This is a genomic window from Buttiauxella gaviniae ATCC 51604, from assembly GCF_001654835.1.
Classification (GTDB): Bacteria; Pseudomonadota; Gammaproteobacteria; order Enterobacterales; family Enterobacteriaceae; genus Buttiauxella; species Buttiauxella gaviniae.
In genome coordinates this window covers 173,014-230,684 of sequence record NZ_LXEP01000015.1, presented here as the reverse complement: position 1 = coordinate 230,684, position 57,671 = coordinate 173,014, and the positions used below count along the sequence as shown (strand labels likewise).

The 57,671-nt window shown below is 48.9% G+C and carries 56 protein-coding genes, 3 tRNA genes, 1 pseudogene and 1 other annotated feature (2 of these 61 only partly in view); of the genes and pseudogenes, 40 read left to right on the top strand and 20 right to left on the bottom strand.

Going from position 1 to position 57,671, the window contains the following annotated elements; genetic code table 11:
• Together M977_RS08190 and M977_RS08185 are read left to right on the top strand one after the other, a co-directional pair.
• A protein-coding gene (locus M977_RS08190; RefSeq protein ID WP_064513914.1) for a M20 aminoacylase family protein crosses the window boundary here: on the top strand, positions 1–737 show its 3' portion. The gene continues 430 nt to the left of window position 1, outside the view; the window shows 737 of its 1,167 coding nt (coding positions 431–1,167); its start codon lies beyond the left edge, outside the window; it ends in the stop codon at positions 735–737.
• Positions 738–856: 119 nt separating this feature from the next.
• Positions 857–1,873 carry a class I SAM-dependent methyltransferase gene (locus M977_RS08185; protein WP_064513912.1) on the top strand — a complete coding sequence of 339 codons (1,017 nt, stop codon included), beginning with the start codon at positions 857–859 and terminating at the stop codon, positions 1,871–1,873.
• A gap of 33 nt (positions 1,874–1,906) precedes the next feature.
• Here M977_RS08185 and M977_RS08180 read toward each other — a convergent pair whose 3' ends face one another.
• From M977_RS08180 to M977_RS08165, 4 genes are all read right to left on the bottom strand, one after another.
• Positions 1,907–2,410, bottom strand: coding sequence for a YjjA family protein (locus tag M977_RS08180; protein ID WP_064513910.1), 504 nt, complete (start codon positions 2,408–2,410; stop codon positions 1,907–1,909).
• A gap of 114 nt (positions 2,411–2,524) precedes the next feature.
• Positions 2,525–3,166: a TetR/AcrR family transcriptional regulator gene (locus tag M977_RS08175; RefSeq protein WP_064513908.1), complete on the bottom strand. Its 642-nt coding sequence runs from the start codon at positions 3,164–3,166 to the stop codon at positions 2,525–2,527.
• Between the two features lie 109 nt (positions 3,167–3,275).
• Positions 3,276–3,749 carry a threonine/serine exporter gene (locus M977_RS08170; protein ID WP_064513905.1) on the bottom strand — a complete coding sequence of 158 codons (474 nt, stop codon included), beginning with the start codon at positions 3,747–3,749 and terminating at the stop codon, positions 3,276–3,278.
• Positions 3,740–4,516, bottom strand: a complete 777-nt coding sequence (locus M977_RS08165; RefSeq protein ID WP_034459513.1) for a threonine/serine exporter family protein — start codon at positions 4,514–4,516, stop codon at positions 3,740–3,742. The genes M977_RS08170 and M977_RS08165 overlap by 10 nt, the downstream gene beginning before the upstream one ends.
• Positions 4,517–4,817: 301 nt before the next feature.
• Here M977_RS08165 and pobA point away from each other — a divergent pair, with 301 nt between their 5' ends.
• From pobA to M977_RS08145, 4 genes are all read left to right on the top strand, one after another.
• Positions 4,818–6,002, top strand: a complete 1,185-nt coding sequence (gene pobA / locus M977_RS08160) for a 4-hydroxybenzoate 3-monooxygenase (RefSeq protein ID WP_064513904.1) — start codon at positions 4,818–4,820, stop codon at positions 6,000–6,002.
• Between the two features lie 45 nt (positions 6,003–6,047).
• The gene (locus tag M977_RS08155; protein ID WP_064513901.1) at positions 6,048–6,926 is read left to right on the top strand and encodes a helix-turn-helix domain-containing protein; all 879 of its coding nucleotides are present in this window, start codon (positions 6,048–6,050) and stop codon (positions 6,924–6,926) included.
• Positions 6,927–7,124: 198 nt separating this feature from the next.
• A complete protein-coding gene (locus M977_RS08150; RefSeq protein WP_064513898.1) occupies positions 7,125–7,775 on the top strand; it encodes a LuxR C-terminal-related transcriptional regulator in 651 nt (216 codons plus the stop codon).
• 21 nt (positions 7,776–7,796) lie between these two features.
• The gene (locus M977_RS08145; protein ID WP_064513896.1) at positions 7,797–8,495 is read left to right on the top strand and encodes a helix-turn-helix domain-containing protein; all 699 of its coding nucleotides are present in this window, start codon (positions 7,797–7,799) and stop codon (positions 8,493–8,495) included.
• A gap of 55 nt (positions 8,496–8,550) precedes the next feature.
• Here M977_RS08145 and M977_RS08140 read toward each other — a convergent pair whose 3' ends face one another.
• Positions 8,551–9,009: a YbaK/EbsC family protein gene (locus M977_RS08140; protein WP_064513894.1), complete on the bottom strand. Its 459-nt coding sequence runs from the start codon at positions 9,007–9,009 to the stop codon at positions 8,551–8,553.
• A gap of 414 nt (positions 9,010–9,423) precedes the next feature.
• Between M977_RS08140 and M977_RS08135 the strand changes: the two genes are divergently transcribed.
• Positions 9,424–10,770, top strand: a complete 1,347-nt coding sequence (locus M977_RS08135; RefSeq protein ID WP_064513892.1) for a PTS sugar transporter subunit IIC — start codon at positions 9,424–9,426, stop codon at positions 10,768–10,770.
• Between the two features lie 45 nt (positions 10,771–10,815).
• On the opposite strand, the gene fhuF is transcribed toward M977_RS08135, so the two are convergent.
• Positions 10,816–11,604: a siderophore-iron reductase FhuF gene (gene fhuF / locus M977_RS08130; RefSeq protein WP_064513890.1), complete on the bottom strand. Its 789-nt coding sequence runs from the start codon at positions 11,602–11,604 to the stop codon at positions 10,816–10,818.
• Between the two features lie 98 nt (positions 11,605–11,702).
• Positions 11,703–12,788, bottom strand: coding sequence for a GGDEF domain-containing protein (locus M977_RS08125; protein ID WP_064513888.1), 1,086 nt, complete (start codon positions 12,786–12,788; stop codon positions 11,703–11,705).
• Positions 12,789–13,058: 270 nt separating this feature from the next.
• On the opposite strand from M977_RS08125, the gene M977_RS08120 reads away from it, so the two are divergent.
• Entirely contained in the window at positions 13,059–13,298 is a 240-nt protein-coding gene (locus tag M977_RS08120) for a DUF1435 domain-containing protein (RefSeq protein WP_064514206.1), read from the top strand.
• A 50-nt stretch (positions 13,299–13,348) separates the two neighbouring features.
• On the opposite strand, the gene M977_RS08115 is transcribed toward M977_RS08120, so the two are convergent.
• From M977_RS08115 to rsmC, 4 genes are all read right to left on the bottom strand, one after another.
• Positions 13,349–13,435 (bottom strand) — tRNA-Leu (locus M977_RS08115).
• A 34-nt stretch (positions 13,436–13,469) separates the two neighbouring features.
• Positions 13,470–13,556, bottom strand: a tRNA-Leu gene (locus tag M977_RS08110).
• Positions 13,557–13,585: 29 nt separating this feature from the next.
• Positions 13,586–13,672, bottom strand: a tRNA-Leu gene (locus tag M977_RS08105).
• A 119-nt stretch (positions 13,673–13,791) separates the two neighbouring features.
• A complete protein-coding gene (rsmC, locus tag M977_RS08100) occupies positions 13,792–14,826 on the bottom strand; it encodes a 16S rRNA (guanine(1207)-N(2))-methyltransferase RsmC (protein ID WP_064513886.1) in 1,035 nt (344 codons plus the stop codon).
• A 232-nt stretch (positions 14,827–15,058) separates the two neighbouring features.
• On the opposite strand from rsmC, the gene M977_RS08095 reads away from it, so the two are divergent.
• The 14 genes from M977_RS08095 to yjjJ all read left to right on the top strand — a co-directional run bounded on the left by M977_RS08095 (position 15,059) and on the right by yjjJ (position 28,991).
• Complete coding sequence (locus M977_RS08095) at positions 15,059–15,481, top strand: DNA polymerase III subunit psi (protein WP_064513884.1); 423 nt, start codon at positions 15,059–15,061, stop codon at positions 15,479–15,481.
• Positions 15,450–15,893, top strand: a complete 444-nt coding sequence (gene rimI, locus M977_RS08090; protein WP_064513883.1) for a ribosomal protein S18-alanine N-acetyltransferase — start codon at positions 15,450–15,452, stop codon at positions 15,891–15,893. Before M977_RS08095 ends, rimI begins: the two co-directional genes overlap by 32 nt.
• An 18-nt stretch (positions 15,894–15,911) precedes the next feature.
• The gene (gene yjjG / locus M977_RS08085) at positions 15,912–16,586 is read left to right on the top strand and encodes a pyrimidine 5'-nucleotidase (RefSeq protein WP_064513881.1); all 675 of its coding nucleotides are present in this window, start codon (positions 15,912–15,914) and stop codon (positions 16,584–16,586) included.
• Between the two features lie 110 nt (positions 16,587–16,696).
• Entirely contained in the window at positions 16,697–18,286 is a 1,590-nt protein-coding gene (prfC, locus tag M977_RS08080; RefSeq protein WP_064514205.1) for a peptide chain release factor 3, read from the top strand.
• Positions 18,287–18,628: 342 nt separating this feature from the next.
• Positions 18,629–19,246: a molecular chaperone OsmY gene (gene osmY / locus M977_RS08075; protein WP_064513879.1), complete on the top strand. Its 618-nt coding sequence runs from the start codon at positions 18,629–18,631 to the stop codon at positions 19,244–19,246.
• A 139-nt stretch (positions 19,247–19,385) separates the two neighbouring features.
• Positions 19,386–19,547, top strand: a complete 162-nt coding sequence (locus M977_RS08070; RefSeq protein WP_064513877.1) for a DUF1328 domain-containing protein — start codon at positions 19,386–19,388, stop codon at positions 19,545–19,547.
• 132 nt (positions 19,548–19,679) lie between these two features.
• Positions 19,680–20,750, top strand: a complete 1,071-nt coding sequence (locus M977_RS08065; RefSeq protein ID WP_064513874.1) for a patatin-like phospholipase family protein — start codon at positions 19,680–19,682, stop codon at positions 20,748–20,750.
• Entirely contained in the window at positions 20,747–21,526 is a 780-nt protein-coding gene (locus M977_RS08060; protein ID WP_064513872.1) for a TatD family hydrolase, read from the top strand. Before M977_RS08065 ends, M977_RS08060 begins: the two co-directional genes overlap by 4 nt.
• A 167-nt stretch (positions 21,527–21,693) precedes the next feature.
• Positions 21,694–22,971 carry a NupC/NupG family nucleoside CNT transporter gene (locus tag M977_RS08055; RefSeq protein ID WP_064513871.1) on the top strand — a complete coding sequence of 426 codons (1,278 nt, stop codon included), beginning with the start codon at positions 21,694–21,696 and terminating at the stop codon, positions 22,969–22,971.
• A 235-nt stretch (positions 22,972–23,206) separates the two neighbouring features.
• Positions 23,207–23,986 carry a deoxyribose-phosphate aldolase gene (gene deoC / locus M977_RS08050; protein WP_064513868.1) on the top strand — a complete coding sequence of 260 codons (780 nt, stop codon included), beginning with the start codon at positions 23,207–23,209 and terminating at the stop codon, positions 23,984–23,986.
• 59 nt (positions 23,987–24,045) lie between these two features.
• On the top strand, positions 24,046–25,365 hold the full coding sequence (gene deoA / locus M977_RS08045; protein WP_064513866.1) for a thymidine phosphorylase: 1,320 nt from the start codon (positions 24,046–24,048) through the stop codon (positions 25,363–25,365).
• A gap of 73 nt (positions 25,366–25,438) precedes the next feature.
• Complete coding sequence (gene deoB / locus M977_RS08040; RefSeq protein ID WP_064513864.1) at positions 25,439–26,662, top strand: phosphopentomutase; 1,224 nt, start codon at positions 25,439–25,441, stop codon at positions 26,660–26,662.
• 141 nt (positions 26,663–26,803) lie between these two features.
• On the top strand, positions 26,804–27,523 hold the full coding sequence (gene deoD, locus M977_RS08035; protein ID WP_034459469.1) for a purine-nucleoside phosphorylase: 720 nt from the start codon (positions 26,804–26,806) through the stop codon (positions 27,521–27,523).
• A gap of 139 nt (positions 27,524–27,662) precedes the next feature.
• Complete coding sequence (gene yjjJ / locus M977_RS08030) at positions 27,663–28,991, top strand: type II toxin-antitoxin system HipA family toxin YjjJ (protein WP_064513862.1); 1,329 nt, start codon at positions 27,663–27,665, stop codon at positions 28,989–28,991.
• On the opposite strand, the gene lplA is transcribed toward yjjJ, so the two are convergent.
• Positions 28,988–30,004 (bottom strand): lipoate--protein ligase, encoded by a 1,017-nt coding sequence (lplA, locus tag M977_RS08025; protein WP_064513860.1) that lies wholly within the window; start codon positions 30,002–30,004, stop codon positions 28,988–28,990. The genes yjjJ and lplA overlap by 4 nt on opposite strands.
• Positions 30,005–30,023: 19 nt before the next feature.
• Positions 30,024–30,674 (bottom strand): YtjB family periplasmic protein, encoded by a 651-nt coding sequence (locus tag M977_RS08020; protein WP_064513858.1) that lies wholly within the window; start codon positions 30,672–30,674, stop codon positions 30,024–30,026.
• A 119-nt stretch (positions 30,675–30,793) separates the two neighbouring features.
• Between M977_RS08020 and serB the strand changes: the two genes are divergently transcribed.
• The 3 genes from serB (at position 30,794) to nadR (ending at position 34,475) form a co-directional block, all read left to right on the top strand.
• A complete protein-coding gene (gene serB, locus M977_RS08015; RefSeq protein ID WP_064513856.1) occupies positions 30,794–31,771 on the top strand; it encodes a phosphoserine phosphatase in 978 nt (325 codons plus the stop codon).
• Positions 31,771–33,153 carry a DNA repair protein RadA gene (gene radA / locus M977_RS08010; RefSeq protein WP_064513854.1) on the top strand — a complete coding sequence of 461 codons (1,383 nt, stop codon included), beginning with the start codon at positions 31,771–31,773 and terminating at the stop codon, positions 33,151–33,153. Before serB ends, radA begins: the two co-directional genes overlap by 1 nt.
• A gap of 89 nt (positions 33,154–33,242) precedes the next feature.
• Positions 33,243–34,475 (top strand): multifunctional transcriptional regulator/nicotinamide-nucleotide adenylyltransferase/ribosylnicotinamide kinase NadR, encoded by a 1,233-nt coding sequence (nadR, locus tag M977_RS08005; protein WP_064513852.1) that lies wholly within the window; start codon positions 33,243–33,245, stop codon positions 34,473–34,475.
• Positions 34,476–34,519: 44 nt separating this feature from the next.
• On the opposite strand, the gene ettA is transcribed toward nadR, so the two are convergent.
• Positions 34,520–36,187 (bottom strand): energy-dependent translational throttle protein EttA, encoded by a 1,668-nt coding sequence (gene ettA, locus M977_RS08000; RefSeq protein WP_064513850.1) that lies wholly within the window; start codon positions 36,185–36,187, stop codon positions 34,520–34,522.
• Between the two features lie 231 nt (positions 36,188–36,418).
• Between ettA and sltY the strand changes: the two genes are divergently transcribed.
• Together sltY and trpR are read left to right on the top strand one after the other, a co-directional pair.
• Positions 36,419–38,353, top strand: a complete 1,935-nt coding sequence (sltY, locus tag M977_RS07995; protein ID WP_064513847.1) for a murein transglycosylase — start codon at positions 36,419–36,421, stop codon at positions 38,351–38,353.
• Positions 38,354–38,415: 62 nt separating this feature from the next.
• The gene (gene trpR, locus M977_RS07990; RefSeq protein WP_064513845.1) at positions 38,416–38,745 is read left to right on the top strand and encodes a trp operon repressor; all 330 of its coding nucleotides are present in this window, start codon (positions 38,416–38,418) and stop codon (positions 38,743–38,745) included.
• Here the strand turns inward: trpR and yjjX are convergent.
• Positions 38,742–39,257, bottom strand: a complete 516-nt coding sequence (gene yjjX / locus M977_RS07985; RefSeq protein ID WP_064513843.1) for an inosine/xanthosine triphosphatase — start codon at positions 39,255–39,257, stop codon at positions 38,742–38,744. The two genes, trpR and yjjX, sit on opposite strands and share 4 nt — an antisense overlap.
• Positions 39,258–39,308: 51 nt before the next feature.
• On the opposite strand from yjjX, the gene gpmB reads away from it, so the two are divergent.
• Entirely contained in the window at positions 39,309–39,956 is a 648-nt protein-coding gene (gene gpmB, locus M977_RS07980; RefSeq protein ID WP_064513841.1) for a 2,3-diphosphoglycerate-dependent phosphoglycerate mutase GpmB, read from the top strand.
• Here gpmB and robA read toward each other — a convergent pair whose 3' ends face one another.
• The gene (gene robA / locus M977_RS07975) at positions 39,957–40,826 is read right to left on the bottom strand and encodes an MDR efflux pump AcrAB transcriptional activator RobA (RefSeq protein WP_064513839.1); all 870 of its coding nucleotides are present in this window, start codon (positions 40,824–40,826) and stop codon (positions 39,957–39,959) included. It abuts the gene before it with no gap.
• A gap of 207 nt (positions 40,827–41,033) precedes the next feature.
• On the opposite strand from robA, the gene creA reads away from it, so the two are divergent.
• From creA to creD, 4 genes are all read left to right on the top strand, one after another.
• The gene (gene creA, locus M977_RS07970) at positions 41,034–41,504 is read left to right on the top strand and encodes a protein CreA (protein WP_034459446.1); all 471 of its coding nucleotides are present in this window, start codon (positions 41,034–41,036) and stop codon (positions 41,502–41,504) included.
• A 13-nt stretch (positions 41,505–41,517) separates the two neighbouring features.
• Positions 41,518–42,213 carry a two-component system response regulator CreB gene (gene creB / locus M977_RS07965; RefSeq protein ID WP_064513837.1) on the top strand — a complete coding sequence of 232 codons (696 nt, stop codon included), beginning with the start codon at positions 41,518–41,520 and terminating at the stop codon, positions 42,211–42,213.
• On the top strand, positions 42,213–43,640 hold the full coding sequence (gene creC, locus M977_RS07960; RefSeq protein WP_064513835.1) for a two-component system sensor histidine kinase CreC: 1,428 nt from the start codon (positions 42,213–42,215) through the stop codon (positions 43,638–43,640). Before creB ends, creC begins: the two co-directional genes overlap by 1 nt.
• A gap of 87 nt (positions 43,641–43,727) precedes the next feature.
• Positions 43,728–45,086 carry a cell envelope integrity protein CreD gene (creD, locus tag M977_RS07955; protein ID WP_064513833.1) on the top strand — a complete coding sequence of 453 codons (1,359 nt, stop codon included), beginning with the start codon at positions 43,728–43,730 and terminating at the stop codon, positions 45,084–45,086.
• Between the two features lie 71 nt (positions 45,087–45,157).
• Here the strand turns inward: creD and arcA are convergent, their stop codons facing one another.
• The gene (gene arcA, locus M977_RS07950; RefSeq protein ID WP_034459438.1) at positions 45,158–45,874 is read right to left on the bottom strand and encodes a two-component system response regulator ArcA; all 717 of its coding nucleotides are present in this window, start codon (positions 45,872–45,874) and stop codon (positions 45,158–45,160) included.
• Between the two features lie 96 nt (positions 45,875–45,970).
• Here arcA and yjjY point away from each other — a divergent pair.
• The 6 genes and pseudogenes from yjjY to thrC all read left to right on the top strand — a co-directional run bounded on the left by yjjY (position 45,971) and on the right by thrC (position 52,237).
• A pseudogene (gene yjjY / locus M977_RS25225) lies at positions 45,971–46,113 on the top strand (YjjY family protein).
• Positions 46,114–46,516: 403 nt separating this feature from the next.
• Positions 46,517–47,245, top strand: coding sequence for a tRNA/rRNA methyltransferase (locus M977_RS07945; protein ID WP_064513831.1), 729 nt, complete (start codon positions 46,517–46,519; stop codon positions 47,243–47,245).
• 157 nt (positions 47,246–47,402) lie between these two features.
• Positions 47,403–47,471 carry a thr operon leader peptide gene (gene thrL, locus M977_RS25220; protein WP_072009468.1) on the top strand — a complete coding sequence of 23 codons (69 nt, stop codon included), beginning with the start codon at positions 47,403–47,405 and terminating at the stop codon, positions 47,469–47,471.
• Positions 47,410–47,527 (top strand) — a sequence feature (Thr leader region). It overlaps the preceding gene by 62 nt.
• A 26-nt stretch (positions 47,528–47,553) precedes the next feature.
• Positions 47,554–50,016: a bifunctional aspartate kinase/homoserine dehydrogenase I gene (gene thrA / locus M977_RS07940; RefSeq protein WP_064513829.1), complete on the top strand. Its 2,463-nt coding sequence runs from the start codon at positions 47,554–47,556 to the stop codon at positions 50,014–50,016.
• Position 50,017: 1 nt separating this feature from the next.
• A complete protein-coding gene (thrB, locus tag M977_RS07935) occupies positions 50,018–50,947 on the top strand; it encodes a homoserine kinase (RefSeq protein WP_064513827.1) in 930 nt (309 codons plus the stop codon).
• A gap of 3 nt (positions 50,948–50,950) precedes the next feature.
• Positions 50,951–52,237 carry a threonine synthase gene (thrC, locus tag M977_RS07930; RefSeq protein ID WP_064513824.1) on the top strand — a complete coding sequence of 429 codons (1,287 nt, stop codon included), beginning with the start codon at positions 50,951–50,953 and terminating at the stop codon, positions 52,235–52,237.
• 119 nt (positions 52,238–52,356) lie between these two features.
• Here thrC and M977_RS07925 read toward each other — a convergent pair whose 3' ends face one another.
• On the bottom strand, positions 52,357–53,697 hold the full coding sequence (locus M977_RS07925) for an AppA family phytase/histidine-type acid phosphatase (RefSeq protein ID WP_083962918.1): 1,341 nt from the start codon (positions 53,695–53,697) through the stop codon (positions 52,357–52,359).
• 312 nt (positions 53,698–54,009) lie between these two features.
• On the opposite strand from M977_RS07925, the gene M977_RS07920 reads away from it, so the two are divergent.
• Positions 54,010–54,306 carry a DUF2502 domain-containing protein gene (locus tag M977_RS07920; protein WP_064513822.1) on the top strand — a complete coding sequence of 99 codons (297 nt, stop codon included), beginning with the start codon at positions 54,010–54,012 and terminating at the stop codon, positions 54,304–54,306.
• Positions 54,307–54,338: 32 nt separating this feature from the next.
• On the opposite strand, the gene yaaA is transcribed toward M977_RS07920, so the two are convergent.
• Together yaaA and M977_RS07910 are read right to left on the bottom strand one after the other, a co-directional pair.
• Complete coding sequence (yaaA, locus tag M977_RS07915; RefSeq protein WP_064513821.1) at positions 54,339–55,112, bottom strand: peroxide stress protein YaaA; 774 nt, start codon at positions 55,110–55,112, stop codon at positions 54,339–54,341.
• A gap of 69 nt (positions 55,113–55,181) precedes the next feature.
• Positions 55,182–56,627: an alanine/glycine:cation symporter family protein gene (locus tag M977_RS07910; protein WP_064513819.1), complete on the bottom strand. Its 1,446-nt coding sequence runs from the start codon at positions 56,625–56,627 to the stop codon at positions 55,182–55,184.
• A 216-nt stretch (positions 56,628–56,843) separates the two neighbouring features.
• On the opposite strand from M977_RS07910, the gene tal reads away from it, so the two are divergent.
• Positions 56,844–57,671, top strand: partial view of a transaldolase gene (gene tal / locus M977_RS07905; RefSeq protein WP_064513817.1) — the 5' portion only. It continues 126 nt past the right edge of the window; only the first 828 of its 954 coding nucleotides appear in the window; it begins with the start codon at positions 56,844–56,846; the stop codon falls past the right edge of the window.

The following is a 57,671-nucleotide window of genomic DNA, read 5'->3' as shown; positions in this document are numbered from 1 at the left end:
TTGATGACGGTTTATTCAAGCTGTTCCCATGCGATGCGGTGTTTGGCTTGCACAATTTCCCGCTGCTTCCTGCCGGGGAAATCGCCACCAAACCTGGCGCACTAATGGCCTCGTCAGACAGCATGACGATTACGCTTGAAGGCAAAGGCGGGCACGGATCGATGCCGGAGCATTGTATTGATCCTACCGTTGCCGGGGCCTCGATCGTGATGGCGCTACAAACGATTGTCTCGCGCAATGTTGATCCGCAGGATTCTGCGGTGGTGACCGTAGGGAGCCTACAAAGTGGCACCACGCATAACATTATCCCGCACAGTGCGGTGCTTAAACTGAATATGCGTACCTTTAAATCAGAAGTACGCGATGCGGTAAAACAGCGGATCCAGACGCTGGTGAATGCCCAGGCTGAAAGTTTTGGTGTTAAAGCCTCGATCGCGGTGGATTTTGGCTACCCGGTGACGGTGAATGATCCTCAACAGACCGAGTTTGCACTGCAAATAGCACGTGATGTTTTTGGATCCGATAAAGTTGCCGATCCTTCGCAGGTAAAAAGTGCGATGGGCAGCGAAGACTTCTCGTTTATGTTGGAGGAAGTTCCTGGCTGTTATCTGTGGCTTGGCACGGCAACGGGCAAAAATGACTATTCGGTTCACCATCCTCTGTATCAATTTAACGATGCCTGTATTTCGGGTGGCGCGACATATTGGGTCAAACTGACCGAGTCATTTTTACGTTAAATTCCCAGCCCTCATCCTGAGTAAAGCAGGGTGAGGGTGCCCGTAAATTACAACTTTCTGCTGACTGTGAATAACCCTACATTTTCTAGACTGAAAGAAAACGTGTGTAGAGGTTTAACATGTCCTGGCAGCCTTTTCTCTCAGTGATCCCAGGCTCTGTACCTGCGGATCTGGCCATTAAACATATCTCTTACAGTGATATAAGCGATAGCTGGCCGATGAAAGATCAGGTTTTAGAGCAGATTGATGATATCAACCAGCAGTTAGAAGGTGATCCGACACTCGAAGCCCCGGAAATTTTTGTGGATGGTCAGGGAATGCGACGGATACGCTATCGAAACAAGCTGTCAGAACAAGCCTTTATAAACCGTCCCGCACTTGAAGAGTGGCGTTGCCAGTTGGTCCCTACAGCTCTTTCATTATGGTCTGTGCAGCATCCGCTTGCCGAGCGCCTGATAAGCGGAAGGGAAATAGATAGCAACAGCCGGGCATGGTTTATACATGCCAATGATGCACAAGGTGTTCGGTCACGAGCGAAAGTGATGTCGGCGATTGCTGATGTGTATATCAATAATCATGTTACAGGCAACTGGATAAGTCTTGCCTGTGGCGCTGCGGTACCTGTGCTTAGGGCATTGCGTGGTGCGAAATTACGCGCGCAGAAATTCACTATATTGCTGGTTGATCACGACAGGCAGTCGCTGAAATTTGCCCGTGGGCTTGCGACACAATATGGCCTGGTGGAAGGGCATCATTTTCAGCTGTTAATGAGGAATTTATTCGACCGGATGATTTTCAGTGACAAGCTGGTTCAGGAACTGGGCGAACAGTCAGCTGAGCTCGTTGATGGTCTGGGGATTTTCGAATATTTTTCGACATCTGAAGCGGTGAGTTTTATTCGCCATGCGTTGCGCTTAGTTAAGCCAGGCGGTGTGTTGGTTATTTCCAATATGCTGACTTCTAGCCCGCAGCTTGCCTTTTTATTGCGCTGTATAGGCTGGCCAACACTCTATCCGCGCACATTACCTGAGCTAAGAGATATTATTATTGCAGCGGGTGTCGATTTGAAAAATGTCACCGTTACGTTACCCAGTGATGGTGTCTACGCGGTGCTGGAAATCAAAGTGAAATCCTAAATCTGCCCCCAAGATCAGGGGCAGGCAATCTGATTAAGAGAGATAATTTACGCCTTGCTTCAGGACAAAATCACAAGCCTGAGTTTTGACTTTTTCTGCCAGCGGTGAATTACCGATGGTTTTCAGATCCAATTGCTGGCCTTTGCCGGTGTTCAGTAAGCCCATCAAACCCTGAGTGTAATCTTCAGGCGGAGTTTGCTTTGTGCCGCTATCTAAACCTAATTTATCCATCAGCTGATTTTTGATGTTGTCCGGGTTGGTCGCGGACACCAGCTTATTCTTCATGCAGTACTGCAAAATACCTGCCGCATTCGTCATGCTGTCTGAACTCAGGGCTTTAGTGCCGCCGCCAAGCAGGCTGGTCAGTGACGCCATTGAATTGCCGGTTGTTGCGGTGCTGCCGCTGGAGGTGGTGGTTTTGCTTAACTCTGTTGCCGCGCTGGAGAGTTGATCTTGCCAGCTTGATGCCATCGCCTGGCCGGTAAATACGGACGTTGCCAGCGCCAGAGCGCATATAACACGATTGCTTGCTTTCATCTTTTATACTCTTTTTCGATAACCTGCATCGCAGGAGAATTTCCGCCGAGTATACCGCTTTCTCTGGGCCTGTTGAGGCTCAGAGTTCTTAAAGCAGCTGGATTACCGAGTTATTTACGGCCCGATATAGCGCAGTACCACTTTTACCGCCATTTCGCGGTAATGGGCCGTGCTATCAACCGGTTCCGCTCCATCTTCGAAGAAGTTTGAAAAGGTATAGCTGTTAGCAACATGGTAAAAACTAAAGCTACTGATCAGGCGGTGAACGTCTTTGGCGCAAACCTGCTTATTGAACAGCTGTTTTTCCTGCCCGCGTGTAAGTACGTCTTGCAATACTTCCAACGCGCTGCGGTTAATTTCGCGCAGGTAAGCTGACTCTTTTACGAAGCGCCCGCGCTGCATGTTTTCCATACAGATGATGCGAATAAAATCCGGGTGTTCGGCATGGAAATCAAATGTCCATTCCACCAACTCCACCATTGCTTCTACCGGCGGTTGGTCGGAGAGATTGAGCTTGCGCTCACAGCTACGAATTTGGGTATACACATACTCAAGCACCTGAACATACAGCAGCTCTTTGCTTTTGAAGTGATATACCACCATCCGCTTTGTGGTGTTAGCTTTCTCGGCAATCTGTTCCATGCGTGCGCCGTTAAGGCCAAATTCAGCGAACAAACTAATGGCGCTGAAGAAAATCTTTTCTTTCAGACTGGCGTCATCAAAACGCTCAGGAAGATAAATTTCGTGGGTTTCCACGCAAGGCTCCTTAATGTCATCAGACCGTGGGTAACAGACCTGGTCTGATGACATTAAAACAAGTTTGCGTGGGCAAAGCACTGATGAGTTAGCGAAGCCCTGAAACACATCACACTCGCGGGCGTTTACGGTAAAGCCACAGGCCAGGAATAGATAAGCCAATCGACAATGCGCCGAGGATAAACGAGGCTTTCAGGAAGTTGGTGAGCAGCTGAATCATGAGGTCTTCGGTGTAACCAAAGTGGCTAAGTTTCACCGCTGAAATCATCGCGGTATAGGCAGAAATTCCTGGGAACATGGGAATTACCGCGGCTACGGTGAACACTTTAGGATGGGCCAGGTACCAACGCGACCACTGTATTCCAATAGTGCCTACCAGAAGGGAGGCGATAAACGTACTCCATTCGATGTTCATACCTGCTGCCATCATTGCCATTCGGGAACCGTGGCCAATCGCGCCGAGCAGAGCGCAGTAAGGCAAAGCACGCTGCGGGACGTTAAACACCAGCGCAAAGCCTAGCGCGGGAATTGCCGCAAGCACCATGTCTTGTAGCAACGCCAGTAAAAAATCGATTATTCCCATCCGCGCAACCCCCATAGTGACATGGCCATCACTACACCAATACAGGTAGCAAGTGTAAGTAGGCTCGCCATTGCCCATCTTGCAAGCCCGGTATTGACGTGACCTTTAAACATATCGGCTACGGCATTAATCAGCGGAAAACCCGGCACCAGTAACAGCACACTTGCCGCCATGGCAATATTTGATGTCGTGGCAAATGGGCCTTTGGCAATGAGTAACCCAGAAATTGTGGTAGCAACAAATGCCGTAATGCAGAAATTAATTTGAGGGTGTAGGTGGCGTGCGGTAAACACCAGGCGAACATACATCGCTACAGAACTGGCAAGAAAGGCGACGAAGGCACCATCCCAACCGCCTTTATTTAGCTTACAGAAGCAGCCACAAGATAGGCCAACCATTAGCACCACTAGCCAACGTGGATAGCGCAGCGGTTTTATATGCGCAAAACGTTTCAAAACATCCTTATGATCCAGAAGCTTATGCTCGGCCATAATCACTATGTGTTGCACTTCTGTCACTACATGCATGTTGATGCCGCGGTCAGTGTTTTTACGGGTGGTGGTAAGGCACTGATTGTCTTTTATGGTGCTTAGCACAATAGCATTTGCTGAAATTGAGCTTTCAACGCTATCCATGCCTAAGGCAATGCCAAGGCGACAGGAAAGTTCTTCCACCAGTGCGCTTTCGGCACCATGTTGCAGCAAAAAAAGCCCACACTGGATGCAAAGGCGAGTCACGTCCCGTTGCGTGTTTACATCTTCCGACATACCTGTCCTATGAAAGGTAGAAGCGACGATAGCCGCTCAAATTTTAACATCCCTCATTATTAGCATATGCCGCTACCTGGACTCAGGCGCTCCAGGTCAACATTTAACCAAATAACCTATTTCGCACACTTTTTCGGCGAACTATGAACTCGTCCACACTCTTTGCATGACTTTCGAAAAGTGCACGTTTTAGACCGATATTGGCCTTCTTTTTCCCTCTGATGACGTTAAAAATGCATTAACGAGCAATTGTTAAACATAAAAATAACATTTTAATAACGCACGTCAGAGAACGTATCCTATGAAAACTCAGGTAGTGATTATTGGTGCTGGTCCATCGGGTCTGCTGTTGGGGCAGTTACTGCATAACGCAGGCATCAGCAATGTGGTGCTTGAACGACAATCACCCGAACATGTTTTAGGCCGTATCCGTGCAGGTATCCTGGAAAATGGCACCGTAGATTTATTACGTGAGGCTGGGGTCAGTAAAAGAATGGATGCGGAAGGGTTAGTCCATGAAGGTGTTGAGTTTCTGGTCGATGGTAAGCGTATCCCTGTTGCGCTAAAAGAACTGACGGGCGGAAAGACGGTGATGGTGTATGGCCAGACGGAAGTAACTCATGATTTGATGGAAGCGCGTCGAGCAACTGATGCTGTTTCCATATACGGCGTTAGCAACGTGCAATTATTTGATGTCAAAAGTGATTGTCCATATGTCACTTTTGAGAAGCAGGGCGAAACCTGCCGTATCGATTGTGACTACATAGCGGGTTGCGATGGCTTTCACGGTGTTTCCCGTAAAGCTATTCCTGAAGAAGTCACTCGTGAGTATGAGCGTGTTTATCCATTCGGCTGGCTAGGGTTGTTATCGGATACGCCTCCAGTGAATCATGAGCTTATTTATGCCCATCATGAGCGGGGATTCGTTTTGTGTAGTCAGCGCTCACTAACTAGAAGCCGCTACTATTTACAGGTCTCGCTTAGTGACAATGTTGAATCCTGGTCAGATGAACGCTTCTGGGGCGAACTAAAGCAGCGGTTGCCTAAAGAGCTGGCTGAGAAGTTAGTGACTGGTCACTCACTTGAGAAAAGTATCGCCCCATTACGTAGTTTTGTGGTTGAGCCGATGCAATATGGCCATCTTTTCCTGGTGGGCGACGCCGCTCATATCGTACCGCCGACGGGGGCGAAAGGATTAAATCTTGCCGCATCTGACGTAAACTATCTGTATCGGATTTTGAGCAAGGTGTATCACGAAGGGCGAACTGATTTGCTGGAGACTTATTCACCAATGGCGTTGCGCCGGGTGTGGAAAGGGGAGCGTTTTAGCTGGTTTATGACGAATCTGCTTCATGATTTCGAAGGCATGGATGAGTTTGACCGTAAGATGCAACAGGCCGATCGTGACTACTATCTGTCATCGCGTGCGGGTTTGACGACCATTGCCGAAAATTATGTCGGGTTGCCATTTGAATCCATTGAATAACCTATACTTTCGGCATTGAATTTGATCATCACGAAAGAGGATGTCATGGCCCAGAACACCAGTATTCCGGTATTCAAACTTTATGGTGAAAGCCGGAACTGGCCTGCATCTGATTTGCTGCATTGCGAGTCTATCCACAGCCGTAGTAGCCTTTATGAATGGCATATTCGTACGCATCAACATGCGGATTTAGTTCAACTGCTTTATTTGCATAAAGGGCAGGTGGAGATAGACATTGAAGGCTGTACTCACCACGTGACGCATGCCTGCATTCAAGTTGTTCCAGCCTTATGCGTGCATGGTTTTAAATTTTCGCCCGGAGCACAGGGCTATTCACTGTCTTTTTCAGCGCCATTAATAACGCAGTTTGAACAACAGTTTGGTCGCCCTTTGCAGGTGCTCTCACAAGCAACCTGCCTACCGGTGAAAGGCTCTCGCAGGCAAATTAATACTCTGTTTAGCACTCTGCAAAGTGAGTATGAGGGGCAGGGTGAAGCGCGCGATATGATGTTACATTCACTGATCAGCGCCTTGCTGGTTTGGCTTAATCGGCAATGTACTCCGGCCCCGAGTGGCAGTTCGCGTGTTGAGCGAAAACGCTCAGTGATTCATCAGTTTAACCAACTCGTTGAACGACATTATCGTGAGCAACTTTCGGTAACGCATTATGCAAGTGCCGTAGGGCTATCCAGTGTGCATTTAAATAATCTGTGCCATGAGTTTTATGGCTACAGCGCACTAAACGTATTGCATCAAAGGCTGTTGCTTGAAGCTCGACGCAGTTTGCTCTACACCAGCATGACAGTTAGTCAAATTTCTGATTATCTTGGTTTTAGTGACTCAACTTACTTTTCACGTTTTTTCCGCCGCCATATGGCAACTACGCCAAAGGATTTTCGTAATCATCCAATTCGGGATCTTTAAGCTAATTTCCTTTTTTAAAGTAATTTTTTATATTAAATTATTTTTTTCTTTTCCATCACTCTATTAGCTTGTTTTCTATTGAATATAATGAATTTAAAATGCTAATTTCCATTGGTATTGTTTTTTTGATTTTTATTTTTCATGTATATCTATTATCCTTATTTTTGTTATTGTTGATATATTGATCAAGGGAATGATATGAAAAATACCATCACCACAAGTAATGATTTAAGCCAAATAATGATTGTTGTGCCCTGTGCGTTAACGGTAGTAGGTATCATGCATCAACTCAAAACAGAGCCAGGAATTAAAGGTGTGATTAATATCATCAAACATATTGATGACGCTTATGATAAAGTTTTAAAAAAACCTTACTCCATGGTTATTTTAAATATCAGTAACACCTCAAAGCACCTAGCTGAGGAGATAAGGTTTATTAAGTGGTGCCGAAAGGAAAAGCCAAATATAACTATTGTTATTTACACTCACAATCATAAGGTTAGCATTCTAAAGTATCTTTCATCTCTTGGTATACGAGTAATAATATCTCAGTATGAGCTGCCCTCCATATTCATGGAACTGTTAATAGAATCGCTCTCTAGTAGCATCGCTCTATATAGCCCAATGATAAAAAAAATACTACAAGAGCAGATGTCTGGTGAGCTGACGGTATGCGAAACTCAGGTAATTGAGCAGCTATTTTTAGGCCATAACGTCACTCAAGTAGCTCACCATTTAGGGCGTGATGTCAGAACAGTAAGCGCGCATAAAAGACATGCAATGGAAAAATTGGGATTGCATTGTGATAAAGATCTCCATGTTTTTGGCTGTGAAATTACAGGGAAGTAATTATTTTATAAGGAGATTGATATGCCAGAAAACAAAGTACGCATCTTGCTGCGTAACCCATTTTGCCGTGCGGTAGTTATTAGTAAACGCCCTTTGATGAGAGAAGGTTTACAGATTGTTATGAGAGAAACAGTGGCAGAATCTTCACAGATTTTGTTGGCTAATTATTTTGATCTGACTTCAGAGATCCTGGATAAAGTTGATGTTGTTATGCTTGAACTGGATAGTTCTCAACAGGAGATCCTGGAACAATGTGACTATCTGAACTATCTAAAAAGTAAATCTCAGCATGTAAGATGGATATTTATTTTACCTCTGTATCTACGGAATATTGCGGTTGAGCGATTGCTAACAGCCAATACTTCGTTGCTGTCTTTACATGAACCGACGAGTAGTATTATTGAGCATATATTTAATAACACGGATGATATTGAAAGAATCAGCAAGTATCTTTTGCTGGGGCAAGCAGAGCAGGCATCTGTTAATGATATGGTAAAAATGAGTTTAACTTTTTCAGAATGCCGAGTTTTACGGCTAATTAGTAAAGGTTGGAAGTTGGTTCAAATTGCGACTCTCCTTGAAAAAAACTATAAAACCGTTAGTGCGCAAAAAAAAAGCGCTATGCGCCGATTGGAAATTAAAACAGATGCCGAAATGTATGCCTGGATATTCAGTGATCATGGAAAGCGGGAGTTAAATATTCCACCTTATAATCAGTGAGTATGAAAATAATAAGGTACGACTGAGGAGCTTAAATCCGTCCTCAGTCTCCTGATTATTGGCACACATCAACCCAATTTGCAGCGGTGAGTTCTGCTAAGCGAGCAGGGGAAATACGCACTGCACTATGAATGGCTCCGGCAGCAGGTAAAACCTCCTCGTACTGTTTAAGTGAAATATCGCAGTAAACTGTTAACGGATTTTCTAGTCCAAAAGGACACACTCCGCCCACGGGGTGGCCTGTCCAGGTAACAACCTCATCACTGCTAAGCATGCGGGCTTTGGCCCCAAAAACAGTTTTAAGTTTTTTATTATCCAGGCGTGTGTCACCTTTCGCGACAACCAGCACCACTCTATCCTTCACTTTCAACGACAATGTCTTAGCAATCTGCCCAGGCTCAACGTTATGGGCTACCGCAGCTAAAGCAACAGTTGCTGTGCTTTGATTCAATTCAATGATGTCGATATCGGGGGCGTTTTCGGCAAAGAATTGCCGGACGGATTGCAGGCTCATGCTTTTCTCCCATTTTGTTCAGCAAATAATTTGGCATAAGTATGTGCTATATGTAAACCAGTGAAACCGACCCTTATTGTGTCGAATGAAAGGGCGACATTGTGATGCGAAATACCTAAAGAAGTTAAAGTTTCAGTGATTTCTGGATCTTCTTCACATTCACTGCAACCGGTTTCAGTAACCGGTTGCAGTACGTCAATTAGCGATGAATACTGAAACGGTCACACACCTGTACCCAATAATAAGAGCAGCCTATGAAACCGATTTTTTTATGCTGTGCCACTGATGTCGAATTGAAAGCTGTATCTAAAAAGGTCCCGGTTTCGGGGACGAATTCTATGAATTACCGACTGTTGCGCGGCGATACTTTTCCCGCGGCTACATTCGCGTTGATAGCCTGACTGGAGTTCCGATATGTCTACGAATCACGCAGCTTTTAATTTGATTTTCCGTTTTGTAGAAAACTACGTTAGTCCCGTTGCGGGACGAATCTCTTCACAGCGCCATGTTATGGCGATTCGTGATGGGTTTATTTCCGCGATGCCATTTATGATTGTCGGTTCGTTCTTATTGGTCTTTGCCTATCCACCGTTCTCGCCAACCACCACCTGGGGGTTTGCACGTGCGTGGCTGGATATGGCGAAACAGTTTGAAGGGCAAATTCTGACGCCGTTTGATATGACGATGGGCATTATGTCTATCTACATTTGTGCGGCTATTGCCTATAACCTCGGTAAGCACTATGTGAAGTCGCACGGTCTGGACCCATTCATGTGTGCAATGCTTTCACTCATGGCTTTCTTGCTGGTGGCAGCACCAAAAACTAAAGGCACGATGCCGGTAGATAGCATGGGAGGGACAGGGATTTTCACTGCAATTCTGGTGGCGATTTACTGTGTCGAAATGATGCGTTTCCTGAAAGCGCATAATATCGGAATCAAACTCCCGGACCAGGTTCCACCGATGATCAAAAACTCCTTTGATCTTCTGATCCCCGTTCTGGTTGTGGTGCTAACGCTTTACCCGCTGAGCCTGTTCATTCAGTCTGAGTTTGGAATGTTGATTCCACAAGCCATTATGTCACTGTTTAAACCGCTGGTTTCTGCGGCGGACTCACTGCCTGCTATTTTGCTGGCGGTGCTGATTGGACATCTGCTTTGGTTTGCAGGAATTCACGGCGCGGCCATTATTTCTGGCATGCTGCAAATGTTCTGGCTGACCAACCTCGGTATGAACCAGAGCGCGTTGGCACAAGGTGCACCACTGCCACACATCTTTATGGAAGCGTTCTGGACGTTCTTTATCGTGATTGGTGGTTCGGGTGCAACCATGGGGCTGGTGATTTGCTATCTGCGTAGCAAATCAGCTCACCTGCGCTCAATTGGGCGACTAAGCGTGGTGCCAAGTTTCTTTAACATTAACGAACCGGTCATTTTCGGTACGCCAATTGTTATGAACCCAGTGTTCTTTATTCCGTTCCTGCTGGCTCCAATGGTTAACGCCGTGCTGGCGTGGGGCGCAATGAAGATGGATTTGATTGGCCGCGTGATTTCAGTTGTGCCGTGGACTGCTCCTGCACCAATTGGTGCGGCTTGGGCTCTGGGCTGGGATTTCCGCGCGGCGATTCTGGTTATTCTGCTGGCTGTGGTTTCCGCCATCATCTACTTCCCGTTCTTCAAAGTATACGAGAAGCAGTTGCTGGAACAAGAAGCGGAAGAAGCACAGAGATCATCTGGAGAAGAGAGCCAACAGGCTGCTTAATAGAAGAGCGATAAGTGAAATGAAACGGTGGGGAAACCCACCGTTTTACTTTAACGTACAGTCACCGCAACGTTGTACATCTGGCAGTTTATAGCGTTGGCAGCAGGTGCGACGTACCAGCAAACCTTCACGGAGAATGACGGTACGGTAGAGGGGATTATCCTGACCATCCTGCAGTTTTTTCTCAAAGAAACAGGCATGACGTAACTCGGCAATTGTCGATTCATCCAGCAACTCTCTGAGCTCGCCAAAAAACCAGTTCAGCAGATATCCCGTATTACTCCAGATAAGCTTTCCACTGATTTCACCACTTTTTTCCAGTGCATCAACGACGGGCATTAACCCTTTAATAAGCAGTTTTTCAAGGCGTTGGGTTAACGACATTGTCGTCGCCATCTTATCTTCCTGAACGTCTAGCCAGAAAGTAGCAGCTCTGCCTGTTTCATGAAACTCAACATGGATATGTTGCGGGTCGATATCCAGTGCTCGAGGTTGGGTAATCAATGCCATGACTAGCGGTGGAACCAACAAGCCAAGATACCATTGTGCCCATAGCGATTTTAGCGGCTTCCCTTCACGCACAAGCTGTGGCTGGTTCCGGTAAATGTGGTCACTGTAGCAGGCGAGAAGTGAAGTTAAGGCCGCAGGTTGTGCCCACTGGTGCAGAGCCAGGCTGGTGTGAGGCGCAGGTTCATTGAGTTTGATGATGTCGTTGAAGTATGGTCGATGCATAGCAAAATGCGCGCGTAACTCATCCGCGAGCGTCGGCTGCGAATGCGTAAATGGCGGTAGCCACGCAAAATCGTCGTTAAGCTGAGAAGATTGAAACGCCATCTACAAACAAGACCACTAATACAAATGATAATGATTGCCAATCCTATCTATAGATAGCGCCTTTAGCAAGGTTGTTTTGTGTTCAAGGCATTTAGCCGTTAAAAATGGGCGGGTTCTGTTTGTGAGTGAAGGAGAGTTTCGCTGACAAAGATGCTGTTACGGCCCTGTCGCTTGGCACGATAAAGTGCGCCGTCAGCTTTGCGCAATGCTTCTTCAATGTCATGCTGCTCAAGTGCTGCAAGGCCGATGCTTATAGTAAGATGGGTCGCCACGCTTTTATTAAACATGTGCTGAATATTTAAATCATAAACGCGTTGGCGAATGCGCTCTGCTGTTTGCAAGGCTTGTTCAGGATCGACATCAACCAGTAAAACCATAAACTCTTCACCGCCATAACGCGTGACGACATCACGTGAACGAACAGCGTCACGAATGGCCGCAGAGACATGCGTCAGAGCCTTATCGCCCATGTTATGGCCATAGTTATCGTTGTAGGATTTAAAATGGTCGATATCCAGCAGCAGTATGTAATGCTGGCCGCTGCCGACTGAGAGCAGAGTATCAAAACGGTTCTGGAACCCACGGCGATTATTCAAACCGGTAAGTGGATCTAACATACTCAGATCGTTAAGGGTTTCTTTTTCTTCAAGCAGCTTATTCATCAAACGACGCGTAAAGTTATCATGACGCTGATGAATGATATGTTGAATGGTTATCCCCACGCCTGGCAGAACAATTGAATACAACAGGCGCGGCCAGTTGGCACCCTGATCAAGCCAGAATATGATTAAGGTGGCAGGCAGACATGCGGCAATAAATGCTTGTATATTATTAATAAAAGATATTGCGCCAATAAATAATATTGCCAACAAGGCAATAATTAAAAAAGAAACGTCTTTATTCGGCATTACAGAGACTTTTATATAGATATGCCCCGCCCAGAGTAAGCCAATTATTAACGAAATGAAGTTAATGTTAATTAGTTTCTTTTTATTTACCAGCTGCCAGAGCAGACAGGACAGGCTTACCACCAGCACCAGAACAATGGGTACTGTAATATGTTGCGTATTAGTTGCTGGGGATATCATGCTAAATCCCGCAGAAAACGCATTCAATAATAAAAATAAACGCAAAGAGAGTTGATGTTTCCCTTTGAGTAAAGTGGACCAATTTGTTGCTGTCATATCAAAAATAGTTCTTTCGACTCATGTCGACATCATGCTGTGAATGAAGTAGGAAAATATATCCGGAAAGTGATTACTTCATGTAGGCAATAGGTGTTAATCAGAGATTTAACATTATGGGCCAATCTATCACCTTACTGAATATATGTCATCTGATGATGCGGAAAGCTTAACATTTCTCATGTAAAACTGACGATACGCTATCGCTGACAAACGAGAAATAATATCATATGATATTGGTTATCATTACCAATTGATGAGATAGCGATGATGTTACAACGTCAGTTAGAAAGTGCATGGGGTGTGTTGGTACCGGCAGGCATCGTCGTTGCTTTACTGTATCTAGATCTTTCTTTTAGTCAGTGGCGCGTCTTGATTGTGTTGGGATTATTGGTGACCACAGCCATGCTGTACCATAAACGGTTACGTCATTTTGTGCTGCTACCGTCATGCGTTGCATTTGCCAGTGGGCTTGCTTTAGTGATGATGAATATGGGAACGATGAAATAGTGAGATAAAATCGAGGGATAAAAGAGTACTGCTGAGAAGTTGATAAGAATTGGTGCGAAGAGAGGGACTTGAACCCTCACGCCCGTTAGAGCACTAACACCTGAAGCTAGCGCGTCTACCAATTCCGCCACCTTCGCAAATCAAGTCTTATCTAAGATATCGCCTTCGCATTGGTGCGAAGAGAGGGACTTGAACCCTCACGTCCGTAAGAACACTAACACCTGAAGCTAGCGCGTCTACCAATTCCGCCACCTTCGCGCAGTGCGAACGATATCTTGTGTGGTTAATGGTGCGAAGAGAGGGACTTGAACCCTCACGTCCGTAAGAACACTAACACCTGAAGCTAGCGCGTCTACCAATTCCGCCACCTTCGCATACCCACAACACCGAAGTATTGTAACCACGGAGGCGCATTCTAGATGTTTTCTGCGCGTCGTCAACAGTTAATTTGGTGCCGCTTTTCTAATCGCTGGAAAAAGCGGCACTGCGTGTGTTAGCGCTTCTTCTTTGCCCCACGCACAACCACTGAGCGGTAAACTTTGAAACGGCCCGTCTGCGCGATCACTTCATGATTACCAAACGTTTCATCCAGCACGTCCGGATAGGCGAGGAAGGCGTTCGCGACAATACGTAATTCACCGCCAACACTCAGGTGACGAATTGCGCCACGAATCAACTGGTGCGCAGCATCAAGGCTGGTTTGCAGGCCATCGTGGAACGGTGGGTTGGAGATAATCATGTCAAAACGACCATTCACTTCGGAATAGACGTTGCTGGCGATAACTTCGCCTTCAATTCCGTTGGCAGCAAGTGTTGCGCGGCTGGCAGCAACTGCCGGTGCGGAAACATCACTTAATGTCAGACGAACTTTTGGAGAATGCTTAGCAAGTGAAACAGCTAACACGCCAGCGCCACAACCCACGTCCAGCACTTTGCCTTTGGTGTGCGCAGTCAGCGTGGAAAGCAGCAATTTACTGCCGGTATCCAGGCCATCACGGCTAAATACGCCAGGCAGGGTTTTGACGGTCAGGCTTTCGTGTTGGTACTCATCCCACCAGGAATTTTCATCAAACTGCGGCTGTGTTTCCAGACGACCGTGATAGAAGCCACAACGGCGTGCGCTATCGATTTTGTTGAGTGGGCAAAATTCAGCGAGCATCTGCTCAGCACTCCGCACTCCGCTACGGTTTTCACCGACAACAAAAATATCGCTGCCAATGGGCATCAACGACAAAATATTCATCAGCTGGAACTGAGCTTCTGGCTTATTTTTCGGCCAGTAGTAAACCAGGGTATTGCAGTCGCCAATGCTGCTGGCGTCAGCCACCAGGCCGTATTGTGCATCTTCGCCCATCTGAGCGCTCAATACCTGCCAGTGGTGAAATTGTTGGGTATGAACGCGACTTGCTGCCGTTTCGAAACGGGCTGGCAGATCGTCTTGTAAGTCACCGGCAAACAGCACGCGGCTTTCGGTAAAATCATCGCTATGGCGCAGTAGCACTTCACTTGCCGGGGTTAACGCAGTCATCAAATTACTCCTGGGAAATCAGAACCGGGATTATACACTTCTTACTCGAAGTTGCAGCGGCGTTCACTGCACTCATTCACCTGAATCACTTACTCAAGTAAGCTCATCGGGATGACTTCGTTTGTTGCCTTGCTGCCACTCCGATTAATTCGTGTAATAGAGCTTTAATGGCGCATATTCGATGAATTTGCTATATTTGCGCCCCAATTGGCACTCTCTACCTGGTTTCGCTATGCCTCATATACCTTTGCGACGAGACTGGTTGTTACAACAACTGGGCATTACCCAGTGGGAGTTGCGGCGCCCGGCTGCGTTGCAGGGCGAAATTGCAGTCTCACTGCATGAAAACGTCAGGCTACTGATGGTCGCCGAAGCGCTTCCTGCTTTAAACGATCCGTTAGTTAACGATGTTTTGCGTAGCCTGAATTTGGATGCACAGCAGGTCATGCAACTGACACCAGAACGGGCCGCGATGCTGCCAGGTGATAGCCGCTGTAATAGCTGGCGATTGGGCGTGAGTGAACCTCTTCCCATACCAGGCGCGCAATTAGCGACCCCCGAATTAAACGAGCTTTATCAAAATGGCGCCGCTCGACAGGCGTTGTGGCAGCAAATTTGTGAACATGAAAACGATTTCTTCCCTCACCACAAGTGACTTGAGCGCGGCTTACGCCATCGAACAGCGCAGCCATGCTTTCCCATGGAGTGAAAAAACCTTCGCCAGTAATGAAGGTGAGCGCTATCTCAATTTGCGTCTCGACGTAGACGGCAAAATGGCGGCGTTTGCGGTGACGCAAGTCGTGTTGGATGAGGCGACACTGTTTAATATTGCGGTCGATCCCGATTTTCAACGTCAGGGATTAGGTCGCCAGTTGCTGGAGCATTTGATCAGCGAACTGGAAAAGCGCGATGTGTTTACCCTGTGGCTTGAAGTGCGCGCGTCGAACACAGCTGCGATAGCACTTTATGAAAGCCTGGGTTTTAACGAGGCGACGATTCGTCGTAACTATTACCCGGCTAAAGAGGGTCGCGAAGATGCCATCATCATGGCATTACCGTTAGGCTAATTTGAAAAAGGTGTGTTGATGAACTGGGACTGGATTTTATTTGATGCTGACGAAACGTTATTTACCTTTGACGCGTTCGGCGGTTTGCAGCGGATGTTTCTCGATTATAGCGTGACCTTTACCGCTGAAGACTTCCAGGATTACCAGGCAATTAACAAGCCTTTATGGGTCGATTACCAGAACGGTGCCATTAGCGCTCTTCAGTTACAGCATCAGCGTTTTGAGGGCTGGTCCGAAAGGTTATCAGTTCCTGCGGGTGACTTAAACGCTGCATTCCTCAACGCCATGGCCGAAATTTGTGTGCCGTTGCCAGGGGCTGTTTCGCTGCTTAATGCGTTAAAAGATAAAGTAAAAATCGGTATTATCACCAACGGTTTTACCGCATTGCAGCAAATTCGCCTGGAGCGCACCGGTCTGCGTGATTATTTCGATTTGCTGGTGATTTCTGAACAGGTCGGTGTCGCGAAACCCGATCGTAAGATTTTTGATTACACCTTTGAGCAAATGGGCCAGCCGCCGCGCGACCGAGTATTGATGGTTGGCGACACTGCGGAATCAGATATTTTAGGCGGCATGAACGCAGGAATTGCCACCTGCTGGCTCAATGCCCATGGACGAAGCTTACCTGAAGGCATCATGCCGACCTGGGAAGTGACCACATTAAGTGAACTGGAGCAATTGTTGTGTAATTAATGACTGCTTACAGCCGATTGTTAAACCTGACCTGATGGGTAGAATAGCCGTCAGGTAACGTTCATTTGCCGCGCAGTGATGTCTGTGCGCAATTCACAGAAGATTTCATTATGACTTTGTCTCCTTTTTTGCAAGAAGTGGGGAAACGCCGCACTTTTGCGATCATTTCTCACCCCGATGCCGGTAAAACGACTATCACTGAAAAAGTGTTGCTGTTCGGACAGGCAATTCAGACTGCCGGTACTGTAAAAGGCCGTGGTTCCAGCCAGCATGCTAAATCTGACTGGATGGAAATGGAAAAGCAGCGTGGTATCTCGATTACCACCTCTGTCATGCAATTCCCGTATCACGACTGCCTGGTTAACTTGCTCGACACCCCAGGGCATGAAGACTTCTCCGAAGATACTTATCGTACTCTGACCGCAGTTGACTGCTGTTTGATGGTTATCGATGCCGCGAAAGGTGTAGAAGATCGTACCCGTAAGTTGATGGAAGTTACCCGTCTGCGTGATACGCCAATTCTCACCTTCATGAACAAACTGGACCGCGATATCCGCGACCCAATGGAAGTGATGGATGAAGTTGAACGTGAGCTGAAAATCGCCTGTTCACCAATCACCTGGCCAATCGGTTGTGGCAAGTTGTTCAAAGGTGTTTATCACCTTTATAAAGACGAAACTTACCTCTACCAGACTGGTAAAGGTCACACCATTCAGGAAGTGCGCATTGTTAAAGGGCTAGATAACCCAGAGCTGGATGCTGCTGTTGGTGAAGACCTGGCTGCACAATTGCGTGATGAGCTGGAACTGGTTCAAGGCGCTTCCCACGAATTTGATCGTGAGCTGTTCCTTGAAGGTGAGCTGACCCCTGTCTTCTTCGGTACTGCATTGGGCAACTTTGGTGTTGACCACATGCTCGATGGCTTGGTTGATTGGGCACCTGCTCCAATGCCGCGCAAAACTGATACTCGTGAAGTAAAAGCAGCAGAAGATAAATTCACCGGCTTCGTATTTAAGATTCAGGCCAATATGGACCCGAAACACCGTGACCGCGTTGCCTTTATGCGTGTGGTTTCCGGTAAGTATGAAAAAGGCATGAAACTGCGCCAGGTTCGTACCGGTAAAGATGTGGTGATTTCTGATGCGTTAACCTTTATGGCGGGCGACCGTTCGCACGTTGAAGAAGCGTATCCAGGCGATATTATCGGCCTGCACAACCACGGCACCATTCAGATTGGTGATACCTTCACTCAAGGCGAAATGATGAAGTTCACCGGTATTCCGAACTTCGCACCGGAACTGTTCCGTCGTATTCGTCTGCGTGATCCGTTGAAACAGAAACAGTTGCTGAAAGGTTTGGTACAGCTTTCTGAAGAGGGCGCGGTACAGGTATTCCGTCCAATCGCGAACAATGATCTGATTGTTGGCGCGGTCGGTGTGCTGCAGTTCGACGTGGTTGTGGCGCGTCTGAAAAGTGAATACAACGTTGAAGCGATTTACGAGTCGGTCAACGTCTCAACGGCGCGTTGGGTAGAAAGCACAGACGTTAAGAAGTTTGAAGAATTCAAACGGAAAAACGAAATGCAGTTGGCGCTTGATGGTGGTGATAACCTGGCTTATATCGCTCCAACAATGGTCAACCTGAACCTGACACAAGACCGTTACCCAGAAGTCACGTTCCGTAAAACCCGCGAGCATTAATCGTCTCTCAGGGCGCGGCAGCCGTCGCGTCCTGCTACTTTTCCCGTCTTATTAATCCCTTACGGATTGTTCTTAATTTCCCGCATTTCCCTCATGTTCACCCACTTTCGCCATGCAATTCCGTGATTGTTGTCTATATTTAACAAACCAGTGACAAATTGGTTGGTTGAAAATGCCACGTAAATGAAGATTTCTGGCGGGTTCATTCGTACTCATTTTTCCTGGCGCTATTAAAAACTGATCGCGAAATTTTTAGGCCGTACCACTTGGCCTGATGTTTAAGGAAAGCCGGTACCTGAAGGCTTGTGCTCAAATAGTGAGCAAAACTATAGGAATTAATCGATGACTATGACTACGACTAAGATTTCTAAAACTCTGTTAGCTGTTGTTCTTGGCTCTGTGCTGGCAAGCGGTAGCGCTTTAGCAGAAGACAAGATGCTTAACAAAACCGAATCGACAGCGGACACAGCAGGCGAAAAAATTGATAGCTCCGTAAAAGACGTCGGTAATTTCATGGATGACAGCAGTATCACGGCGAAAGTGAAAGCCGCCCTGGTCGATCATGACAATATCAAGAGTACCGATATCTCCGTGAAAACCGACAAGAAAGTGGTAACGCTCAGTGGCTTTGTTGAAAGCCAGGCGCAGGCCGAACAGGCCGTAACTGTCGCAAAAGGCGTGGAAGGGGTTTCTTCCGTGAGCGACAAACTTCATGTGCGTAACGGGTCTGATAAATCTGTCAGCGGTTATGCAGGCGATACTGCGACCACTAGCGAAATTAAAGCTAAGCTTTTAGCTGATGACATCGTCCCTTCACGTCACGTGAAAGTGGAAACCACTGAAGGTGTTGTACAGCTATCCGGTACCGTGGAATCGAATGCACAGTCTGCTCGAGCCGAAAGTATCGCTAAAGCAGTTGATGGCGTGAAAAGCGTCAAAAACGACCTGAAAGTGAAGTAACAGGGCATATAGAAACTTTCTCCTTCGGTGTAATGCCGGGGGAGTAGGTCAGCAACATCGTTACTCAATATCGCCAATGAGTGTGTATCTGGCACTCATCCAGAAGCGATTCGGGTTCATTATGGTTAAGGAGAAGCTTATGTTTCGTTGGGGCATTATTTTTCTGGTCATTGCGTTGATTGCAGCAGCACTGGGTTTTGGTACTCTCGCGGGTACTGCGGCAGGTGCAGCAAAAATTGTCTTCGTGGTAGGTATTATTCTGTTCTTGGTTAGCCTGTTTATGGGTCGAAAACGCCCATAGCAATATTTACGTGCTATAACATTTAGAGACAGACCAGAGAGCCAGTCTATTTAGACTGGCTCTCGCGTTTTTAAGCGACTAACAAATAACCAATATCTAATAATAAATATCCTTTAGATTAAGGAAAGCAGTGTGGGACAAAGAATACCCGTAACGCTCGGCAATATTTCGCCGCTTGCGCTTCCAAAGTTTCGTCCCGGAAAACTCGCCATTGTTTGTGAAGGTGGCGGGCAGCGTGGGATATTCACAGCCGGCGTGCTGGACGAATTTATGCGCGCTAATTTCAACCCTTTTGACCTCTTCTTAGGCACTTCTGCCGGTGCGCAAAACCTTTCAGCTTATGTTTGTCACCAGCCGGGTTATGCCAGAAGAGTGATCACTCGTTTTACGACAACTCGCGAATTTTTTGATCCTCTGCGCTTTGTGCGTGGCGGGCATCTCATCGATCTCGATTGGCTTGTGGAATCCACCTCAGCAAAAATTCCGCTCTCGATGGGCACTGCAGAAAAAATGTTTGAGTCTGGTAAAGCGTTCTATATGTGCGCTTGTCGCAGCGATGACTACACGCCGGGATATTTTTCCCCGGACAGCGGCACATGGCTGAATCTTCTGAAAGCCTCAAGCGCGATTCCAGGCTTTTACCGTAGCGGGGTGGAGATTGACGGCATCGGTTATCAGGATGGGGGAATAAGCGATGCGGTACCGGTGAGAGAAGCTGTGCGCCTGGGGGCCGATACTTTGGTCGTAATTCGCACCGTCCCTTCGCAAATGTATTACACACCTGAATGGTTTAAACGTATGGAGCGTTGGCTTGGCGACAGCAGCCTGCAGCCCTTATTAAACCTGGTACATCACCATGAAGCCAGCTATCGCGAGATTCAGAACTTCATTGAAAAGCCGCCAGGTAAACTGCGTATCTTCGAGATTTACCCACCGAAACCATTGATGAGCTCTGCATTGGGCAGCCGATTACCCGCACTAAATACCGACTATAAAACTGGACGTTTATGCGGACGTTACTTCCTCGCAACCATCGGGAAATTACTCTCGGATAAGCCGCCAATAAAACGCCACCTTCCGCGTATTGTCGTTCCGGGGCCGGTGGTCGTTCCGCAAGCCGTGATCACTGAGCCATTGTCTAAAGCGGTGATTGAAACACCAGAAGCTAACGACTCCACTTTCAATAACGAAGATACGGCGTGACGATGACGTTTTACGATACCCATTGTCACTTCGACTTTCCGCCGTTTAGCGATGATGAAGCCAACAGCATTGCCCTCGCGGCGCAAGCGGGCGTAACAAAAATCATTGTTCCGGCAATCGAAGCTGACCGGTTTAACACGGTGCTGGCGCTGGCAGACAATTACCCGGCGCTATATGCCGCAGTCGGTTTGCATCCAATAGTGATTCACAAGCATCAGGATGCGTCTTTAGCGCTGCTTGAGCATTACCTAAAACAGCGGCCGGAAAAATTAGTGGCTATCGGTGAGATAGGACTCGATCTTTATATGGAAAATCCGCTTTTTGATAAACAAGAAGCGATGCTGGATGCGCAGCTAAAACTGGCAAAACGTTATGACTTACCTGTCATTCTCCATTCACGTCGCACGCACGACAAACTTGCCGCGCATTTGAAGCGTCATAATTTACCGCGCACTGGTGTGGTACATGGTTTTTCGGGGAGCCTGCAACAGGCCGAGCGTTTTGTGGCGATGGGTTACAAAATTGGTGTGGGTGGCACGATTACTTACCCACGTGCTAGCAAAACGCGAGATGTTATGGCGCGCTTACCCCTTAGCGCGCTGGTTCTGGAAACAGATGCACCTGATATGCCGCTTAACGGCTGGCAGGGGCAGCCGAATCGCCCGGAACGCATTGTTAATGTTTTTCAGACACTTTCTATACTGCGTTCAGAATCTCCCGAAGTTATCGCGAATGCGATCATTAATAACTGCAATGAATTATTTGCAATGAAATAGTAAGTAACAAAATGTGACTTAGATCACTTAATAAGACAAACGTTTCCGTGAATGTCTATAAATACGTGATTGCCATTCCATTTACTGGCCTCCCTGCCGTTATAATCCCGCCTCACTAAGGTTTTTTAGCTCGCTTTCCTTTTTCATTCAATACACAGGGATTCTGTATGCAACTACTCATGGGATTGATCGGCATGATCGTTCTGCTGCTGATCGCCGTTCTACTTTCCAGTAATCGCAAAGCAATTAATCTGCGTACTGTTTTAGGTGCATGGATTATTCAGGTCGGTATCGGGGCGCTAATCCTGTATGTTCCGGTCGGTCGCCAGGTTCTGCTCGCTATGTCCGAAGGGGTCGCTAACGTAATTGGTTACGGTAACGCCGGTATTTCCTTCCTGTTCGGTGGCTTAGTTTCAGACAAAATGTTCGAAGTCTTTGGCGGCGGCGGATTTATTTTCGCACTGCGTGTTCTGCCAATTATTGTCTTCTTCTCCTCACTGATTGCTGTGCTGTACTACCTTGGCATTATGCAGTTTGTTATTCGTATTCTCGGCGGTGGTCTGCGTAAGATTCTGAAGACTTCCCGTACAGAATCTCTGTCTGCAACAGCAAATATCTTTGTTGGTCAGACTGAAGCTCCGCTGGTTGTTCGTCCTTATATCGCCACTATGACGCGCTCAGAACTGTTCGCTGTAATGTGTGGTGGTTTGGCTTCTGTTGCAGGTTCAGTACTGGCAGGTTACGCGCAAATGGGCGTGCCACTAGAGTACCTGATTGCCGCTTCATTTATGGCAGCCCCTGGCGGGTTACTGTTCGCCAAAATTATCCTGCCTGAAACCGAAACGCCAAACGACTCACCTGAACTGGACTCTTTGAAAAATGATCCAGACCGCCCGGCAAACGTGCTGGATGCTGCGGCATCAGGTGCAGCTTCTGGTATGCAACTGGCTCTGAACGTGGGCGCAATGCTGCTGGCGTTTGTTGCTTTAATTGCACTGCTTAACGGTATGCTTTCTGGCATTGGTGGTTGGTTCAACTATCCGCAACTGTCTATGGAACTGATTCTCGGCTGGGTGTTCTCACCGCTGGCATGGGTTATCGGTGTACCGTGGAGTGAAGCTAACGTTGCTGGTTCCTTCATCGGCCAGAAGTTAATCATCAACGAATTTGTGGCGTACCTGAACTTCGGGGAATACCTGAAAGATGACGCGACTGTAGCGGCAGCAGGTCTGCAAGTTCTGTCAGATCACACCAAAGCAATTATCTCCTTCGCTCTGTGTGGTTTTGCTAACCTTTCTTCTATCGCTATCCTGATTGGTGGACTTGGAAGCATGGCTCCAAACCGTCGTCATGATATTGCACAGTTAGGTCTTAAGGCTGTAGCAGCAGGTACATTGTCAAACCTGATGAGTGCCACAATTGCCGGGGTCTTCCTGTCATTATAAAAAAGAGATGTTAAAATTATAACATCTCTATGAAATCAATGGCTGGCGCTTGCGCCGGCCATTTTTTATATCTGGCGATGACTTTTCCGTTATCACTCGTTGTTAAATCACATATACTGTACAAATTATGTAATTTCATCGTGGCTTTTGTGAAGCTATCCGCAAAACCATCAGGGTTGTGAATGTTATAATTATAACATCGCAACTGATTCTATATCTTTTGTTGGAGAATGTTATGACCGATTTAACTGCAAGCAGCCTGCGCGCCCTGAAACTGATGGATCTGACCACTCTGAATGACGATGACACTAATGAAAAAGTGATCGCACTTTGTCATCAGGCAAAAACGTCAGTGGGCAACACCGCAGCTATTTGTATCTACCCGCGCTTCATTCCAATCGCGCGTAAAACTCTGAATGCTCAGGGCACACCTGATATTCGCATCGCGACGGTGACCAACTTCCCACACGGCAACGATGATATCGAAATCGCGCTGGCTGAAACTCGTGCTGCTATCGCTTATGGCGCAGACGAAGTTGATGTGGTTTTCCCATACCGTGCGCTGATCGCCGGTAACGAACAAGTTGGTTTCGAACTGGTGAAAGCCTGTAAAGAAGCCTGTGCTGCGGCTAACGTTTTGCTGAAAGTCATCATCGAAACTGGTGAGCTGAAAGAAGAAGCGCTGATTCGTAAAGCTTCTGAAATCTCTATCAAAGCAGGCGCTGATTTCATCAAAACCTCTACTGGTAAAGTGCCAGTCAACGCAACACCTGAAAGCGCACGCATCATGATGGAAGTTATTCGTGATATGGGCGTTGAAAAAACTGTTGGTTTCAAACCAGCTGGTGGCGTGCGTACTGCTGAAGATGCAGCGCTGTTCCTGTCTATCGCTGATGACCTGTTTGGTGCTGACTGGGCTGATTCGCGTCACTACCGCTTTGGTGCTTCCAGCCTGCTCGCGAGCTTGTTAAAAGCGCTGGGTCATGGCGACGGTAAAAGCGCAAGCGCTTACTAATCTCTTCCTTTGCGGCGGGCTCCCCGCCGCATTTCACCTGATGCACTCAGGGGGTTACCTTGTTCCTCGCTCAAGAAATTATTCGTAAAAAACGTGATGGCCATGCTCTAAGTGATGAGGAGATTCGTTTCTTCATTAATGGTATTCGAGATAACACCATCTCCGAAGGGCAGATTGCCGCACTGGCAATGACCATTTTCTTCCACGACATGACTATGCCTGAACGCGTATCACTGACCATGGCGATGCGAGATTCAGGAACCGTGTTGGACTGGAAGAGCCTTAACCTGAACGGCCCAATCGTTGATAAACACTCAACGGGCGGCGTGGGTGATGTGACGTCCTTGATGCTCGGCCCAATGGTGGCGGCATGCGGTGGTTATATCCCAATGATCTCTGGCCGAGGTTTAGGCCACACTGGTGGTACGCTCGATAAACTTGAAGCGATCCCAGGCTTTGATATTTTCCCGGACGATAACCGTTTCCGCGACATCATCAAAAATGTCGGCGTGGCGATTATCGGCCAGACAAACTCGCTTGCTCCGGCTGATAAACGTTTTTACGCCACGCGTGACATTACCGCGACCGTAGATTCCATTCCGCTGATCACCGCGTCGATTCTTGCGAAGAAACTGGCAGAAGGCCTGGATGCGCTAGTGATGGATGTGAAAGTGGGCAGTGGCGCATTTATGCCAACTTACGAGCTTTCCGAATTGCTTGCTGAAGCGATTGTTGGCGTGGCAAATGGCGCGGGCGTTAAAACCACGGCATTGCTGACCGACATGAACCAGGTACTAGCATCCAGCGCGGGTAATGCTGTTGAAGTGCGTGAGGCCGTGCAGTTCCTGACTGGCGAATACGTGAATCCACGTCTGCATGAAGTGACCATGGCGCTGTGCGTGGAAATGTTACTTTCCGGCAACCTTGCGAAAGACGACGCCGAAGCGCGTGCCAAACTGCAAGCTGTGCTGGATAACGGTAAAGCGGCAGAAGTATTTGGTCGTATGGTTGCAGCTCAAAAAGGGCCGGCAGACTTTGTCGAAAATTACGCGAAATACCTGCCAACCGCGGTTCTGAGCAAACCTGTATTCGCAGACCGTGCTGGTTTCGTAAATCAGATGGACACTCGTGCATTAGGTATGGCGGTCGTTTCCATGGGCGGTGGTCGTCGTCAGGCTTCTGATTCTCTGGACTACAGTGTTGGCTTTACCGACATGGCTCGTCTGGGCGAGAGTGTAGATACCTCACGTCCACTGGCAGTGATTCATGCAGCAAGTGAAGCTCAATGGCAGGAAGCGGCACGTGCTGTTAAAGCGGCAATTAAAGTTAACGAGACCGCACCGGCACAAACGCCAGATGTGTATCGCCGTATTAGCTAATTGCTGGCATACTGATCTGATCACTTTTTGAAACGCCTCCGGGCGTTTCAGGCGCAACGACGCAGGAGAAATTATGAAACGTGCATTTATTATGGTGCTGGACTCTTTCGGTATCGGCGCAACAGAAGATGCAGCAAAATTTGGCGATGTTGGCTCTGATACTTTCGGGCACATCGCAGAAGCTTGTGCCAAAGGCGAAGCAGACAAAGGCCGTAAAGGGCCACTGAATTTGCCAAACCTGACCCGCCTGGGTCTGGTGAAAGCCGCCGAAGGCTCTACCGGCAAAATCCCAGCAGGTATGGACGGTAATGCAGAAGTTATCGGTGCATATGGCTGGGCGCATGAACTGTCATCAGGTAAAGACACGCCGTCTGGCCACTGGGAAATCGCCGGTGTTCCTGTGTTATTTGACTGGGGTTACTTCTCTGATACGCAAAACAGCTTCCCGCAAGAATTGCTGGATAAACTGGTTGAGCGTGCAAACCTGCCAGGTTACCTCGGTAATTGCCACTCATCCGGTACTGTGATTCTCGATGAGTTGGGCGAAGAGCATATGAAAACCGGCAAGCCGATTTTCTATACCTCTGCTGACTCCGTGTTCCAGATTGCTTGCCATGAAGAAACTTACGGCCTCGATAAACTTTATGAGCTGTGCGAAATCGCACGTGAAGAGTTGACCGAAGGTGGCTACAACATTGGCCGTGTTATCGCGCGTCCGTTTATCGGCGATAAAGCCGGTAACTTCCAGCGTACTGGTAACCGCCATGACCTGGCTGTTGAACCGCCAGCACCAACCGTGTTGAAAAAACTGGTTGATGAGAAAAATGGTCAGGTTGTTTCCGTGGGTAAAATTGCGGATATCTATGCTGAAGTCGGTATCACCAAAAAAGTGAAAGCAACCGGTCTGGATGCACTGTTTGACGCCACCATCAAAGAGATGAAAGAAGCGGGCGACGACACTATCGTGTTCACCAACTTCGTTGATTTCGACTCATCTTACGGCCACCGCCGTGATGTAGCGGGTTACGCTGCAGCTCTGGAACTGTTTGACCGCCGTCTGCCAGAACTGATGGAACTGCTGAAAGAGGACGATATTTTAATCCTCACCGCTGACCACGGTTGTGACCCAACCTGGCAAGGCACTGACCATACTCGCGAACACATTCCGGTGCTGGTTTACGGCCCGAAAGTGAAAGCCGGTTCTTTAGGTCACCGTGAAACCTTCGCCGATATCGGTCAGACGGTTGCTAGCTATTTCGGTACGTCTCCGATGGATTACGGTAAGAACATGCTGTAATACCCGTCATTCTTTGAGCCGCAGGGGTGTTGGCTGAAAAAGCTCACCTGCGACTCGAATTATTTAGGGTATATGGATTACAGATTTGGGTGAGATGTTTTATCCGCCCAGACGTTTACCTCTTAAAACAAGGATATAAATATGGCAACGCCACATATTAATGCTGAAATGGGTGATTTCGCAGACGTCGTTTTGATGCCTGGCGACCCGTTGCGTGCAAAACACATCGCAGAAACTTTCCTCGAAGATGTTCGTGAAGTGAACAACGTGCGTGGCATGTTGGGCTTCACCGGTACTTATAAAGGCCGCAAAATCTCTGTAATGGGTCACGGTATGGGTATTCCGTCTTGCTCCATCTACACCAAAGAACTGATCACCGATTTCGGCGTGAAGAAAATCATTCGTGTGGGTTCTTGCGGCGCGGTTCGTGCTGATGTGAAACTGCGTGATGTGGTTATCGGCATGGGCGCTTGTACCGACTCTAAAGTTAACCGTCTGCGTTTTAAAGACCACGATTTCGCAGCTATCGCTGACTTCGATATGGTTCGCAATGCCGTTGATGCGGCTAAAGCGCTGGGCGTAGACGCTCGCGTAGGCAACATCTTCTCCGCGGACCTGTTCTACACGCCAGACCCAACCATGTTTGACGTAATGGAAAAATACGGCATCCTGGGTGTGGAAATGGAAGCTGCAGGTATCTACGGCGTGGCAGCAGAGTTCGGTGCTAAGGCACTGACTATCTGTACTGTATCTGACCATATCCGTACTCACGAGCAGACGACTGCGGAAGAGCGCCAAACTACCTTTAACGACATGATCAAGATTGCTCTTGAGTCTGTGTTACTGGGCGACAAAGAGTAAGATTCAAAAGGGTGCTTCGGCACCCTTTATTGTTCATAGTATCTATTCACTCAAACCCCTTCATTCTCTTCGGGTTCTTTACCTTTCAAATATATAGCGCTATAAATCAATTCAAGTATCTATTCACGAATCTATTCTCATGAGTGCTCTGACTGATTTATTACTACACGGGCCACAAACTGCAAACTCATTGCGGCAGCGTTTGGGTGTCAGCCAGGCGACGTTTTCACGTCTGGTAAATACTGAAAGTGATGTAATCAAAGCGGGGGCGGCCAGAGCGACTCAATATGCCCTGATCAGACCTGTGCGTCAGATTCGGCAGTTTCCATTGTGGCAAATAGATGATGTGGGGCAGGCCTGGCGTTTTGGTGACTTGTACCCCATCTGGCCGCAGGGAAGCTGTTTGGTGATATTGAATAATGGCACTGCACAATGGTTTAACGGCATCCCCTGGTATTTAACCGATCTACGTCCTCAGGGATTTTTGGGGCGGGCGTGGGGGCGACGCTTAGCGCGGCAAACAGGCTTACCGGAAGATATTCGCTTATGGCAGGAAGAAGATGTTCTGTTGGCATTGTCACAGCAGGTATCGGAAAACCTCGGCGGTAGGCTGGTGGGCGAGGGCAGTTACCGCAACTGGTTCGAAACGCCATTGCCTCAGCCCATTCAGATTGCCGAAAAACTATCTGTTTATCGTGAAATGGCGAACAGTGCTCTGGCAGGCGACATTGTTGGGTCATCGGCAGGTGGTGAGCAGCCAAAGTTTACCTGCTATACGCAAACCGCAACGGGTCCAGTTCATGTCATCGTTAAATTTACCCCAGCTGTTCACAATGAAAACAGCCAGCGCTGGGCTGACTTACTTCATGCAGAGGAACTGGCTGTCAAGATCCTTAATCAGGCCCAAATTCCGGCATCAATAGCAAAAACATATACCCATAGTGAGCAGCAAACTTTCCTTGAGGTGGTTCGCTTTGATTGTTTTGGAGCGCAGGGCCGTAAGGGCATTGTCTCTCTGGAAGCGGTGCAAAGTGAATTTGCCAGTGGTTCTCAGCCATGGCCGACGGTTATTGCCGAATTGTTGGCTCAGAAGAGAGTTGAACCTGCGACGCTACGTTTAACGCAGCGAATTTGGGCGTTTGGTCGATTGATCGCTAACAGTGATATGCATGCAGGGAATCTATCATTCTTTCTCTCCGATATGCCGCTGACCCTTGCGCCGGTTTACGACATGCTGCCGATGGCCTTTGCCCCAAACAGTGCCGGAAGTATGCGCAGAGAAGCGGTAAAACTGCAGATTGACCCCATCTTGCCGAGAGAGATCTGGCTGGAAATGCTGATATTTGCACGGCAATTCTGGCTTGAGGCAAGCCAGAACCAAGAAATTAGCCCGGCGTTTCGCGAGCTATGCAGGGGGATGGCATTACAACTTGATACCGTTGAGGCAAGCATTAAACGGCTCGCTTAGCGCACCGTCTGAGCAATCCACGTGCTCAACTCGCGTAATTCCGTTTCTTGTTCCGGAAAATCGGCAACCAACGTTTCACACTGCTGTTGCAACATATCGCTACGATACAAACAACCCTGCAAGCGCGCCGCCAGAGCTTCCAGCGGGGCCGGATTCAGGCTATCAGTGAAGATTTGCGTGCGCGTGATATGCCCTTTCTCAACGTCGAAATGCAGCTCAACACCGCCCCAGGTAAAACGCTGATCCAACAAATGGCTGAATGCAGGTGCCTGGCCGAAATTCCATTCCCAGCTGCTTTGCCGGGCAAAGATTTCCGTAAACCCAGGGAGGTCGGGCAGGGCATCAGGCGAGATATGTTCTGCTTCAACGCGCTCGCCGTAATAAGCAAAGAATGATTCGCGCACGGCATCGCAAATTTGCGCATGAGTCAGGCCCGGATGGATCTCGCCAAGATTGGTAACGCGGCCGCGTACTGAGGTAATACCTTTGGCCTGGAGTTTTTTCTCATCTGGATTCAGGTAGTTAGCCAGGCGGCTTAAATCTGCGTTGAGCAACAGCGTGCCATGGTGGAAGCCGCGATCCATGGTTTCTTTATACGCGGACCCTGAAACTTTGCGTGGCCCTTCAGCAGTGGCAACTTCCAGATCGTTGCGCCCGGAAGCAGTCGCGCTAATTCCCAGTGAATTGAGTGCATTCACCACAATGGCGGTAGATACGCTTTTATCGTATTCCGACTTCCCGGCCATAAACGTGAAACAGGTATTCCCCAGATCGTGGAAAACCGCGCCGCCGCCACTGCTGCGCCTTGCCAGGCGCACGTTATCTTCTTCCATGCGACGGGTGTTGCACTCTTTCCACGGGTTTTGCGCCCGCCCAATAACTACGGTATCTGCGTTACGCCATAAAAAGAGTACGCGCTGGGCCGCGGGCATCTGGCGGAAAATACACTCTTCTACGGCCAGGTTGAACCAGGGATCGTAAGAGTCAGAAATCAGTAGTCGTAAGGTAGTCATCGTAGAAATCCTTTCTTATTTACGGCTTATTGTCAGCCTGTTCTTCCTCATCTTCTTTCACTTCGGTATTTGCAGTGAGAAGGAAAGGAGATTGCTGCCAGCGGGTGCGTTTTCCCTGCAAAAGGGTACGCGTCAGCACAATGCCAATTGCCAGTGCCAGCAACATCATCAGGCGCAAAATATTCGTGGTGTTATCCACCTGTTTAGCTTCGGTAGCGAGAGTGTGGGTATCAAGCGTGATTCGCAGATAGCCAACCGGCCCGTCTTTATCTTCAATCGGCTGAACAATTTGCTGATTAAAATAACTGCCTGCTTTTTTGCCATCCAGCGCCAGCCTGTCACGCACGCCAATTCCTTCACCTGCTCGCGCGATTTGGCCGCCGCTATCGTCATAAACGCCCGCATCGAGAATACGGCTATCTTGGGTCAATAACTTGAGGACGGCTGAAATCTTTTTCTCATCTGGGTTTTCGGATTTCATCAGCGGTGTCAGGTTGTAACTCACCTGGCGCGCCAAAGTTTTGGCCAGCTCTTCAAGCTGCACATTGCGGGCTTGTTGGTGGCCCTGGCTAAACCACGACGCTCCCTGCATCAGCGCGACTAAAAGTGCGAGGCAGATAAGCACAATCACTGCACGATGTAGCCTGAATTTCATTTTTGCCCGAGCCATAATGCACCTTAGGAAAATTGCCGATTTTACTGCGCAGTTTAATGTTGCCAGAAGCGGCTCTGACAAGGTAGCCTCATGCGTTGTTTTGTCCCGGCCTTTATCTTTATTCTGGAGTTATGATGCCAAATAGTCTGACCTGGTGCGACCTGCCGACCGATGTCTCTCTCTGGCCTGGGTTGCCGCTATCGTTAAGTGGTGATGAAGTCATGCCACTCGATTACCGTGCTGGCCGCAGTGGCTGGCTTCTGTATGGTCGGAATCTGAATAAAGAGTGCCTGAATCACTACCAACGTAAATTGGGTGCGGCGATGGTAATCGTCACCGCATGGTGTGTTGAAGACTATCAGGTTATTCGCCTGGCAGGTTCATTAACACCGCGAGCAACTAAGCTTGCGCACGAGGCTGGGCTGGATGTCGCACCGCTGGGTAAAATCCCACATCTTCGCACGCCGGGTCTGCTGGTGATGGACATGGATTCCACCGCCATTCAAATCGAGTGCATTGATGAAATCGCCAAACTGGCGGGCACCGGTGAAATGGTAGCGGAAGTGACGGAGCGCGCGATGCGTGGCGAACTGGACTTTGCGGCCAGCCTGAAGCAACGTGTTGCGACCCTCAAAGGAGCAAATGCTTCTATTTTGCGCCAGGTACGTGATGAACTGCCACTGATGCCAGGGCTGACTTCTCTGGTGCTTAAGCTTGAATCGCTAGGCTGGAAGGTGGCTATTGCTTCCGGCGGCTTCACCTTCTTTGCGGAATATCTGCGCGACAAACTGCATTTGCATGCAGTAGTGGCAAATGAGCTGGAAATTTGCGACGGCAAGCTGACGGGTGAAGTTATTGGTCAAATTGTTGATGCTCAGTTCAAAGCAGATACGCTCAAGCGCCTCGCGGATAAATATGAAATCCCTGTCGAACAAACTGTTGCGATTGGTGATGGCGCGAATGATTTACCGATGATTCTGTCTGCCGGGCTGGGTATTGCTTATCACGCGAAACCGAAGGTTAATGAGAAAACAGAAATCACCATCCGTCATGCTGATTTGATGGGTGTATTCTGTATTCTTTCAGGCAGTCTTATTCAGGAAGAACGCTAATGGCCAAAGCGCCGAAACGTGCATTTGTCTGCAACGAATGTGGTGCAGATTATCCTCGCTGGCAAGGGCAATGCAGCGCCTGCCAGGCGTGGAACACTATCACTGAGGTGCGCATTGCCGCCTCTCCGACAGTTGCGCGTAACGAGCGTTTATCTGGTTATGCCGGCAGTGCGGGCGTCAGCAAAGTACAAAAACTTTCTGATATCAGCCTCGAAGAACTGCCACGTTTTTCTACCGGTTTTAAAGAGTTCGACCGCGTACTGGGCGGCGGTGTGGTGCCGGGTAGCGCCATTCTGATTGGCGGTAACCCTGGCGCGGGTAAATCCACGCTGCTGCTGCAAACACTGTGCAAACTCAGCGAACAGATGAAAACGCTGTACGTCACGGGTGAAGAGTCGCTGCAACAAGTGGCGATGCGTGCGCACCGCTTAGGTTTGCCGACTAACAACCTGAATATGCTTTCGGAAACCGGCATTGAGCAAATCTGCATGATTGCCGAAGAAGAAGCGCCGAAGCTGATGGTAATCGACTCCATTCAGGTGATGCATATGGCCGACGTACAATCGTCGCCGGGCAGCGTAGCGCAGGTGCGTGAGTCTGCCGCTTACCTGACGCGCTTTGCCAAAACGCGCGGCGTGGCGATTATCATGGTCGGCCACGTCACCAAAGATGGTTCACTTGCCGGGCCAAAAGTCCTCGAACACTGTATCGACTGCTCGGTGATGCTTGATGGCGATGCCGATTCCCGTTTCCGCACCCTGCGCAGCCATAAAAACCGCTTTGGTGCGGTGAATGAGCTGGGCGTATTTGCCATGACAGAACAGGGTCTGCGTGAAGTGAGCAACCCTTCCGCTATCTTCCTGAGTCGTGGTGATGAAGTGACGCCCGGTAGCTCTGTGATGGTTGTGTGGGAAGGGACGCGTCCGCTGCTGGTAGAAATTCAGGCGCTGGTGGATCAATCTATGATGTCCAACCCACGCAGGGTTGCTGTTGGCCTGGAACAAAACCGTCTGGCGATTTTATTGGCCGTTTTGCACCGCCATGGCGGGCTGCAAATGGCTGACCAGGATGTGTTTGTTAACGTGGTTGGCGGTGTGAAAGTTACCGAAACCAGTGCCGACCTCGCGCTTTTACTGGCGATGGTTTCAAGTCTGCGCAACCGGGCTCTGCCACAAGATTTAGTGGTGTTTGGTGAGGTTGGGTTGGCAGGTGAAATTCGCCCGGTGCCAAGCGGTCAGGAACGTATTTCTGAAGCCGCAAAACACGGTTTTAAACGGGCGATTGTGCCGCAGGCGAATGTGCCGAAAAAATTACCAGAAGGGATGCAGGTCTTCGGGGTGAAAAAACTTGCTGATGCGCTGTCGGTATTTGACGACTTATAATTGATACCCGTCATAATTCAGGTTGCAGCAGTGTTGGCTGCAACTCGAATGATTTAGGGTATATTTCCCATTTTGCAGGAGCAGGCAACATGTCGTCTTTTGAGTACCTGAAGACTGCTATTCGTCAGCAGAACGTTACGCTACAGCAAGTTGCAGAATCCTGCGGCATGACCAAGGGTTATCTTAGCCAGTTACTGAACGCCAAAATCAAAAGTCCAAGTGCGCAGAAACTGGAAGCATTACATCGTTTTCTCGGCCTGGAATTTCCCCGGCGTGAGAAAAAAGTGGGCGTTGTCTTCGGAAAGTTTTATCCGCTGCATACCGGCCATATCTACTTGATTCAACGCGCCGCAAGCCAGGTTGATGAGTTACATATCATCATGGGTTATGACGAAACCCGCGATCGTCTTCTGTTTGAAGACAGTGCCATGTCGCAACAGCCGACAACCGGTGACCGTCTGCGCTGGTTGCTTCAGACCTTTAAATACCAGAAAAACATTCGCATTCATTCATTTAACGAAGAAGGGATGGAGCCGTATCCACACGGTTGGGATGTCTGGAGCCGCGGCATCAAAGCTTTTATGGAAAGCAAAGGCATAAACCCTGACTGTATCTACACCTCTGAAGAGAATGATGCACCACGTTTTATCGAACAGCTCAGTATTGAAACCGTGCTTATTGATCCGAAACGCACATTTATGAATATCAGCGGTGGGCAGATCCGCGAAAACCCGTTCCGCTACTGGGAATACATTCCAACTGAAGTGAAACCGTTCTTTGTCCGAACCGTCGCGATTCTGGGCGGTGAGTCGAGCGGTAAGTCGTGGATGGTGAATAAGCTCGCCAACATTTTCAACACGACCAGCGCCTGGGAATACGGGCGTGACTATGTCTTTTCCCATCTGGGTGGCGATGAGATGGCATTGCAATATTCTGACTATGATAAAATTGCGATTGGCCATGCTCAGTACGTTGATTTTGCAGTTAAATATGCCAATAAAGTCGCTTTTATCGATACTGACTTTGTTACCACTCAGGCATTCTGCAAAAAATATGAAGGGCGTGAGCACCCATTTGTGCAGGCGCTGATTGATGAGTACCGCTTTGATCTGGTGATTTTGCTGGAAAACAACACTCCGTGGGTAGCCGATGGCTTGCGTAGCCTGGGCAGTGATACCGACAGGAAATCGTTCCAGAATCTTTTGGTGTCGATGCTTGATGAGAACAACATCAGCTACGTTCATGTAGAAGAACCTGACTACGATTCTCGCTTCTTGCGCTGTGTTGATTTGGTGAAGAACATGATTGGCGAGCGGGGATAATCGGGCTTGTCAAAAAAGGGGGCGCATTAAGCGCCCCATTTTTATTACTTCGTTACGCGCTTGTACTTAATACGCTTAGGTTCCAGCGCATCCGCACCCAGGGTGCGTTTCTTGTACTCTTCGTACTCAGTAAAGTTGCCTTCGAAGAATTCCACTTTGCCTTCATCCTGGTAATCCAGAATGTGCGTGGCGATACGGTCCAGGAACCAACGGTCGTGCGAGATAACCATTGCACAGCCTGGGAATTCCAGCAGGGCGTTTTCTAACGCGCGCAGGGTTTCGATATCCAGGTCGTTTGTTGGTTCATCGAGCAGCAGTACGTTGCCGCCAACTTGCAGTAATTTTGCAAGGTGCAGACGACCACGCTCACCACCGGACAACTCACCGACACGTTTACCCTGGTCGACGCCTTTGAAGTTAAAGCGACCAACGTACGCACGGCTTGGCATTTCGGTGTTACCGACACGCATGATGTCCTGGCCGCCGGAAACTTCTTCCCACACGGTTTTGCTGTTGTCCATTGCATCACGGAACTGATCCACAGACGCCAGTTTGACGGTTTCGCCCAGTTCAATGGTGCCGCTATCTGGCTGTTCCTGGCCAGACATCATACGGAACAGGGTAGATTTACCCGCGCCGTTCGGACCGATGATCCCGACAATTGCACCTTTCGGTACAGAGAATGTCAGGTCTTCAATCAGCAGGCGGTCGCCGTAGGATTTACGCAGATTGGTAACCTCAACGACTTTATCGCCCAGACGTGCGCCTGGTGGAATAAACAGTTCGTTGGTTTCGTTACGTTTCTGGTATTCAGTGTTATTAAGCTCTTCAAAGCGAGCCAGACGCGCCTTGCCTTTAGACTGGCGGCCTTTCGCACCCTGACGTACCCACTCCAGCTCTTTCTCGATGGATTTACGGCGAGCCGCTTCCGAAGAGGCTTCCTGAGCCAGACGTTCGTCTTTCTGCTCAAGCCAGGAGGAGTAGTTACCTTCCCACGGAATACCTTCACCGCGGTCAAGTTCCAGAATCCAGCCTGCAACGTTATCGAGGAAGTAACGGTCGTGGGTAATCGCCACAACAGTGCCTTCGAAGTCGTGCAGGAAGCGCTCGAGCCACGCCACGGACTCAGCATCCAGGTGGTTCGTTGGTTCGTCGAGCAGCAGCATGTCTGGTTTTTCGAGCAGTAGGCGGCACAGTGCTACACGGCGGCGTTCACCACCGGACAGGTTAGCAATTTTCGCATCCCAGTCAGGCAGACGCAGCGCATCTGCAGCACGTTCTAGTTGCACGTTCAGGTTGTGACCGTCGTGTGCCTGAATGATTTCTTCAAACTTACCCTGTTGGGCAGCCAGCTTGTCGAAATCGGCGTCCGGCTCGGCGTATTTAGCATACACTTCGTCGAGGCCTTTCAGGGCATTAACCACTTCAGCCACGGCTTCTTCAACCGACTCACGGACGGTATGTTCAAGGTTGAGTTGCGGTTCTTGCGGCAGATAGCCGATTTTCAGTCCTGGTTGTGGACGAGCTTCGCCTTCGATGTCGGTATCAATGCCGGCCATAATGCGCAGCAGCGTGGATTTACCGGAACCGTTCAGACCCAGTACGCCAATCTTGGCGCCAGGGAAGAAACTAAGAGAGATATTTTTCAGGATATGACGTTTCGGCGGAACAACTTTGCCGACTCGATGCATGGTATAAACGAATTGAGCCACAGTGCGACTTCGCCTCTTTTTCGTGATTTAAGATGGTTCGTATCAAAGGCGAAGTGTAGCCGTTTTCAGCAGGTAATCCCAGCAGGGGAAGTAGGATGTGTTACCCGAAACACTCTGGACAGTGTTATACCCAAAATAACGTGCTCTGGCGTGGCGAAACAGCAATAGCAGAGTTAGCATGAAGTAACTAATGGCGGCATGATGCTGCCTGTAAATATGTGAGGAGAACTTGTGGGGAAAGCCAAACAAGTCGCGGGACAATTGCTGGTGGCAATTGTAAGCCTTGCGGCATTAACTCATGCAGTTCGTGCGGATTCGCTCGATGAGCAACGCAGCCGATACGCACAAATCAAACAAGCGTGGGATAGCAAGCAAATGGATGTGGTGCAGCGAATGATGCCCACGTTGCAGGATTATCCTCTCTATCCTTATCTCGAATATCGCCAGATTACAGATGACTTAATGAATGAGCCAACGCTTGTCGTTAGTCGCTTTATTGAGGCAAACCCAACACTGCCGCCAGCCCGCTCCCTGAAGTCACGCTTTGTGAATGAACTCGCCCGTCGTGAAGATTGGCGTGGCTTGCTGGCATTTAGCCCTGAGCAGCCGGGCACGACTGAATCTAAATGTAATTATTACTACGCGAAATGGAACACCGGCCTGACGGATGCCGCATGGGCGGGAGCAAAAGATTTATGGCTGACCGGGAAGAATCTGCCGTCAAGCTGTGACCGTTTATTCTCGGCGTGGCGCTCTTCAGGGACACAAGATCCGTTGGCCTATCTGGAGCGTATTCGCCTGGCGATGAAAGAGGGCAATACCTCGCTGGTCAACAACCTCGCAAGCCAAATGCCTGCGGATTATCAGACCATATCCAGCGCGCTAATAACTCTGCAAAACAATCCCAATTCGGTGCTGACTTTTGCGCAAACCGTGGGTGCAACAGACTTTACGCGTCAGGCTGCGGCAATTGCTTTTACTCGAGTGGCCCGGGATGACGTAGAAAATGCGCGCATGATGATCCCGTCACTGGTGCAAGCGCAGCAACTTAATGACTCTCAGGCTCAGGAGCTCAGAGATACCGTCGCCTGGCGCTTGATGGGCAATGATGTTACGGCCGAACAGGCTGCATGGCGCGATGATGCCATTATGCGTTCAGAATCCACGACGCTAGTTGAAAGACGTGTACGTATGGCTCTGGGAACGGGTGATCGTACTGGCCTAAATACCTGGCTTGCGCGTTTACCGATGGAAGCCAAAGAGAAAGATGAATGGCGCTATTGGCAAGCAGATCTATTGTTGGAACGAGGCCGGGATGCGGAAGCCAAAGAGATTCTGCATTCTTTAATGCAGCAACGCGGATTTTACCCAATGGTGGCAGCCCAGCGTTTAGGGGAAGACTACCCGTTGCGTGTAGACAAAGCGGTAGCGGTGAATCCTGCGCTGGTCCAGGGGCCAGAAATGGCACGAGTCCGCGAGTTAATGTACTGGCAGATGGATAACACTGCGCGCAGCGAATGGGCTAATTTAATCACCAGCCGCAGCAAACCAGATCAGGAAGGATTGGCGCGTTACGCGTTTGATCAAAACTGGTGGGATCTTAGCGTACAGGCAACGATCGCCGGGAAGCTCTGGGATCATCTGGAGGAACGTTTCCCTCTGGCGTATAAGGATGTTTTCTCTCGTTATGTTAGCGATAAAGATATCTCGCAAAGCTATGCAATGGCGATTGCGCGTCAGGAAAGTGCCTGGAACCCGAAAGTGAAATCACCTGTTGGAGCCAGCGGCTTGATGCAAGTTATGCCCGCTACGGCTGCGCATACTGTGAAAGTCTTCAACATTCCAGGTTACAGCAGCCCCTCTCAGTTACTCGACCCTGAAACCAATATCAATATTGGTACCACGTATTTGCAGTCCGTCTATCAGCAATTTGAGAACAACAGGATCTTCTCCTCAGCTGCTTATAATGCGGGGCCGGGTCGAGTCAGAACCTGGCTTGGTAACAGTGCCGGTCGCATCGATGCAGTTGCGTTTGTTGAGAGTATTCCCTTCTCTGAAACGCGCGGATATGTGAAAAACGTGCTGGCTTATGATGCGTATTATCAATACTTCATGGGTAAATCCGCACCGTTGCTGACGGACACTGAGTGGCAACGCCGTTATTGATTTTGGGGTGTCCATGTTATGCTATCGTACTAGTTAATTAGTATGAAGTAGGGTGGCATAACATGACTCAGCACTCTCAATACTCGGCAGAACATGCCGAACAAAGCAATCAAGAGTGGCTCCGCTTTGTGGAGTTACTACAGCAATCGTTCGATAAGCAGTTGCATATGCCGTTGTTGATGTTGCTACTGACACCAGACGAACGCACAGCCCTTGGGACTCGTGTCAGAATTGTCGAAGAGTTACTGCGCGGCGAGATGAGTCAGCGTGAGCTTAAAAATGAACTAGGTGCGGGGATTGCGACTATTACCCGTGGTTCAAATAGCTTGAAATCTGCTCCACCAGAGCTGCGTGCATGGCTGGAGCAGGAATTATTGAGCGCTAAAGGTTAACGATAAACGTCGTTATGAAATGGGCTCAACGCCAGAATAACCGCCTGGTGGTAAACGCTACTGCGAGTCAATTTCCCGGCGGTAAACACGCCAATCGCACCCTCTTTACGGCCAATTTTATCGATACCGGTATAGGCAGACATCACAGGCCCTAATGCTTCGCCTGCACGTACTTTTTCAAGAATGATGGTGGGAAGTGGGAGCGTTGCTGAACGGGCTTCGCCACGCTTATTTTGGTTTTCAATCACTACCCAACTGAATGTACTGTCATCATCAATTCCTGCCTCAACTGCCACCCAAAAATCAGCTTCCGGACGCACCTGACGGGCGTTCATAATTCGGCATCGTGCGCCAGTTCGCGTTTCATGGTTTCCAAATGGCTGTTCAGGCACACCACTATCGACGGCGACGGGTTCAATATGGCAGCATCCCTCCCCATAGATATCGTCGAATGCCTGGTGAATTGCCTGAATTTTGGCTGGATTAGTTGTTGCGCAGACGACATGGTACATAATCAGTGAAACTCTCAAGAAATTGTTGCCGCAGTATAACGGAAAAAACGCATGTTACAGGTATACCTTGTTCGCCACGGCGAAACGCAGTGGAATGCGCAACGCCGCATTCAGGGCCAGTCAGACAGTGCGCTGACTGAAAAAGGAGAACGCCAGGCCGAGCAGGTGGCCGAGCGGGTTAAAACGCTAGGCATTACTCATGTGATTGCCAGTGATTTGGGGCGCACGCGCCGCACCGCTGAGATAATTGCGCAGGTATGTGATGTGGATGTCACGCTGGATGCGCGTTTACGTGAGCTGGATATGGGCGTGCTAGAACGCCGTAATCTGGACACGCTAAGCGAAGAAGAAGAGAGTTGGCGTCGTCAGTTAGTTAATGGCACTGCTGATGGGCGTATTCCCGAAGGGGAAAGCATGCTCGAGATGAGTGAGCGTATGCACGCGGCTTTGAATGCTTGCCTGGATTTACCCGCTGGCAGTCGCCCATTGCTGGTTAGCCACGGTATGGCGTTAGGCTGCCTGGTGAGTACGATTCTGGGGTTACCGGCCTGGGCTGAACGTCGCTTACGTTTAAGAAACTGTTCGATTTCCCGTGTTGATCACCAGCAAAGCCCGTGGTTGGCTTCCGGCTGGGTGGTTGAAACGGCAGGGGACATTTCTCATCTGGATGCCCCTGCGTTGGATGAACTTCAGCGTTAGTTAACGACGTACTGGGATCAGATACTCACATCTGATCTGCATCGGACGGTCATGAACACGCGCTTCTTCTTGCGGGAAGAAGCGTTCAATATCCTGGCCTTTGCGACGAGTCAGATTCAGAGACGGCATGCAGGTTCCGTAAATGGTCAGGATAAACTCCTGTAAACCCGTGCCCGGTCCTTCATAGTCGAACTGCACGTAATCCCCACCTTCCAGGCTGACCGGATGAGAGTCGGGTAAGAACCCATTTGCCATTTCAGGTGTTAACGCCGTGGTATAGAAGACTTCTTGTTCGTCGTCTTTCTCGATGCTTGGGCGCGGCTCATGCAGACCATACAATACGCGCGGCAGTGTCGGAGAATTCCCGAGGAACTGTGTCCAGAACTGGATACGCATTTCATTACGGAAATCAGAGATTTGCTCAAGCGTGCAGCTGTAACTTTGCGTGACCCCCACCAAATGTGTTTTTGGCAGAGTGATAAATTGCGCTTGAGGAAGAGTAAACTCATCTAAACGCAGCGGCGGACGCATACCGAAAGCGCTCCAGTCAGGTGAGCGACGATAGAGTGCCGGTGTTTGGGCAAATTGCTTTTTGAAGGCGCGAGTGAATGTCTGCTGAGAATCAAAGCGATACTGCAAAGCAATATCAAGGATAGGTCGAGCGGTTAGACGCAACGCCACAGCTGACTTTGATAAACGACGTGCGCGGATGTATGCACCGATGGCATGACCCGTAACATCTTTGAACATCCGTTGTAGATGCCACTTGGAATAACCTGCTTTTGCCGCCACATTATCAAGAGACAGTGACTGATCCAGATGGCCTTCTAGCCAAGTTAATAGATCGCGAATGATCCCTGTCTGATCCATATAATATCCTCATCCTGGCACGGTGAGTGCCGTCAATGTGGGCGATGATAGCACTTTTTGTTTGCATGACATTCAGAGTTTTTTTTAACAAGACGTGCCAAAATCAGTTACTCATTCGAACAATTTTATTAATAACGTGATATTTAACGGTTTTTTAGCCCAAGCTGTGAATAGTCGCTTAAGGCAATCTTAACTAATGGTAACAATATGAAATATAAAGTTTTAGTCGCGCTTAGTTCGTTGCTATTTATTTCACTGGGTGTCCAGGCGGAAGAAATTGGCTCAGTTGATACCGTTTTCAAGGTGTTTGGCCCTGACCATAAGATAGTTGTTGAGGCATTTGACGATCCGGATGTTAAAAACGTCACTTGCTATATAAGCCGTGCAAAAACGGGTGGTATTAAAGGTGGGCTAGGACTCGCAGAAGATACTTCAGATGCGGCGATTTCTTGCCAGCAAGTTGGGCCAGTAGAGCTGAGCGAAAAAATTAAAGCGGGTAAAACGCAGGGTGATGTTGTGTTCCAGAAACGGACATCATTGGTGTTCAAGAAACTGCAAGTCGTGCGTTTTTATGATGCTAAACGTAACACTCTGGCCTATCTGGCGTATTCCGACAAAGTGGTTGAAGGTTCACCAAAAAATGCGCTGAGTGCGGTGCCAATTATGCCGTGGAAGTAACAGGGAGCACGCGATGAGCCAGGCCACTATCTGGTTAGTTGAAGATGAAACCAGTATTGCTGATACGTTGATCTACACGTTACAGCAAGAGGGGTTTTCCGTGCGTGCCTTCGATCGCGGCTTGCCTGTGCTGGACGCTGCACATCAAGAACGCCCGGATCTGGCTATTCTGGATGTTGGCCTGCCTGATATTAACGGCTTTGAATTATGTCGCCGCCTGCTGGCTGATTACCCGGATCTACCGCTGCTGTTTCTTACCGCGCGCAGTGAAGAAGTCGATAGGTTGATTGGCCTTGAGATTGGCGCTGATGATTACATCGCCAAACCGTTTTCCCCACGTGAAGTTTGCGCGAGGGTGCGAACGGTGCTGCGTCGCCTGCAAAAACAACGGCAGGCTTTAGCCGGGAGCGCCCTGCGGATTGGCCTGTTCGAGTTCAATGAAATGGCCGCGCAGATCTCCTGGTGCCAGCAGCCGTTGCAGCTGACTCGCTATGAATACTTGTTATTAAAGACTTTTTTACAGTGGCCCGGTCGAGTATTTTCCCGCCAGCAATTGATGGATCTGGTGTGGAGTTCTGCCGAAGAAAGTTTTGATCGCACGGTCGATACACACATTAAAACGCTGCGTGCCAAACTGCGGGTGATCAACCCCGATCTTTCACCGATCAACACGCATCGTGGCTTAGGCTACAGTCTTGGTGTTAATTAATGCGCATCGGGATGCGCCTGCTGCTGGGCTATTTTTTGATTGTGGCGATTGCGGCCTGGTTTGTGTTGTCTATCTTTTTACAGGAAGTGAAGCCAGGCGTTCGGCGCGCAACGGAAGGCACCCTAATTGATACCGCTACGCTACTGGCCGAGTTTGCTAAAGCCGATATGCTGGTGGGAAATGCACAAAACGGCCAGCTCGCGCAGGCGTTTTCCCGGCTTAATCAACACTCCTTCAAGGCCAATATCAGTGGCATTACCAAATCCAAAAATGAATACCGTGTTTATCTAACTGATACGAAAGGCATCGTTTTATTTGATTCCAGCGGCAAAGCAACTGGTGAGGATTACTCGCGCTGGAACGATGTCTGGCTGACGCTACAGGGTAAATACGGTGCACGCAGCACGCCGGTAAACGCTAACAACCCTGAAAGCACAGTGATGTATGTGGCCGCACCCGTGCGCGACGGGAAAAACATCATTGGTGTGTTGAGTGTTGGTAAGCCAAACAGCGCAATGGACCCGGTTATACGCCGCAGTGAGCGGCGCATTCTGTGGGCGGGCATTGCATTACTGGGCATCGCTTTGCTGATTGGTTTCGGGTTTGTGTTGTGGATTAACCGGGCCATTGGGAAACTGGTTCGCTATGCAGACTCGGCCACGACCGAGCACCCTTTACCGCTACCTAAACCGGGCAGTAGCGAATTGCGTAAATTGGCGTTGGCGCTAGAAAGTATGCGGCTGAAACTCGAAGGGAAAACGTATATAGAGCAGTACGTTCATGCCCTGACTCATGAGTTGAAAAGCCCGATGGCGGCGATTCGTGGTGCGGCAGAAATTTTACGTGAAGGCCCGCCGCCAGAAGTTGTGGAGAAGTTCTCTGCGAACATTCTTCAGCAAAATCTGCGCATGCAGCAGCTGGTCGATAATCTATTACGCCAGGCGAAACTGGAAAGCCGGGTTGAAATCACGGCTCAACCGATAAGTCTGGCAGTGCTATTTTCCTCGCTATGCGAAAGCCGCGAAGTGCTCGCCCGCAGTAAACAAATCTTGCTAAGAATCGATAAAAATGTTCCCGAAGAACTTACCGTGGATGGTGATCCAGCTTTGCTTGAGCAAGCTGTTGGGAATTTGCTGGATAATGCGCTCGATTTTACTCCACCCGCTGGGGAGGTGGTTTTAAGTGTTGAACAGAATATTGGACAGACCACTATTCTGGTTTCTGATACAGGAAGCGGGATACCTGATTATGCAAAAGAACGCGTATTCGAACGTTTTTACTCATTGCCCCGTAGCAACGGGCAAAAAAGCAGTGGCTTAGGGCTGGCATTTGTCCGTGAAGTCGTACGTTTGCATCGTGGAACCATAACTCTTGAGAATCGTCCTGAAGGTGGTGTGCATGCTCGATTAGTATTGCCTGAAAAATAACTCCCGCACTTCACCGTCCCTTCACATAACTTCATTTAGCCCCCACAAACGCTCCCTATCCTCTGCCCATCAAAAATGGAGGGGATTATGTTTAAATCTGCGTTGTTCTGGAAAGTCATGACCTTGCTAGGATGTATGGTGGTGTTGTTGATTCCATTAAATATGTTGAGTTCGTTAGTTAATGAACGCAGCAGTTATCGGGATGATGTTGAACAGTCACTGCGCCAAAGTGCCAGTGGCCCGCAAACAATTACTGGTCCACTGATCGCCATCCCCATAACGGAGCTAACGACAGTTATGGAAGACAATAAAGAGATTAAGAAAGAGCGCCGGTTCATTCGTTACTACCTGCCGGAGAACTTGAGTATTGTGGGGAAGCAAACCGTTGAACCACGTCATATCGGTATTTATGAGGGGCAAATCTGGCGCACGGCTATCACGCTAAATGCTACGTTTAATCGCCAATTGCTCTCAAACGAGGTAGGTCCCGATACTCTTATTGGTACGCCATACGTGGTGCTGGCAGTTGGCGACTCACGCGGTATTGGCAAAGTGGGTGAACTGGATATAAACGGTGAGTCTTATCCGATTGAACCCGGTAGCAATCTGCCTGGAGTAGGGCAGGGGCTACATGCCATTCTCCCTATAAAACGTCTTCAGGATGAGAAACTCACGCTGCGTTTTAACCTGGATTTGATGGGAACTAAACAGCTTGCTGTGGTGCCTGTTGGGCGTAATAGCCAGTTCAACTTAACCAGCAACTGGCCGCATCCTGGATTTATGGGCGATTTTTTGCCGCAGCAGCGGACTGTCACTGATAGTGGATTTAGCGCCAGCTGGCAAAGCACCTGGTTTGCTAACAATTTGAACACCAGTTTCTATGATGGTCAGCTGATTGACGTCGATCGTCTCCCGGCCTTTAGCGTCACGGTAGCGAACCCGGTCGACCAGTATCAACTGACTGACCGCGCCGTAAAATATGCCATCCTTCTGATTGGTCTAACATTTATGAGCTTCTTTTTGCTGGAGACACTGACCGGACTGCGTGTTCACCCGATGCAGTATTTGCTGGTTGGGCTATCGCTTGTGATGTTCTATCTCGTTCTACTGGCTGTATCGGAGCACATTGGATTTAACGGAGCATGGCTGCTGGCGAGCCTGGTTTGTGCCGGAATTAACGGTTTTTACCTTAAGGCTGTACTCAATAGCGGCAAAGCGAGTGCGATGTTTACTCTGGGATTATTGATGCTGGATGCGGTGCTCTGGCAGCTGCTGCAGTCTGAAGACAGTGCTCTACTGCTCGGTACAGGCGTCCTTTTTGCAGCGCTCTCAGCCATTATGTTACTGACACGAAATATCGACTGGTACGGAATGAGAAGGAAAGTGCAGGTGCCAGAAAATGGCGAGATCCAGGAAGATCCGGAGCGGTTCCGCTTGTGGAAATAGATAGATAATCGAGACAAAAGAAAAGGGCGGATTAAAAATCCGCCCTTTCACATTCATGTTTGATTACAGGTTTATTCCTGTAAATCGCCGCAGAAGCGATAACCTTCGCCGTGAATCGTAGCGATGATTTCAGGTGTATCTGGGGTCGATTCGAAATGCTTACGAATACGACGAATTGTGACGTCAACGGTACGATCGTGTGGCTTCAGCTCACGACCTGTCATTTTCTTCAGCAATTCAGCGCGGGACTGAATTTTCCCTGGGTTTTCACAGAAGTGCAGCATGGCGCGGAATTCGCTACGCGGCAACTTATACTGCTCGCCATTTGGACTGACCAATGAACGGCTGTTGATATCCAATTCCCAACCATTGAACTTGTAGCTTTCAACGGAACGACGTTCTTCGCTGATTGCACCCAGGTTCATAGTACGAGACAACAGGTTGCGCGCACGGATGGTTAATTCGCGTGGGTTGAATGGCTTAGTGATGTAATCATCTGCACCGATTTCAAGACCAAGGATTTTATCCACTTCGTTGTCGCGGCCAGTCAGGAACATCAATGCCACATTGGCTTGCTCACGCAATTCACGTGCGAGCAGCAGGCCATTTTTGCCTGGCAAATTGATATCCATTATGACCAGGTTGATGTCATTATCGGAAAGGATTTGATGCATTTCAGCGCCATCAGTCGCTTCAAAAACATCATAACCTTCTGCTTCAAAAATGCTCTTTAACGTGTTGCGTGTTACTAATTCGTCTTCGACGATAAGAATATGCGGGGTCTGCATGTTTGCTACCTAAAATTGCCAACTAAATCAAAACAGGAAGTACAAAAGTCCCTGACCTGCCTAATACATGCCAAAAATTAACATGCTGGGCGTAACATGACTAAAGTACGTAATTGCGTTCTTGATGCACTTTCCATCAACGTCAACAACATCATTAGCTTGGTCGTGGGCACTTTTCCCTCTGGACCCGACGGTGTCAAAAACGGTTGTTATCCTATACCATTTTAACAGCAACATAACAGGCAGGACCGCTTTAGACATCTGATAAAACTACGCTTCGTTGACATATATCAAATTCAATTGTAGCACGTTAACAGTTTGATGAAATCATCGTCGCGTTTTGCCACATTCCATCACAATATTTTAATAATATATATAGTTACATGAATTGATTAGTAAAGAACATAAATCAGATTGATGATGGTGTTAATGTTGTTTTTTTACCATTAAAAACAATTAGATAATGCTGTTTATTGCATGTTTTCTTGCTGGTCAAACCACCGATATGTATTCAAGGTGCTTATGATTCGCATTACATACATTTTATATATGAATGTTGCTTTAATGTAAATTTTTGATGCGTATTATCATTTGAAACTTGTGAATGTCCAATAACGGGCACTTTTTTTAAAGAGAGTTTTAATGCGTTTTATAATTATTCTGGTCGCACCCGCCAGAGCTGAAAATGTTGGTGCAGCAGCCCGAGCGATGAAGACCATGGGATTTGCTGAATTGCGTGTAGTTGATAGCGAAGCCGATCGACAACCTGAAGCACGCTGGGTCGCGCATGGTTCTGGTGATGTGCTCAATAATGCACAGCATTTTAATACGCTGGCGGAAGCCTTGCATGATGTCGATTTTACGATTGCAACCACTGCCCGCAGCCGCGCTAAATTTCATTACTACGCCACACCGCAACAATTGGTTCCATTACTTGAAGAAAAGCGTACCTGGGTAGGGACTGCGGCACTGGTGTTTGGCCGTGAAGATTCGGGGCTGACCAATGAAGAACTCGAACTGGCGGATGTTCTGACCGGCGTACCAATGGTTGCGGATTATCCATCGCTTAATCTTGGTCAGGCTGTAATGGTCTACTGTTATCAATTGTCAGCGCTTATGCAGCTCCCTGCGCCAGAACATGATGTGGTGGATGCTAAACAGCTAAGCGCATTGCGTTCTCGTCTCACTGCTTTGCTTGAGCGTGTTGAGGCGAGCAGCGACCAAAAAATGGTTGATTGGTTACAGCAGCGTCTTGGCTTGTTAGCGCAGCGAGATACGGCAATGTTGCACCGTTTGCTGCATGATATCGAAAAAAAACTGCCAGAGAATAATGCTGGAAACAGCTTTAATAGCAGTGAGGATGGGGTGTGATTCCCCCATTTTTTCAGCGTAATAAGCGCGATTTTTGCTGCTTTTTCAGCGTTCAAAAGCTGTGCCACTAACAGTGGTAAAATTAAAAATAAATTGACTTAGGCCGTCGGATACTTTAGTCAATATAGGTAAATCATATTACGAGCACACAACATCCATGATTCGCATCAGCCCAATGACAACAATTATTACAACCACCATTACCACAGGTAACGGTGCGGGCTGACGCATACCAGGAAAAACGAAAAAAGCCCGCACCTAAACAGTGCGGGCTTTTTTTTGGACTAAAAACTCAAGGGTAATAATAAATGCGAGTGTTGAAATTCGGTGGTACTTCAGTGGCAAATGCGGAGCGTTTTCTGCGTGTTGCCGATATCCTGGAAAGTAATGCCAAACAGGGGCAGGTTGCGACCGTGCTGTCTGCCCCGGCGAAAATTACCAATCACCTCGTTGCCATGATTGAAAAAACAATTGGCGGCCAGGATGCCTTACCGAATATCAGCGATGCAGAACGCATTTTCAGCGAACTTCTGAATGGTCTCGCAGATGCACAGCCGGGTTTCCCTGTCGTGCAGCTCAAGGGATTTGTTGAGAAGGAGTTTGCGCAGCTGAAGCATGTTCTGCACGGGATCAGCCTTTTGGGGCAATGTCCGGAAAGCATCAACGCCGCTATCATCTGCCGTGGCGAAAAGCTCTCTATCGCTATTATGGCTGAATTGCTTAAAGCTCGCGGTCACAATGTGACGGTTATCAATCCGGTAGAAAAACTTCTCGCTGTTGGGCATTACCTTGAGTCTACTGTAGATATTACTGAGTCCACTCGTCGCATTGCTGCCAGCCGTATTCCGGCAGACCATATGATCCTGATGGCGGGCTTTACTGCCGGGAACGATAAAGGTGAGTTAGTCGTTCTGGGTCGTAATGGCTCTGACTATTCAGCGGCCGTGTTGGCTGCGTGTTTACGTGCAGATTGTTGTGAGATCTGGACTGATGTTGATGGCGTTTATACTTGCGACCCACGTCAGGTACCGGATGCAAGGCTTTTAAAATCGATGTCGTATCAGGAGGCCATGGAGCTTTCTTACTTCGGCGCCAAAGTTCTTCATCCACGTACTATTTCCCCAATTGCTCAATTCCAAATCCCTTGTCTGATTAAAAATACTGGTAACCCGCAAGCGCCAGGCACTTTAATTGGTGCAGAGAGTGATGAAGATGACCTGCCGGTTAAAGGCATCACTAACCTGAATAATATGGCGATGTTTAACGTTTCAGGCCCAGGGATGAAAGGCATGGTTGGTATGGCGGCACGCGTCTTTGCTGCTATGTCTCGAGCTGGAATTTCGGTGGTGTTGATTACTCAGTCATCCTCTGAATACAGCATCAGCTTCTGTGTGCCGCAGGCGGATTGCGTACGTGCGCGACGTGCGATGGATGATGAGTTCTATCTCGAACTCAAAGAAGGTCTGCTTGAACCACTGGCGATCATGGAGCATCTGGCCATTATCTCTGTCGTCGGGGATGGGATGCGTACTTTGCGCGGTATTTCCGCTAAGTTCTTCGCAGCCCTTGCCCGCGCCAACATCAATATCGTCGCCATCGCACAGGGCTCTTCAGAGCGTTCTATCTCGGTTGTGGTCAGCAATGATGATGCCACCACAGGTGTGCGTGTGACTCACCAGATGCTATTCAATACCGATCAGGTTATCGAAGTGTTCCTGATTGGCGTCGGTGGCGTGGGTGCTGCACTGGTTGAGCAGGTGAAACGTCAACAGGCGTGGCTGAAGCAGAAGCATATTGACCTGCGTGTATGTGGTATTGCGAATTCGAAAGCGCTGCTCACCAATATTCACGGCCTGAATCTGGATAACTGGCAGGAAGAGTTGGCCCAGGCGAAAGAGCCGCTCAACCTTGGCCGCCTGATTCGTCTGGTAAAAGAGTATCACCTGTTGAACCCGGTCATTGTTGACTGTACCTCCAGCCAGGCAGTTGCTGACCAGTATGCTGATTTCCTTGGTGAGGGTTTCCACGTGGTGACGCCGAATAAAAAGGCGAACACTTCCACCATGAATTACTACCACCAGATGCGTAACGCGGCGGCAAAATCGCGCCGTAAGTTCCTTTATGACACCAACGTAGGTGCGGGTTTGCCGGTTATCGAAAACCTGCAAAACCTGCTGAATGCGGGTGACGAGTTACAGCGTTTCTCCGGCGTTCTTTCGGGTTCCCTGTCGTTTATTTTTGGCAAGCTGGACGAGGGCATGAGCCTTTCAGAAGCCACCAAAGTTGCCCGTGAAATGGGGTATACCGAACCCGATCCGCGTGATGATCTCTCTGGTATGGATGTGGCGCGTAAGCTATTAATTCTGGCGCGTGAAACCGGCAGTAATTTTGAGCTTTCGGATATCATCATTGAGCCAGTATTACCGGAGTCATTTGATTCTACAGGTGATGTCGAGTCATTTATGTCACGTTTACCGCAGTTGGATGATGAGTTCTCTGCGCGAGTTGCAAAAGCCCGTGATGAAGGAAAAGTGCTGCGTTATGTTGGCGTTATTGAAGAAGACGGTAGCTGTAAAGTTAAAATTGATGCGGTGGATGGCAACGACCCATTGTATAAAGTTAAAAATGGCGAAAATGCGTTGGCCTTCTACAGCCATTATTACCAGCCTTTGCCGTTAGTCCTGCGTGGCTACGGAGCAGGGAATGATGTTACTGCTGCCGGTGTTTTCGCCGACTTATTGCGCACTTTGTCATGGAAGTTAGGAGTTTAAGATGGTTAAAGTATACGCCCCGGCTTCCAGTGCCAATATGAGCGTCGGGTTTGATGTTCTGGGCGCGGCCGTATCGCCGATAGATGGCTCGCTACTTGGGGATTACGTGACTGTCGAAGCGGCAGACACTTTTAGTTTGAACAACATCGGGCGCTTCGCCAGCAAATTGCCAGACGAGCCGCGCGAAAACATCGTTTATCAGTGCTGGGAGCGCTTCTGCCAGGAAATCGGCAAGAATATTCCCGTGAAGATGACTCTGGAAAAGAGCATGCCGATTGGTTCCGGCCTCGGTTCCAGCGCTTGTTCAGTGGTCGCAGGCCTGATGGCGATGAATGAATACTGCGGCAAACCATTGAGCGACACGCGTTTACTGAGCTTGATGGGCGAGCTGGAAGGGCGCATTTCAGGCAGCGTTCATTATGATAACGTAGCGCCGTGTTTCCTCGGTGGCATGCAGCTGATGATTGAAGAAAATGGCATCATCAGCCAGTCTGTACCGGGTTTTGATGAATGGCTTTGGGTGCTGGCGTATCCGGGGATTAAAGTCTCTACCGCAGAAGCACGAGCCATTCTACCGGCGCTTTATCGCCGCCAGGATTGTATTAGCCACGGTCGTCATCTGGCGGGCTTCATTCACGCATGCCACACCCGCCAGCCACAACTTGCGGCAAAACTGATGCGTGATGTGATTGCTGAGCCTTATCGCGCTAAATTGCTGCCGCGCTTTAACGAGGCACGCCAGGCTGCTGCAGATATTGGTGCGCTGGCGAGTGGTATTTCGGGTTCAGGTCCAACTCTCTTTGCGTTGTGCGATAACACTGATACCGCACAACGCGTGGCTGACTGGCTCAGCCAACACTATTTGCAGAACCAGGAAGGTTTTGTACATATTTGCCGTCTGGATACGGCGGGCGCACGAGTTCTGGGATAACGCATGAAACTGTATAACCTTAAAGATCATAACGAGCAGGTCAATTTTGCCCAGGCGATTGTGCAAGGGTTGGGTAAGCAGCAAGGGCTGTTTTTTCCACATGATTTGCCGGAATTTGAACTGACAGAAATCGACGAAATGCTGAAGATGGATTTCGTCTCCCGCAGCAGCAAAGTTCTGTCTGCCTTCCTCGGTGATGAAATTCCGCAGGAAATCCTCGAAGAGCGCGTGCGTGCGGCCTTCGCCTTCCCTGCACCAGTTAAAAGCGTTGAACCGGACATCGGCTGTCTTGAGCTGTTCCATGGCCCAACTCTGGCATTTAAGGATTTCGGCGGGCGCTTTATGGCGCAGATGCTGACGCATATCAGCGGTGACAAGCCGGTTACGATTCTGACTGCAACGTCTGGTGATACTGGTGCTGCGGTTGCCCATGCATTTTATGGACTGCAAAACGTGCGTGTGGTGATTTTGTACCCGCGTGGCAAAATCAGCCCGCTGCAGGAAAAACTGTTCTGCACGCTTGGCGGTAACATTGAAACTGTCGCAATCGACGGTGATTTTGATGCCTGCCAGGCGCTGGTGAAACAAGCGTTTGATGATGAAGAGCTGAAAGTGGCGCTGGGGTTAAACTCTGCCAACTCCATCAACATCAGCCGTTTGCTGGCGCAGATTTGCTATTACTTTGAAGCGGTTGCTCAACTGCCTCAGGAAGCGCGTAACCAGTTAGTGGTTTCCGTACCAAGCGGTAACTTTGGTGATTTGACTGCGGGCCTGCTGGCAAAATCACTCGGCCTACCAATCAAGCGTTTTATTGCGGCGACCAATGCGAACGATACCGTTCCACGCTTCTTAGCTAACGGCGAATGGACCCCGAAAAAGACTGTGGCGACGCTTTCTAACGCCATGGATGTCAGCCAGCCAAACAACTGGCCGCGCGTGGAAGAGTTGTTCCGCCGTAAAACCTGGCGTTTGACCGATCTGGGTTATGCGACAGTGACTGACGAAACCACCAAAGCCACCATGCAAGAGCTGAAAGCGGTGGGTTATGTTTCTGAACCACACGCTGCCATTGCTTACCGTGCGCTGCGTGACCAGCTCCAGCCGGGCGAATACGGCCTGTTCCTGGGAACGGCGCATCCAGCGAAGTTTAAAGAGAGCGTGGAAGAGATTCTGGGCGAAACTCTGCCGCTGCCTGCAGAACTTGCTGAGCGTGCTGACTTACCGCTGCTCTCCCATAATCTACCAGCCGATTTTGCCGCGCTGCGCGAATTGATGATGAACAAAGCGTAATTGTCTTTCCGTTTATAAGGCAACGATACTCAGTAAAGCCGCTTGCTTAACCGCAAGCGGCTTTTTCTTTTCGTATATCGGAGTAAAAGCTTATGTGCAGTAGCCAGTTTTTCTCTCTGCTACTGCAATTGGCAGCCCGGTTCTTCGCTTTGGCTAACCACGCGTTTGAATGTTGGCAGCGGGCAATATCCTTCAGCCGTTTGGTCACTACAGCCAGGAATTTTTAGCTGCACACTTCCTGCGGGTTCCTTAAGGCTAAGCGGTGTTTGAGCGCGTAACTGCACGAGTGTCTGATACACCATGCTCACGCTAACGTATTGTTTCCCTGACTTATCGGCCAAACGCTCAAAGACTAAAGCGCCGCCCGGAGGGGTATTATCGGGTTGCCCAGGTAGCGTCCAGCGCATGTTGAGCATGCCTGCGATATTGGCAATATTAGTATCGTGCCCGGCAATAAACAGGATCTTATTGTTAGGTGAGATATCCGGTAGTTTGCTTACGTCGGCTTTCGGCTCCAGCGCGTTGCTGATGGTCTGTAATAAAGGCGTTCCGTTATGTGCGGCGATGTAAGGTGTGCGCGCCATCAAATCAAACTGGGTGTTATGCAGTTTCAATAGCGACGCCCACTCTTGCTCTGAATGAATATTCCCCCACGCTGCTTGCGGCATCCCTTGGGCATATTCCAGTAGGAAAATTTCAGCAAGCGTAGACGAAAGGCCAATGGCCCCGTCGAGAGCGACTTTGTTGCCATTATCTTTTATCGACAGCTTGCTCGGCATGGATTGCGCTAAATCACAGCTTTTATCCGCGCTGTGTTTCTGACACCAGGCAGACGTCGAAAAGTTGAGAGCCCTGTTCATCAAGGCCAGAGAGGGAATATAGCGCTGGTTCAGATTCTCAATGGGCGTTTGAGCTTCTTTTTCAACGGCCTGTTGGATTTGAGTTTTATCCATTGAACAGGTGCCCGCTTTCACCGGATGGAACAGCGGATCGGCTTTTTCAAGATTCTGTTGGTGGTGAATAGTTAAACCACATTGCGGGGCAAGTCCTGCCAGGAAAGCTTCGCCCGTTTTAAGCGTGCGTTGATCGACATCTGCCCAGACGTAAACTGAATTCGGTGTAGGGCAATTTTCCTGCGATAAAATGCCCTGTTGTTGAAACTTCTCGCGATAAAACCCGCCCATCAGGCTAATCAGATGCTCACCGCGTGGCGTGATATAACCCAGTTTTACTGGCCATTCGGGCCAGGTATTGGGTGTTACGTCGCGCATGGTCTGTGTCATTTTGGTGGGGGCTCGCACACCGTGGCGGCTGAGGATAACCACTTTTTCAACCTGGTAGCCTGAAGCGGGAGTGTCGTTGGCATATGCCGTCGAGCCTAATGAAAATATGGCGCTCAGTGCTACGAACAGACCAGGGTGAAGCGTCAGTTTTTGGCGTTTAAACGCAGGTATTGTCATCTACAGCCTCTTTATTTTTGGCGTGTTAAAGCTGGATCTTCAGTTCGACAAATATACTCCAGAAGCAAAGGGGTAACGTCGAGTTCGTCTCGTTGTTGTATTAGTCCACAAAAGAAAATCCACGCAGGCATATGAATTTAGTGACCAGAATCATGGAGGAATTGTGCAGGAAACAAGGAGGGAAAATGTAGGAATTCCCATTAAATGCGCACGATGAGAGATTAGGATTGCAGAGAATAACAAGGCGGTATTATTCGGCATATGCTGGCTTCAGTAACCCATAACGGGCACGAATGCAGTAAGGAGTAACTTATGTTGAAATCAATTATTCTGGCCTTGTCGATTCTGGTCGTGGCTCCGCTGGCTGCACAGGCTTCAGAAATTACGCTAATTCCAGCGGTGAAGCTGCAAATTGGCGACCAGGATCGGGGCGGTAATTACTGGGACGGCGGCCACTGGCGGGACCGGGGCTGGTGGAACGACCACTATGAATGGCGTGATAACAGATGGCATCCGCATGACCATCATGACGAGCGCCATGATCATGACCACCATGATAAGGACCATCACGATAACGGCAACCACTATGGCCAATACAAACATCACTAAGCAAAACGCCAGCATTGCGCTGGCGTTTTGTTTTACTGCTCGTGGCGTTTAAACACTAATTCATTCTTACTTGACATTGTTTCATCGAAGAAATAGCCGTCTGTGTTAAAGCCCGTGAGTTGCTCAGGTTTAGTCAGGCGATTTTGAATGATGTAGCGGCTCATCAGGCCACGGGCTTTCTTGGCATAGAAACTAATGACTTTAAATTTGCCATTCTTCTCATCAAGGAACACCGGCTTGTAGATTTCTGCATTGAGCTTTTTCGGTTTTACCGATTTGTAGTATTCATCTGAAGCCAGGTTAATCACAACATTGTCACCCTGAGCTTCCAGCGCCTGATTCAGTTTCTCGGTGATGGTGTCACCCCAGAAATGATACAGATCTTTACCCTGCGGGTTCTCAAGCTTAATACCCATCTCCAAACGATACGGCTGCATTAGATCAAGTGGGCGTAATACGCCGTACAATCCGGAAAGCATCCGTAAATGCTGCTGTGCGAACTCGAAATCTGCATCGCTAAACTCTTCAGCCTGCAAACCTGTATAAACATCACCTTTAAACGCCAGAATCGCCTGACGCGCATTTTGAGGGGTGAATTCCGGGTGCCATTCGTTAAAACGGGTTTCGTTCAGGGATGCCAGTTTGTCGCTGATATGCATCAGGGAGGAGATTTGCGGGGCGCTAAGTTTACGCGCCACGGCAATCAGTTGCTGAGAATAGTCCAGCAACTCGGGCTGTGTATAGCGATCGGTAGGGAGGTCGCTTTGATAATCCAGTGTTTTTGCAGGTGAAATTAGAATTAGCATATCTGTTCCTTGCCGATTAATGCCCACTACTTTAGCAAATTTACTGAAAGTATTAGCCGATGGTTGCGATTAGCGCCTGGTTTCAGGTGGTTCCGGATTGTCCCAGATACCCGGTGCCAGCTGGCTTTTAATTTCCGGAAAGCGATTTGGGTCGAAAACGGGTGTTTTACCTAATTTTAACTGCCGCAGGTAATCGATACTGAGATCGCGGGCGATAGGCGAAAGCAGCAGAATTGCCGTGAGGTTAGTGACAGCCATAAACGCCATTGCTACGTCTGCCATTTGCCAGACTAATGGCAATGGAGAAAGAGTGCCAAACATCACCATTACCAGTGCCAGGCAACGGAATAACACAGTAGCAAAAGGGCTTTTTTGTTGTAAAAAAAGAAGGTTGTTTTCTGCATAGGCATAGTTGGCGACAATCGATGTGAATGCAAACAGCATAACAATGATTGCGATGAATCCAGTTCCCCACGACCCCACTACACTACTCAGTGCTTGTTGTACCAGCATTATGCCGTTCATGTCAGGACTTGCCGTATCCAGAATGCCCGAAAACAGGATAATCCCGGCGGTGGCTGAACAGATGATTATTGTATCAATCAACACACCAAACATCTGCACCAACCCTTGTGATGCGGGATGTGGCGGCCATGTCGCGGCAGCGGCTGCAGCGTTAGGTGAAGAACCCATGCCCGCTTCGTTAGAAAACATACCGCGCTGAAAACCTGTGGTGATTGCCTGACTAATAGTGAATCCAAGAGCGCCTGATGCCGCTTCTTGCCAGCCGAATGCGCTTTTGAACACCAGCGAAACCACTTCAGGTAAACGCTCAATATTCATTGCCATGACGATCAGGCTCATCAACACCCAGATAAGCGCCATAAACGGAACCAACCATTGGGCGACGCGCGCGGTGCCACGCATTCCACCCCAAATAACACCAGCTGTTAAGACAACAAGCCCGATGCCAATCCAGGTTTTGGGAATGCCGAAAGCGTTATTCACGGCATTGGCGATGGAGTTCGCTTGCACCGCATTGAAGATCAAACCAAAGGCTATCATCAGAAAGATGGAGAACATCACCCCCATCCAGCGCATTCCCAGCCCACGTTCCATATACCACGCCGGGCCACCGCGATAATTGCCTTCGATATCGCGTGTTTTATAAAGTTGGGCAAGGGTGCATTCGGCAAAAGAGGTCGCCATTCCGAGCATGGCTACGACCCACATCCAGAAAATAGCACCAGGGCCACCGAGTGTAAGAGCAAGCGCCACGCCAGAAAGATTACCGCTACCTACACGTGCAGCGAGGCTTGTGCAAAGCGCCTGAAATGAGGATATTCCGGAAGAATCTTTATTTTTATTCGCCAGAATTATGCTTCGAAGCTGGGTCAAATAGCGGAATTGTACAAAACCACAGCGCCAGGTGAACCAAAGGCCTGCGCCGACTAACAAATAAATGAGGATAGAACCCCATAGTATCTCATTGATAAACAGAAAAAAATCTGCCATTAACATCCCTCGTTTGCATGCGTTGCGAGCACAGCTAATGCGCGGTGGTCGCGCATGATCCTTTAGATTGCAGGCAAATAATACACGGTATTTATCACTTTCGCGTTCAGTTCCTGCCGATGTGTTGCTGCGGTTGCACCTGAATTGCGTCGTGATATCATCAAGCCAGACCGGTTACATCCCCCTAACAAGTTACATCTAATGAGAAACACTATCATGACGGATAAATTGACCTCCCTGCGTCAGCTAACCACAGTAGTTGCGGACACCGGGGATATTGCGGCAATGAAGCTGTATCAACCGCAAGATGCCACCACTAACCCATCTCTGATCCTGAACGCTGCGCAAATCCCTGAATATCGCAAACTGATTGACGATGCGATTGCGTGGGCGCGCGAGCAGAGCAGCGATCATGCACAACAGGTTGTGGATGCGACTGACAAGCTGGCGGTGAATATTGGTCTGGAAATCCTGAAACTGATCCCAGGTCGTATTTCTACTGAAGTTGATGCGCGTCTGTCTTATGACACCGATGCCAGCATCACTAAAGCAAAACGTCTGATTAAAATGTACAACGATGCGGGTATCAGCAACGACCGTATCCTGATCAAACTGGCTTCTACCTGGCAGGGCATCCGTGCTGCTGAGCAGCTGGAAAAAGAAGGCATCAACTGTAACCTGACTCTGCTGTTCTCCTTCGCTCAGGCGCGTGCTTGTGCTGAAGCAGGTGTGTTCCTGATTTCTCCATTCGTGGGTCGTATCCTCGACTGGTACAAAACGAACACCGATAAGAAAGAGTACGCACCGCATGAAGATCCAGGTGTGGTTTCTGTTTCTGAAATCTACCAGTACTACAAAGAACACGGCTATGAAACCGTGGTTATGGGCGCAAGCTTCCGTAACCTGGGTGAAATCATCGAACTGGCTGGTTGTGACCGTCTGACCATCGCACCTGCTCTGCTGAAAGAGCTGGCTGAAAGCGAAGGTACGGTTGAGCGTAAACTGTCTTACACTGGTGAAGTGAAAGCACGTCCAGAGCGTATG

Bases quoted from the DNA above. Each gene is read 5' to 3' on its own strand.
- rsmC (WP_064513886.1), bottom strand. From the start codon at position 14,826: ATGACTGCGTTAACCCCGGCAAGTGAAGTGCTACTGCGCCATAGCGAT.
- M977_RS08095 (WP_064513884.1), top strand. From the start codon at position 15,059: ATGCCTCATATACCTTTGCGACGAGACTGGTTGTTACAACAACTGGGC.
- M977_RS08135 (WP_064513892.1), top strand. From the start codon at position 9,424: ATGTCTACGAATCACGCAGCTTTTAATTTGATTTTCCGTTTTGTAGAA.
- M977_RS08070 (WP_064513877.1), top strand. From the start codon at position 19,386: ATGTTTCGTTGGGGCATTATTTTTCTGGTCATTGCGTTGATTGCAGCA.
- M977_RS08140 (WP_064513894.1), bottom strand. From the start codon at position 9,009: ATGAGCCTGCAATCCGTCCGGCAATTCTTTGCCGAAAACGCCCCCGAT.
- deoC (WP_064513868.1), top strand. From the start codon at position 23,207: ATGACCGATTTAACTGCAAGCAGCCTGCGCGCCCTGAAACTGATGGAT.
- creD (WP_064513833.1), top strand. From the start codon at position 43,728: ATGTTTAAATCTGCGTTGTTCTGGAAAGTCATGACCTTGCTAGGATGT.
- M977_RS07925 (WP_083962918.1), bottom strand. From the start codon at position 53,697: ATGACAATACCTGCGTTTAAACGCCAAAAACTGACGCTTCACCCTGGT.
- M977_RS08150 (WP_064513898.1), top strand. From the start codon at position 7,125: ATGAAAAATACCATCACCACAAGTAATGATTTAAGCCAAATAATGATT.
- deoB (WP_064513864.1), top strand. From the start codon at position 25,439: ATGAAACGTGCATTTATTATGGTGCTGGACTCTTTCGGTATCGGCGCA.
- creC (WP_064513835.1), top strand. From the start codon at position 42,213: ATGCGCATCGGGATGCGCCTGCTGCTGGGCTATTTTTTGATTGTGGCG.
- rimI (WP_064513883.1), top strand. From the start codon at position 15,450: ATGAAAACGATTTCTTCCCTCACCACAAGTGACTTGAGCGCGGCTTAC.
- nadR (WP_064513852.1), top strand. From the start codon at position 33,243: ATGTCGTCTTTTGAGTACCTGAAGACTGCTATTCGTCAGCAGAACGTT.
- M977_RS08185 (WP_064513912.1), top strand. From the start codon at position 857: ATGTCCTGGCAGCCTTTTCTCTCAGTGATCCCAGGCTCTGTACCTGCG.
- M977_RS07910 (WP_064513819.1), bottom strand. From the start codon at position 56,627: ATGGCAGATTTTTTTCTGTTTATCAATGAGATACTATGGGGTTCTATC.
- yjjG (WP_064513881.1), top strand. From the start codon at position 15,912: ATGAACTGGGACTGGATTTTATTTGATGCTGACGAAACGTTATTTACC.
- M977_RS08155 (WP_064513901.1), top strand. From the start codon at position 6,048: ATGGCCCAGAACACCAGTATTCCGGTATTCAAACTTTATGGTGAAAGC.
- yjjX (WP_064513843.1), bottom strand. From the start codon at position 39,257: ATGTACCATGTCGTCTGCGCAACAACTAATCCAGCCAAAATTCAGGCA.
- yjjJ (WP_064513862.1), top strand. From the start codon at position 27,663: ATGAGTGCTCTGACTGATTTATTACTACACGGGCCACAAACTGCAAAC.
- creB (WP_064513837.1), top strand. From the start codon at position 41,518: ATGAGCCAGGCCACTATCTGGTTAGTTGAAGATGAAACCAGTATTGCT.
- M977_RS07945 (WP_064513831.1), top strand. From the start codon at position 46,517: ATGCGTTTTATAATTATTCTGGTCGCACCCGCCAGAGCTGAAAATGTT.
- M977_RS08055 (WP_064513871.1), top strand. From the start codon at position 21,694: ATGCAACTACTCATGGGATTGATCGGCATGATCGTTCTGCTGCTGATC.
- osmY (WP_064513879.1), top strand. From the start codon at position 18,629: ATGACTATGACTACGACTAAGATTTCTAAAACTCTGTTAGCTGTTGTT.
- M977_RS08120 (WP_064514206.1), top strand. From the start codon at position 13,059: ATGTTACAACGTCAGTTAGAAAGTGCATGGGGTGTGTTGGTACCGGCA.
- yaaA (WP_064513821.1), bottom strand. From the start codon at position 55,112: ATGCTAATTCTAATTTCACCTGCAAAAACACTGGATTATCAAAGCGAC.
- radA (WP_064513854.1), top strand. From the start codon at position 31,771: ATGGCCAAAGCGCCGAAACGTGCATTTGTCTGCAACGAATGTGGTGCA.
- thrC (WP_064513824.1), top strand. From the start codon at position 50,951: ATGAAACTGTATAACCTTAAAGATCATAACGAGCAGGTCAATTTTGCC.
- M977_RS08145 (WP_064513896.1), top strand. From the start codon at position 7,797: ATGCCAGAAAACAAAGTACGCATCTTGCTGCGTAACCCATTTTGCCGT.
- M977_RS08125 (WP_064513888.1), bottom strand. From the start codon at position 12,788: ATGACAGCAACAAATTGGTCCACTTTACTCAAAGGGAAACATCAACTC.
- robA (WP_064513839.1), bottom strand. From the start codon at position 40,826: ATGGATCAGACAGGGATCATTCGCGATCTATTAACTTGGCTAGAAGGC.
- arcA (WP_034459438.1), bottom strand. From the start codon at position 45,874: ATGCAGACCCCGCATATTCTTATCGTCGAAGACGAATTAGTAACACGC.
- thrB (WP_064513827.1), top strand. From the start codon at position 50,018: ATGGTTAAAGTATACGCCCCGGCTTCCAGTGCCAATATGAGCGTCGGG.
- M977_RS08170 (WP_064513905.1), bottom strand. From the start codon at position 3,749: ATGGGAATAATCGATTTTTTACTGGCGTTGCTACAAGACATGGTGCTT.
- M977_RS08180 (WP_064513910.1), bottom strand. From the start codon at position 2,410: ATGAAAGCAAGCAATCGTGTTATATGCGCTCTGGCGCTGGCAACGTCC.
- serB (WP_064513856.1), top strand. From the start codon at position 30,794: ATGCCAAATAGTCTGACCTGGTGCGACCTGCCGACCGATGTCTCTCTC.
- fhuF (WP_064513890.1), bottom strand. From the start codon at position 11,604: ATGGCGTTTCAATCTTCTCAGCTTAACGACGATTTTGCGTGGCTACCG.
- M977_RS07920 (WP_064513822.1), top strand. From the start codon at position 54,010: ATGTTGAAATCAATTATTCTGGCCTTGTCGATTCTGGTCGTGGCTCCG.
- pobA (WP_064513904.1), top strand. From the start codon at position 4,818: ATGAAAACTCAGGTAGTGATTATTGGTGCTGGTCCATCGGGTCTGCTG.
- gpmB (WP_064513841.1), top strand. From the start codon at position 39,309: ATGTTACAGGTATACCTTGTTCGCCACGGCGAAACGCAGTGGAATGCG.
- lplA (WP_064513860.1), bottom strand. From the start codon at position 30,004: ATGACTACCTTACGACTACTGATTTCTGACTCTTACGATCCCTGGTTC.
- creA (WP_034459446.1), top strand. From the start codon at position 41,034: ATGAAATATAAAGTTTTAGTCGCGCTTAGTTCGTTGCTATTTATTTCA.
- deoD (WP_034459469.1), top strand. From the start codon at position 26,804: ATGGCAACGCCACATATTAATGCTGAAATGGGTGATTTCGCAGACGTC.
- M977_RS08020 (WP_064513858.1), bottom strand. From the start codon at position 30,674: ATGGCTCGGGCAAAAATGAAATTCAGGCTACATCGTGCAGTGATTGTG.
- M977_RS08165 (WP_034459513.1), bottom strand. From the start codon at position 4,516: ATGTCGGAAGATGTAAACACGCAACGGGACGTGACTCGCCTTTGCATC.
- trpR (WP_064513845.1), top strand. From the start codon at position 38,416: ATGACTCAGCACTCTCAATACTCGGCAGAACATGCCGAACAAAGCAAT.
- prfC (WP_064514205.1), top strand. From the start codon at position 16,697: ATGACTTTGTCTCCTTTTTTGCAAGAAGTGGGGAAACGCCGCACTTTT.
- thrA (WP_064513829.1), top strand. From the start codon at position 47,554: ATGCGAGTGTTGAAATTCGGTGGTACTTCAGTGGCAAATGCGGAGCGT.